Origin of the sequence: Actinacidiphila oryziradicis, assembly GCF_005047355.1 — a bacterium.
GTDB lineage: Bacteria > Actinomycetota > Actinomycetes > Streptomycetales > Streptomycetaceae > Actinacidiphila > Actinacidiphila oryziradicis.
In genome coordinates, this window is sequence record NZ_SUMC01000068.1 from 1 (window position 1) to 40,496 (window position 40,496).

A 40,496-nucleotide genomic window follows, 5' to 3' on the forward strand; every position below is an offset into this window, starting at 1 on the left:
TGGCTACCTGCCGGGCCGGCGAAAGCATCGCCCAGGAGGCCGACGACGACCCCGGCGCGGACCTGCTCGGCTCCATCCGCCGCCACGACGAGGAACTGCTGCAAAAGCTCGCCGACAGCCTCCAAGAACAGGCCGGGGCGGTGGTGGCCGCCGCGAACGGCGGCCGCCGTGCGGAGTGGGTGGGCTCCACCGGGGCCGGTGAGGCGGTCCGTGGTGGTTGGAGCCGCCTGCGGGAGACGGTCGAAGCTAGCGGGCGGCAAGCCGAACAGTGGGAGCAGCAGGCCGAACGTACCCTCGAAGGTGCGGTCGGGCGGCTGCCCGGGGTGACCCGGATGCGGGGCGAGGTGCAAGGGGCCGCGGCCGCGGAGGACGAGCTGCCGATTCCCGGCTACGGCGAACTGACCGTCGTCGAGGTCACCGGCTGGCTTCGGCACCTGTCCCAGGCCGAGCTGGCCACGATCGACGGCTACGAGCGGGCCCATGCCGGCCGTACCACGATCCTGAACAAGATCGCGGACCTGCGCGGGGACGAGCCCTGGCCCGGTTACGACTCCATGAAGGCCGACGAGATCCGCACCCGGCTGCGCGAGGCCGACACCGACCTCGCCCGGCAGGTACTCGACTACGAGCGCCGCCACCACGAACGCACCACCGTCACCACGGCCGCCGACCACGCCGCCACATAACCGGCCGCAGTGACCGGTGACGGCAATCACACACGACAGGTCCCCTGACGGTCTCCCATGAGGCATCGGGCCACTCACGCGGCCCGACGCCCTCATGGCCGAGGTGGGCGGCGGCGAACGCGGCCACCCGCCGGCCGGGGCCGCGCGGCCCGAGTTTGTCGGCCGGATGCCGCCGGTCAGATGCCCGGACGCGTGGCATTCGAGGCGGATGGTGGATCCTGGGCCTGCGGCGGCGAGTGCTCTGGCGTCCGGGCGCCGGCAGGGACAGTCTGCGGGGGACACGGCTGTCCGGGCGGCCGTACGCGGCCGGCGACCAGGAGGCGGTGCTCGCGCTGGTGGAGGCCGACCGGCTGCCAGGGCAGCCGGAGGCAACGCCCGCGATGCTCGCCGAGGCACCGGCCAGGCGCTCGCCGGTGGACGGCGGCTGGTGGGCGGAGTTGGACAACGTCCTCACGGATGTCGCGCACGACCCGTCCGGGCGGGTGCGGGGTGTCGTCTCCTCACGCGACGCGTCCCGGGGACGGGGCCGGACTGATCCTGTGGCTGCACAGCGAGGAGGAAGACCAAGCAGTCGCCGAGGCCCTGGCCGGCCACGCGCTCGGCCGGCTCGGGCCGCGCACGGTGCACGCGTTCGAGTTCGCCTGCGCGCTCACCCTCGGACTGGAGGGCCTGCCGGTGCGCAACCGCTCCGCGACCCGCCGGGCCCTGGAAGCGGCCGGCCGATGTCCTGGGCGCCGGCCGCCTCGAATGGCAGACGCCCGGCGGTGGTGGAGCCGTCCCTTCGACAGAAGCCAAGAGGTGATCGCCATCGTGTCCGTGCTTCCCTTCGTGTTGCTGGGCCTCCTGCTCGCTCTGGACCGTTACGAAAGACGCCTGCTGGTCGCGCGCTCCGGGGCGGAACCGGCATCAGCTCAGGAGTGATCCCCGGCGGCAACCGCTGTTGAGCAAGCAGAGGCGATTCTCAAGGGCGCCAAGGAGCGGCGACGGGCATAGCTTTCCCGCCGCTTGCGAGGTCGCGTCCGCCAGCTTTGTCCGCCTTGCTCATGGGCGGAACCCGCCGTCCTGCTTCGCTCCGGACTTATCCGTCGCACAGGCTGCCTGCTGGCCGTCGCCTCCCCTCATGCGGTGAGGGCTGCATGCGGTTCTTGCCTTCCCTTGGCCGACGGCGCACCGTCGCGCTCATACAATGACGTTGCTGTACCCCGCCGTCCGTCTTGTGGGTGGCCGGGGAAAGGGAACGTCACTCAGCGGCACCTGAGGTAGGGGAGAGAACGTGACGGCTTCCCGTGGCATGGACGGATCGGTCCCGGTGCCGTCGCGCAGCGGGGCGCTGCTGGAGGTGGGGCCCTTGTCCGGTCGCTCTGGGATCCGCGCCACTGGAGAGATCAGCGTGAGCACCCGCGCATCCTGGGACCAGGCATTGCAGGGTCTGGCGCGGAAGCATACGGACGTCTCCTTCGTGGATCTCTCTGGCGTGTCGTTCATCGATGTGGGCGGCGCGGCGGCTCTGGCAGTCACAGCGCAGCATCTGGGCACGGGCCGGATCGTCGTGGACCGGCCGCCGCCGGAGCTGCCGCGCATGACCCGTTCCGGGGCATGAAACTGGTAAGCCCAAAAGGGGCCACGGGATGATCTTGGGGAGATCCTGAAGTCGCTGGAGGGGCTGGACGAGGAAGCCAGTGCGGAGCAGGTCACGGACCGCTTGGAGGGCAAGGTCTCGCTCGCCTTCCTCGCCCTGGCCAGAGCGCTGACGGTGCAGGCCGGCGGGGTAGGGGCGGTGACCGCCGCGGTGGAGGGCTTCGGCGGGTTCGCCGGACAGTACGAGCAGATCGAGAAGGTCCCCGCCCACCACGGCAACAACTGGGAGATCCTGCTGTACGGGCAGCTGCGCAAGGACCGCTCCCTGATGTTCGACCTGGCCGCACCGGGCCGCCTGGAGCTGACCTCGACCTCGGAGGACTGGCGGGTGCTGAATGCCCTCGCGCACGCCAAGGCCCACAAGGCCGCCCGCGACTACATCCCCGAGCTGGATGCGCAGGGGAAGGTGGTGGACGTTTCCTTCGCCACCCTGAACTGGCAAAAAGCCATCCGGGACAAGGACCGGCCGGGCTACTTCGTGCGCAGGCACTTCGAGGCGATGGTCTTCGCGAACCTCGCCGACGAACTGCGCACCGGCGACATCGCGGTACTCGGCTCCGATGAGTACGCGGACTGGTCCAAGCAGCTGCTCGGCTGGGAGACCGTCAGGGACAAGCTCGGCGACTACCTGGTGGAGGTCGGCCTCAAGGAGCCCGGAGATGACACCCCGTACGACGCGGCGTCCTTCCACCGACAGCTCCAGGACATGCTCACGCGGGCCGCGGCCGGGGCGGATGCCGGGTATCCGGACAACGAGGGGCTGTTCATCGATCCGAAGACCGGCATCCCCACCCTCACCCCGCACAAGGCCGACGGGCAGCGGGCCAGCGCGAGGAAGCTGGAGCAGGAGATCAAGGCGCGGCTGCCGGAACGCTCCCTGATCGGGATTCCTGGCCCGCACCGCGTTCTGGGTCGAGTGGTGGCGCCGCTTCGGCCCGGCCTCCGGCAACGAGCCGAAACTCCAGGACCCCTTCGGCCGGTACGTCATCACGACCTTCGTGAAGGGCACCAACCTCGGCCCGTACGAGGCCGCCCGGCACATCCCCGGGGTGTCCGGCCACGAGCTGTCGCTGGCCGCGAACCGGCACTTCTCCATCGCCCTGCTCAACGAGGCGATCACCGATGTCGTCAACGCGCACGCCAAACTCGACATCTCCCAGGCGTGGGGCGACGGCACCACGGTGGGCGCGGACGGCACCCACATGGACACCTACCTCAACAACCTGCTCTCCGAGACCTCGGTGAGGCTCGGAAAGTCCGGCGGCATCGCCTATCACCACATTTCAGACACCTATATCGCCCTGTTCACGCATTTTATTCCGTGTGGCGTGTGGGAGGCCGTCTACATCATCGAGGGACTGCTGAAAAACGCCTCGGAGCTGAAGCCGACGACGATCCACGCCGATACGCAGGGGCAATCTTATCCGGTGTTTGCATTGGCCCATTTGCTGGGCTTTGATTTGATGCCAAGAATCCGGAATTGGAAGGATCTCACTTTCTATCGACCGTCCAAGCAGAGCCAGTATGTGCACATCGACACACTGTTCGGCGAGCCGGGGGCGAATGTCATCGACTGGGGCCTGATCGAGTCGCAGTTCCGGCACCTGATGCGCGTCGCGGTGTCCGTGCGCGAGGGGTTGCTGTCCTCCACCCTGCTGCTCAAGCGGCTGCGCTCCGGCTCCCGCCGCAACGGCACCTACACCGCGTTTCGTGAGGTCGGGAGGGTGATCCGTACCGTGCATATGCTGCGCTACCTCTCCGATCCGGCGATGCGCCGGCGCGTGACGGCGGCGACCAACAAGGTCGAGTCGTACAACCGGTTCATGCAGTGGCTCTATTTCGGCAACCGCGGCATCATCGCCGACAATGACCCCGTCGAGCAGGAAAAGGCAATGAAATTCAACGCCCTTCTCACCAACGCGGTCATCTTCCACCAGGCCACAGACATTGCCATGATCGTGCGAGAACTACAGGCCGAGGGGTGGAAGATCGAGCCCGAAGACCTGGCGGAGATATCCCCGTACATCACGGAAAACATCAACCGGTTCGGCGAATACTCCACACACGAACTCGCCATCGTCCCCGATGCCTACGAGCCGCACCTGGACATCGATTTCACCAAATTCCGCGACGGCTTCGACGAGGCAGCCTGGCCGAGGCGGAGCAGACGGGGTACATGCGGCTGCACCAGCGGATAACGTGACCCTGCCGGGAAGGGATGCTGAGATGGGCAGTCCGTGCCGGTGGAGCCACCGGCCAGATAACTCCGCAAATCTATGCGAAACGGATATAACGACACCCGTGATAGCCCGGCAGACCCGTGATCGGTAGGGGCTATTGTCAGCAACGGGTGAAAAATCAGCCGTTGCGGAATGGCGCTCCGGTGACAGAGCAGCTGCCACTACTCCCACGCGCCAAGTCGAGCGCCATTCGGTGTTTGGCCGTCCGGGGCTTCGCCCGCGACACAATCGCTGGGCTGGAGCCAGCCACCATCGCGAACCCTCCGGCCAGCACACTCCATCCCAGCGGGCCCGCGGCAACCGTCCAACCAATGACAGCTGGGCCAGCAGCCTTCGAGGCACCGTCCGCGATGAGCTGCCACACCCCCTGGTACTGGCCCAGCAACTCATCGGGAGCAAGATCGTAAGAGAGGATCCAGCCAGCGGTGGCCCCGAGGATTTCCCCCAGCGAGAGCGTCAGGCAAGCCACGCTCAAGAACATCCACAGCGCATATCCCGACGATGCCCCGCCCCCGGCAAGCGCGGCGCAACCGCCAGCCGTGAGGACACCTGCCATGAGAAGTGATCTACGGGCCCCCTGGACGTCTGTTGCTTGTCCGCTGAGCGGCACTTGGAGCCCGACCACCACGACGGTGTTGAGGACCATCGCAGCTGAGACCGCCCAATGTGGAAGTCGCGAGCCGTAGACAACCCAGAGGGGAACGCCGATGGAGACGACAGCCCGGTTCAAGGTGTGCACGGCATTCAACAACGCCACTGAGAGATAGCCGGGGTCGCCCAGAGCGTCGGCAGCGAGGCCGCGTCCCTTCGCGCCGCGGCTGGCCTCGGGCAGCCTGGCTGTGGCAAAAGCGCCGAAGCAGAACGTCGCGGCGTCGAGGGCGAGCAGCAGATAAAGAGTGGCCGCACTGTCCGCGGCCAGTGCGAAGCCCGACCCGAGCGCTCCGAGCGAGAAACCCACATTGGTGACGCTGCGCTGGTAAGCACGCAGCGTCGCGCGTTGCTCTGGTGGGACGAGCTTACCCATCAGGGTGGAGCGGGCCGCAGTGTTCCCGCTCGTCGCCAGCTGCTTTATTGCCAACGCCAGGGCGCACGACCACATGTTTCCCGACACCATCAGGCCGCAGGTGGCGACAGCGCACACCAGTTCTGCGGTGATGGCCACTATCCGTGCCCCGTACCGGTCGCTGAGCTGCCCGAGTGGCACTGCGCCCAGCACCCCGATCAGACCGCTGACGCTGAGCAGTGAGGCGGCTTGGGCCAGCGGCAAGTGCTTGACCTGGGCTAGGAAAACCACCAAAGCGGACATGGAGGCCCCGGTGCCCGTCATGTTGACAAGGTTGCCGAGGGCCAGCCAGCGCTGCGTGCGGTCGGCAGGTACGAAGCGCATCGTCATACCCCCAGGGGAAACTGTGCCAGCCGCGTCACCCGGCGACCGGTGACTGTGAGAACGCGAGTGCCATCAGGTTGGTTGCACAGGCGAACCGTGGAGGTGCCGCCCGGGTGCCCGACTGAGAGGTCTGCGTAGCCCGGTGCGATGTCGGCCACCAGGGTCGCGACCGCAATCAGACCGGTGAGGGCGAGGCCGGGATGCCAATCGTCGGCCGACAGTGCTCGTACGTACATACCGCCGTCCTCTGTATGTAGCAACAGAGCAGGTTTGGGCAGGACTTGAGAGTCGGCCAGCCCAAGCCGGGGTGCCAGTTGGGTCCGGACTTCCCGAAGCATGGTGCGGGCGTCGTCCCCGGCCGTCATGAGCCCGTCCTTGCTGCTGATGCCCAGGGCGGACGCGTCCACGAACGCGTACGGATTGCCGCTGTCTACGACGGTGACCGGTAGCGCAACCCCAGCGATGTCGAGCACCAGCGGCACCTTGCCCAGCGGGAAGTCACCGCCCCGGTCGTCGAGCGGGAAGCCGAGCCCGGCGTCGTAGACTCCAGCCTCCGCGTCGAGGGTCCTGATCTCGCACTCCACGATGCGCCAGATCCCTGAGCGGTGGGTGAGCAGCAGCAAGGGCCCGCGCCCGGCAGGGAGGCGTCCGCTGGCGTGTAGATGGGTAGCGGTAGCGAGCATGGAGTGGCCGCACTCCGGGGTGAGGTCCAGCACCTGGCAACCAGCTTGCTCGACGACCTGTGCGAAGACATATTCGGCGTGCGCCGTGGGGCCGTCGGCAGCCGGATGAGCGAGTGCCACCTTCTCGACCGGCCGGCCGATCGTGGCCACGGCGGTTTCCAGAACGGGCAGTGGGTCAGCGAGTCGGCGGGAGCTGGCGACGACGAGCGTCGGAGCGGCAGCTCCGCCGACGCTCCACAGGCCGATGTCGACGCCGATGGCCCGGACCCGTCTGACGGCGAGGGTGGTCACGACCGGCCTCCGGTGATCTCCCTCAGCCACAGCTCCAGCACAAGCAGTGCCCATACGGTGTGTGCCAGTGGCTCGCTGGGCCGCTCGTCGAACTGGGCGAGGACTTTCTCCACTTGGGCTCCCTCAAACGATCCGCGCTGCGCGCTGGGGTCGGTCAGCACCTGTCGGGCCCAGTCCAGGGCGGTTCCCTGGTCCTCCAGCAGATTGTCGGAGAGCCGGAAGGTGAAGGGCTGTTTGGGCCTGTTCACGATCACCTCGGGCGCCCAGCGGTGGCGGGTCGCTGCGGTGCTCAGGGTGCGTTTCACGCTGTTGCCGGGGCCCAGCTTGTCTGCCAGCCCCAGCGAACGGCCGAGGCTGGTGATGCCGTTCCGGCAGAAAGGGACGCGGGCCTCGACGGAATGGGCGGCGCTGAGATGATCCAGGCGCTGCAGGTGGTAGACGGGCAGTCGATGCCGCAGTTCGAAACCGGTGGCGTCCTCGGCCGGGGTGACCTTGGAGGGCCGCGGGCGCGCCCAGGGGCCGTCGTCGGGACGCCGGTGCTCATGAAGGGCCTGACGGGCGTCCTTGGTGTACAGGGCCTCGCGCCACATAGCAGGTACTCCGGACAGGGCGTCCCGGTAGGCGCCGGTGTCCCCGCTGCGGGCCAGTGCTCTGAACCGGTCGTATCCGCCGAAGAGTTCATCGCTGGCATCGCCGGTGAGCGCCACGGGATACCCCGCTGCGCGTACCGCCTCGAAGAGCCGGTAGGTGCTGACGATGATGGGGTCGGAGTTGGGCTGCCCAAGGTTGCGGACCACTGCGGGCAGGAGTCCGGGTAGATCGGAACCGCCGATGGTGACCTGTTCCAGCCTGGACCCGGTGGTCTTGGCGACCAGTTGAGCGAAGGGCAGCTCGTCGTACGCGGACGGGTGTTTGGGGACGACGGTGAATGCCTGAAGTGGCCCTGCCGCGCGAGCAGCCAATGTGGTGATCACGGAGGAGTCGAGACCGCCGGAGAGCACCGCGCAGTACGGCACATCCGTCGGCAGCATCTCGGCGACCAATCCCGGGAGCCGGCCGGCGAGGTCCTCCACAGGGTCGGAGAGTTCCTCGGGGGCGACCGAGGCCACCGCCATCACCGCGGGCACCCCGCCCGGCACAACTTCCAGGGCGTGGCCGGGCGGCAGTGAGCGGATCCCCTCGATCAAGGTCGGGTCGCCCAGCGCACCCGGCTCGGGCACAGCACCGTAGACCGCTTTGAACCGCAAATAGCGGTCGAGCGCGTCCGGGTCCAGCCGAATTCCGCCACCGCGCAGCCGCAGCAGCGCGGGGATCTCTGAGGCGAATCCGAGCCGTCCACCCTCGGAGAAGAGGTAGAGCGGCTTTAAGCCGGACTGGTCCCGGACGAGGGTGAGCCGTCGGGTACGGTGCTCGTACGCCATGATCGCGAACATGCCGTCGAGGAGTCGAGCTGCAGCTGCCCCGTGCCTGGCGAAGAGCGGTGCGAGCACCTCACCGTCACAGCGCGTACGAAATTCCACGCCCGTGGCGACAAGCCCCCGGCGCAGTTCGGGCGCGTTGTAGATCTCACCGTTGTAGAAGACGGTGAAGCCCTCGGCGGTGAAGGGCTGCCAGCCCGACTCAGGATCGGAGATGGCCAGCCGAGTGCCACCGGCCAGGATCCCGTCGAAGACCCGGTGAGAGCGCCCGTCGGGGCCGCCATGGTCCAGGAGTTGCGCCAGTTCGTCCCCCCGCCTGTGCAGCTCCTCACGGCTCAGGCGGGGGTCGAGCAGGCCGAATATGCGGCACATGGGTGCGGGACTCGTCCTTTCAGTGACCGGTCAGGTCGGTGTGCTGCGACAGGAAAGCCGCCCAGTCCGGATTGGCGTACCAGGTCTCCAGGGTGTCGTCGGCGGGGCAGCGGCGCCGCTCCGCAAGAGACCGCAGGGCATTGAGGGCCTTGGTGTCCAGGCCGTGGTCGGCGAGGCCCTTGGTGGCCCGGTCAAGGGCGTCATCAACGAGGGCGCCGGCATCCACGGGTTGGAAGTGCCGGTCGAGGAGCGGCGCCTGGTAGCCATGCACACTGGCCAACCGCATGTTGTGGTCCGCGGACGGGCTCGCGACATGTTTGAACGTTCCCTGCTCCAGCATCAGGCCTGTGACCAGCGCGGTGTAGCCGCGCACCAGGTCGAGCCGGTTAGTGATGTCGATGCAGGTGATCTCCTTACGAAAGTGCTGATCGTCACGGAAGTACATCGGTCGCCGGGTGAAGCTGCGGCGGTAGGAGCGCTCGGACTTACCCACGACTCCGTCGACGGTCCATGGTCCTTCTCCCCTTACCGGAGTGTTGGCGCTCAGAAGGACGAGTGCCGGGCCGAACCAGTCGAACTTCGCGTGCAGATACTCACGGTCGAGGCGTGCTTCGACTTCGTCGGGAAAGCTGACGTTGACGTGTATGCCCCAGGTCATCATTGCCGTCTCGGCGGCCGCCCAGCCCTCGATGCCGCGTCCGCCGCGCGGGCCCCGGTACTCCTCGGCGGTGCGGTGAGCTCCGTACACGCTGCCGCGCAGTCCGATTTCGGCTAGAAGTGCCTGCATCTCCTCGTAGTGCTGGACCAGGTATTCCTGCTGCCCATACACGTCGGAGGCGATCGGTGTGCTGATCTCGATGCCCTTGACGTGCAGGTCGGTGAGCTGGCCCTGCTCGTCGGTGAGGTCGTAGCCCTCCAGATAGAAGCTGCGTTGGTCGGAGCCGGGGTACTTCACCACCATGTAGTCGTTGGAAGGGGCGTTGGATTTGGCGATGACGTCCTTCAGGAGCGGGAAGGACAGTTCCTTCCAGTGCTGCGGTTGCCCCTCGGCGTCCACGAGCTGGTATTCGAACTCGATGCCCATGCGGTAGGCGGTCGGGTCATATCCGGGCATGGCGAAGAATCCCTTCATGAAGTGGGCATGACGTAGCGGGTTGCAGTTTCAGGCGGCGATGATGCTGTCGAGGAACCAGCGGTGCATAGCCAGCAGCCGCTCGGCTGTCTGCGAACGGTCCTGGCCGAGCGCCACCCCGCTGATCAGATATGAGGAGGAAGCGACGTCGGCCGTGCCGCCCGAGGAGCGGGGCAGCACGGTTTCGTAGTGGCTGATGCCGGGCAGCGGGCACTCGGCCGGTGCCCGGCCGCGCACACCGGCGTGGTCATAGGCGATCAGAAATCCCCCGGTGGGAGCGGCTTGCCGGGGCACGAGAGACTCAGGGGAGGAGTCAGTCTGATGGCGGGCGGCCAGTTCCACGAGGTCGACGCCGTGCAGTCGGCGCAGTGTCGGCTGGATACGTCCCCCGCCGATACGGCTCGCCGCCTCGTTGACCACGATCCCCGTCCCGGTGTCGAAGAACTCGATGTGGAAGGCCGTCACCGCAGGGGTGGGCAGGGCACGCAGCGTGTCCTCGGCGAGCCGCACCACGGTCTCCCGGCGCGGATCGTCCCGGTCCAGGGTGATGGCCATGGTGGGCACCGGGGCTTCCACTATGTCCAGGAACGTCGTGGACCAGGACCAGACCTCGGTGAACACCGCCCGCCCCGCGACGAACACTCCGTCACAGTGCAGGAGTTCGTGCGGAGTGAAGGCCTCGGCGAGGTACTCGTTGAGTCTTGGGCCCTGGCTTGCGGCGAAGGCAGCCGCCGCCGGGTCGTCCTCGATACGGAGAATGCCCCGGGAACCGGTGCCTGTGCGAGGCTTGGCCAGGATTGGGTAGCCCACGTCTGCGGCGAAGCGCTCCAGGTCTCCAGGACGCTCCAGCGGGATGTACGGGACAACCGGCAGCCCGGCCTTGTCCAGCAACCGCTTCATGACCAGCTTGTCGCGGTATGCCTCGGCACTGCTGGCGCTCTGGCCTTCGAGGCCGAACTCGTCGCGCAGCCGGGCCGCGCGCAGTACGTCGTACTCGGAGAAGGCGATGACAGTATCGATGTCGTACCGCCGGATCCATTCCCGGGCGGTTTCGACGACCGCTGGGTTGGTGACGTAGTCGTCGAACTCAGCGATGTCGCGGTATCGGGCCCGGATCACGGCGGCTTCGGGGCGCCTGTCGACGGCCCGTGTGGCGCAATTGAGCAGGAACAGCTCGTGCTCGGGTGCCAGCCAGTGATGGAAGGCAGCGGACTGCAACCGGTAGCGGTTGAGAATCAGAACCCGGTTCATCTCGCGGCTTCCCCCGTCAGCGGGCTGGTACGGATGGTCACATTCGCGGCGAGCGCCTCAGCGGCCGTAACCGCGTCCTCTCTCCGTTCGGCAAAGGCAACGACGGCGGCCCGCATCTCATTGCCATTGCTGATCGCAGTCAGCCGGTCACCCGGGTGCACGAAGCAGCGAGTGAGCAGATGCCGCCCCATTACTTCCGGGGGCAGCGCGCCGATCTCCACGGACTCGACCAGGCCCTCCGCCTCGGAGACACACCGGCGGACTGCGAATCCCCGCTTCTCGTTGGCAAGGCCGGGAGCCTTGCCGTGCAGCACGTCGTACCAGGCTCGGTAGAGATCCACACCCGTGACCGCGTACACCATGTTGCTGATGAAGACCCCTCCGACTCGGCCGTTGACTTCCACAATGCGTGGCCCTTCGGCAGTGAGGCGGACCTCGGTGTGCGCGGGTCCGTCCAGCAGGCCGCAGGCCAGGACGGCATCAGCCGCGACACGCTCCACCGCCGCCCGGTCGCTATCAACGAGCCGGGCCGGGATTTCGGCGTCCAGTTTGAGCACCCCGGTTCGGCCGCCGATGCCCTTGCTGGTGACCGCCACCGTAGTCACCACGCCGTCCGCTGCGACCGCTTCCACACTGAACTCGGGGCCGTCCAGATACTCCTCGACCACCACGTCCGCGCCCCAGGACTCAATGAGCGCCGCCTCCACAGCCGCGTCCAGCTCCGCTTCGGTGTGCACCACGAAGACCGCGCAACTGGCCGCCCTGTCCGCAGGCTTGACCACAACTGGCCATCCCGCCGACTTGGCGAAGTCCCGGGCTTCTGCCGTGCCCCGGCAGGGGGCCCAATGCGGCTGAGGCACTCCGGCCGCATCCAGGGCCGAGCGCTGAAGCCGCTTGTTGGAGCATGTCAATCCGGACCACTCGGTGTGGCCGCGCAGCCCCAGGCGCTCGTTGAGCCGTCCGACCAGCGGCAGTAGGTAGTCGTAGTCGGCCATAACGGCTGTCAGCGGGTACTGGGCGTGGAAGTCGAGTATGCGAGTCTCCAGTTCCGCCACCCGGTCGGTGCGGAAGGCGGCCGGCACGTGTGGCAAGGGAAGCTGTACGTCGGCGAAGCCAGCCAGATCGTTGTCGGGGTGGTCGGCAACGATGATCTCGGCCCCGGTGCGGGCCAGAGTGCGCAGCGCCGCTTCGCGTTCTTTGGCCGGGCGTATCACCAGGACTCGGGGGGTGTGTGACATGGTGCGTTTCTCTTCCGTTGCCTTTTACAGGTAGGGCAGCACTTCCGTGCTGAGCAGTTCCACCGACTCAAGTGCCTCTTCGATCGGGGCTCCCGCCCAGTGCACGCGGAGAATCAGCTCGGTAGCGCCCGTCCGTTTGCGCCATTCGCGCAGGACGAGCAGACAGTCGTCGGGGTCGCCGATCGCGAATCGGTCGCGGGACAGCTCGGCGAGCTCGGCGTCGAAGCGGTCGCCTGGGGGCAGCACAGTGTCCTGCCCCCAGCTCCTGTAGACGTCGTACTTGGCTGCAAGGTGGCGGCGGGCACGGGCAGTGGCCGTGGCCTGGTCGGGCGCACAGACAACCTCCCGCATCAGCGGCACATCGACCGGCTCCGGCAGCCCGGCCTCGGCCCGGACGGAGTGGAACAATTCCAGTTGCCGCTCCACCGTCGCCATCGCCGCATGCGGATTGATCATCCAGGCGTCACCGAGCAGTGCCGCCCTGCGTACCGCATTGTCACTGTTGGCCGCGAGCCACACCGGCGGCCGCGGTCGCTGTACGGGTAACACGGACAGCCGGGCGCCGTCGAGCCGACACCAGGGCAAGTCAGCGTCCACTGCCTCGCCCGCCCACAGCCGGGTCACCAGATCCAGATTGCGAGTAAACCGGTCGACGCGTCCGCCCGCGGTCACCCCAAAAGCCTCATATTCCACATCCCGGTAACCGAGTCCCGCTCCGAATACCAGCCGCCCGCCGCTGAGAACGTCTGCCGTGGCGTATGCTTCGGCCACGTCCACCGGATTCTGTAGCGTCAGCAGGCAAATGCCCGCACCCAGCCGCATATCTCCGGTGACTGAGGACAACAGGCCCAGAAGAGGAAGCGGCTGGAGATGGGCCATCCCCTCACTCAGATAGTGCTGAGCAACGAAGACAGAATCCCAGCCGGCTGCACCTACCGCCTCGACTAGGCGCAGGTGATCCCTCAGCGCCGTGGACGCGGACTCCGTCGGCACGTATTGCAGGGTGAGGTTCAGCCCGATACGGACATTTCTCGGACGCTCTGTCATGAGCGGTCCGTTCCAGATCGCCCGCTGAGCAGCTGTGACACTAATCGCCAGACACCAAGCATGTTCCCCCGCTCCCCGACTGCGGCCAAGTGACCATGTCGCCTGGCTCGATCCTCGACCCGCACACATCATTCGTTCAGCTATGCAGCGAGACGAGAATCTATACGACGTGCACGATCCGGGGCAGTGGGTTTTTTTTCGGCCAACAGGCCAACCATAAGATATTCACAGATAAAGGACAGAAATAGCCTCAGGTCGAGACCGAGGCAGCACGCAGCGGCCTGTACCGCAGACCCATGCCCAGGTAGAGCCGCAGAGCAGCGTGATTCCAGTCGTTCACCATGAGTGCCGCCGCCCCGTGGAGTCTCAGCGCCTCGGCGAGGAGGAAGTTGCAGACCTGTCGTCCAAGTCCTTGGCTCCGGGTCTGAGGCTGTACGGCAATGCCAGCAAGAAATCCGACAGTTGGCGCGGACCAGGCGAGAGCACCCACCGCGGCGAGTCGGCCGCCGTCATCCCGCACCCCGGCCCACCGCTCGACGCCTGGAACCCCTGGCTTCGCGTACGATGCCGGGAAGCTGGCCTCCACCAGTGTTTCCACTTCCGGCAACGTGGTCTCCGGCAGCCATTCGGCCCTGCTGGGGCCCGGCACGGAACAACCGGCTGGACTCGTACAGTCCATCCAGCCAAAACTGCCCACATGATTCAGCGTTGGGATCCCATGGACAAGCGCGTCGATCAGAGCGCTGTCGCCAAGCGGTCTGTAGGTCGGGCCGACTTTGGCCAAAACTCGGCGCACCAGCGGGACCGCGGCGTCAGACGCTCCCCAGACCGCCAGCCGATCCCGCGACGATAGTGCCGGTCCGGCAATAGCTACCGCACGCCGATCCTCGCTCGCCCACGCGTAGCTGTAGCCATCGAGCCCCTGGGCAGCCCACATGCACAGCATGTCGTTACCGCAACAGGCTTGCAGGTCCTCACAGCTGTTGATCTCCCTCATGGCTCGATTCTGCCGAAGACCCCCAGCGGTAGCGGGCCCTATGCCAACTGCGGACCACAGTCGCGGTAAATACCGGATTTACCGCGACAGGGCCTCTACCCTCGGATCGGCACCCCCGCGATGGCCTCGCGTGTTCGATCGAGCATGATCATCAGCACCGGGGGCGAGGTGTACGCATTTACCGCGACAGTGCTGGAGGGCGGACGAGAGTGGCGATCGAACATGCGGCCGCGTCGGAGACCGGGGCGCGCTCCGTCTTCCGCGCGCCCGTGTCGTGCCCCTGGCCGCCGGTCCGGCGACGTACGCCTCGGCGATGGACCGGTACCTGACGGCGGCGGGAATCACGAAGGGCTCGGCGCGGGTCTACCGGATCTCGCTGACGAACTGGGCCTGGATGCTGGCCGGCACCCCGACCCCGATCGGTCCGGCCCGGCGCGGCGCGAGACCACCAGCGCTGGCACTCGCCGCGCTGGACGACCCCGGCCTGCCGGAGGTCCTGGCCGAGCTCGCCGCGGCCCGCGCGGACGAGATGGACGCCGACACGGTGAACCGCGAACTCTCGGTGGTGCGCAAGGCGATCGGCTGGTGGCTGCGGCAGGGCTGGATCAGCGTCGACCCGACGTTCGGCATCGAGCGTCGGCCCTCCCCGCCGGACAAGACCAAGGCGCTCTCCCTCGCGCAGGTCGCCGCCGTCTGGCGCCTGGAGGACGTGAGCTTGCGGGACAAGACGCTCTGGCGTCTGCTGTACGAGTCCGCGGCCAGGGCCGAGGAGGCGCTCTGCCTGAACATCGAGGACCTGTTCACCGCCGACAAGCGCGGCAAGATCAAGGCCAAGGGCGGCGCGATCGAGTGGATCCACTGGCAGTCCGGCGCGGCCCAGCTACTGCCACGCCTGATCTCGGGCCGTACCGAGGGACCGCTGTTCCTCACCGGGCGCCGGGCCCCGGACGGCACGCCCAGCCTCGACGTCTGCCTGGCCACGGGGCGTGCCCGGCTGTCCTACCGGCGAGCGGAGGAGATCTTCGAGGAGTCCACCCGGCTGCTGGCCAACCCGCTGGCCCGGCCCGAGCAATGGGCTGATCTCCAAGGCTGGACGCTGCACCGCTGGCGCCATTCGAGCCTTACGCACGACGCTGAGGGCGGCACCAGCACACCGATGCTGCTGGCCCGCTCCCGACACGCCTCCGTGCGCTCGCTGGAGCGTTACGCCCGCCCCGGCGTCGACTCGGTCGCGCGCCACGTCGCCTCCCGGGACCCCGCTGCAAGGCGCCGCTAACCAACCGCCTGACCTTCAAGATCATCTCATTGCCCCTTTTGGGCTTACCAGCATCATGCCCCGTTCCGGCCATCCGGGATGATCGAGTGGCCGACGAGAGTGTCGAACATCCATTGGAACTGGTCAACGACCCACTTCACCGAAGCGCTGATGGCGTCCACGAACTTCGTGATCCAGCCGATCACCGTTGTGAGGACCGGTACCAGGACCCCGATCGCCACCGCCAAGGAAGTCCTGAATGGATCTTCTACACCGCCCGAGCCAGGTGTCCGGCGGCATGGCCCAGCGCGCCGCTCTCGCCCCGGCTGGTCCGTGGCGGCCGCACCCGGCGGTGGGAGCCACGCCTGCCGGCCGCCCTCGCCGCACCGCAGAGCGCGGCCGCCCCCGAGTATCCGCGGGCGGCCCGGTTTGCCCCGGCTGCACCTCTCGACCAGACGGTTTGCCAGGTGATCAGGTTCGGCCGGATGGCCTCAACGGGCTGTGCACGTCACTCCGCCCGATGGGGCTTGTGACCGGCGACGCGCAGTCGTGCCTCGGTGGGCAGGCCGGTCGAGCCGATGGAGTCGTGGGCGTGCCGCAGCGGGCCGTCGCACAGCGCGTCGAGGACGGAATCGGGTGACCCTTGCGGGGTGAGGGTGAGGTCGACGCGGGCCTGGGGATGGGCAGACCGGCCGGTGATGCGGGCGTCGGCCCGCTGGACGCCGGGCAGGCCGCCGGTTTCGGCGGCGATCGCGTAGCCGAGGGCGCGGTCGCGCACTTGGACGCCTTGCTGCGGGGGTGTGCCGCCGACGGGCATGCCGCCGGGGTGGGGTCGGCGCAACTGTGCGATCAGCCACCACAGCGCGAGCAGGGCGACAAGGGCGAGGGCGGCGATGACCGCCGGCCACCACCACCAGCCCTGGCTGCTCCAGCGGGCCTGGTCGGCCGAGCTGAGCAGGAAGTCGTTCGGTGAGGTGAGGGGCCAGCCGGCGGGCGGGGTGAGATGCCAGTGCCGATAGACGTCCAGTCCGGTGGCGAGGATCAGCAGACTGCCGCCGAGCAGCATGAGTCCGGCCAGGGCCAGCAGGATTCGGTTGAGCACGGTTCGCAGCTTCATGGTTTCGGCTCCGGGGGCGGCGTGCGCTGGGCTTCGGTCAGGTGGCACGTCGCCGTGCGCGCACCACCAGCCGTGGGGGACGGCACAGGGCGAGCCGGTCGCGTTCCTCCTGGAGGGCGGCGGTGAGGTCGTCCTGGACCTGGCTCGGGTCGCGGAAGCGGACGTCCGCGCGGGCCTTGATGCGGTGACGCCGCACCCGGACCCGTGCCCGGCTGACGCCGGGGACCCGCAGCGCAGCGTCGCGCAGCAGACAGGCGGCCCCGTCGCGATCGAGTGTGGCCCGCAGGCGGGGCCGGGGCCAGCCCGCGGGTGTCCGCAGGGGCAGCCGGCGGCGCAGGCCGGGGGTGAGTGCCAGGACTATCAGCCACAGACCGAGGACGGCGGCGATGGCGGCTCCGGTGAGCATCCACACGTCGTCGACCGGGCGGGAGGCCAGTTCGTCGGCCAGGTGCCGACGCCAGGCCGCCGCCGGGCGTCCGGCCCGTACCGCGATGACGTCGCACAGCACCGCACCGGCGGCAGCGAGGATCACCAGGGCGACCAGGGCGGCCGGGACGCGGCGCGAGGCCCAAGGCCGGTGCGAACCGCGGCGCCTGTCACCACCCGGCGCCGGGCCCGCCCGCGGCACGTCGTGTTCCGGCGAACCGGCCCCGGCCGGCTCCTTGGCCAGAGCCACCTTGTCAGGCCAGGGCGGTCCGGAGGCTGGGGTGGAAGACCCCGGGGCGGAGGTCATCGGGTCCTCCTCTTCGCGCGGCGGGTATAGGCGGCTGTATGGGCCGCCCGGCTGGCGGACGACGTCACGCCCCAGCGACCGCCGACGAGCACGCGGCTCACCTGACACGTCCTCGGTCCGGACGACCGCCGGTCACCAGCCGCCGGACGGTCAGGGTGACCTCGGCTACGCGCAGGCCGGTCAGCCGGGTCACCCGCTCGGCGACATCGCACTGTATCCGCTGGGACACGCGGGCGATGTCGATGGGATAGGGCAGGTCCAGCGACAGGCCCAGACGCGCCGATCCGCCGTGCGTAGCCGCGGAGGCGTCGGGCAGGCCTGTCCCGCGGCGGCGGTCGGGGGACAGGCCCGCCCACTGCGCCTGGGCCGTACGGGCTGCCCGAGCGGCGACGCGAGCCACCACCCTGTCAGGGATGACGGTCGCGCCGCGTTCGGCTGGCGGCGGAAGGTGCCCGGCCTGCACCGGTTGGCCAGCGGGTCCGGCGCCGGGGATACCGGCGGAGCGGGCGTTCACCGCTGCCGCCGCAGGTCGATGTCGCCGCGCAGGACGAGACCGACGAGCAGGCCGATCCCGCCCAGGAACGCCACCAGGACAAACGCCCAGAAGCCGCCGAAGTAGCCCGCGAAACCCAGAGCCATCCCCGCTGCCAGGCCCACAGTCACTGTGTCCATCGCTCACTCCCATCTGACGCCCAACAGCTCGTGCTCGCCGCCGCCGGGCCGGGGCGCGGCGGCGGACCGTTGCAGCTCATCGCACGCGGCCCTCTTCTGGTTCGCCCTCTTCGTCCTCCTCGGGCAGGTGCACGTCGTCGACGACGATGTTCACCTCGACAACCTCCAGACCCGTCATTCGCTCCACGGCGGCGATTACGTTGGCGCGCACGTCCCCGGCGACGTCGACGATGGAGACGCCGTACTCGACAACGACGTCCAGGTCCACGGCCGTCTGACGCTCCCCCACCTCGACCTTCACTCCGCGGGTGACCCCCGCGCCCCCACCGGGGACGCGTTCCCGGACGGCGCCGAAGGCCCGGGCCAACCCCGCGCCGAGGTTGTGGATGCCAGGTACCTCACGGGCAGACATGCCGACGATCTTCGCCACCACACCGTCCGCGATGGTGGTCTTCCCCCGTGTCTCCGGAGGTACGTCGACGCCGCTGCGGCCCTGCAGCGTCGCTCCGCCCACCCCGGGCCGGCGCTCTTCGCCGGCGTTGATGCGATTGGTGGTCTCCGTCATGGCAGTCACCTCGATCGGTCGATGGGGCACCCAGCGTGATGCCCGTCGAAGGATTGGACACATCCCGGCGCTGGCCATCACACAGTCCAATGTGCGCGTCACAGTTTTCTGGGCGGGCACGCGCCTGAACGGGAACAGGGAATCGGCGCCACCGCGACAGCGGACGGCGCGCGTATTGGTCTCCCGGGATGGGAGCGGGTGATGAGCGAACTGGCCGGGCCTCCCCCGCCGGAGCCCGAACTCCCCGACACACTGCTGACGGTGCGGGCCGCCGAAGGCGACGAGGACGCCTTCGCCGTCCTCGTGCGACGCCACGGCCGCCCCCTCCTCGTCCTGGCCTTTCACATGCTCGGCAACGCGCAGGACGCCGAGGACGCCGTTCAGGACGCCTTCGTCAGCGCCTGGCGGCGGCTGCCGGAATTCCGCCGCGGCGCGGCGTTCACCACCTGGATGTACCGGATCACCGTCAACCGCTGCCTGAACGCCCTGCGCCACCGGCCGCCGCCGCTCCCGCTGGACGCTGTGGCCGAACCCGCCGCGGTCGAGGCGTGCAGCTCGCCCACCCGTGCCGCCGAGCAGAACGCGGTCACGGACGCCCTGGCCACCGCGCTCGGCGAGCTGGATGCCGGACAGCGGGCCTGCTGGATCCTTCGGGAACTGCACGGCCTGCCCTACAAGGAGATCGCTCAGGTAACGGGTACCAGTGAACAAACGGTGCGCGGCAGACTGTTCCGAGCACGCCGGTCCCTGAAGGAGGCGATGGCCCCATGGCGCTAGAGGACCAGTATCCGCAGACACCCGGCACCGGCCCGCCGGGGCGCCCCGAGCCCTCCGACGGCTCGCCCCTCGACGCCGCGGCCCCGCTCGCGGGCGACGAGTCGCTGACCTGCGGGCGCCCGCTCAGCCACGCCTGGGAACAGGCGCGGGACGCCGGGCCGACGGCGGATCCGCACACCGCCTCCTGCCCGTACTGCCGCGAGGCCGTCGAGGGACTGGCTGCCTTGAACGAGGCCACGCGGGCGTTGCGGGCACAGGAGCCACCGAGCGTCCGGACCCTCGCCGACCGCATCATGGGCATCGTCCGGGCCGAGGTGCGGCTCGGACGGATGCTGCCGCTGGACGACCCCGCGCTGGATCTGCGGATCGCCGAGAACACGGCGGCGAAAGTGCTGCGGCAGGCCGCGGACACGGTGCCGGGGGCGAAGGCTGCGAGCTGCCGTCTGGTCCCCACCGGTGACGGCACCGGCGTGCATGTGGCCATGACCGTGGCAGCGGCCCTGGACCACCCGCTGCCCGACCGCGCGGAGCAGGTGCGCCGATCGGTCCTCGACGCCGCCGGTCAGTCCCTGGGACTGGCCGTGACGGGCGTCGATATCGAGGTGGTCGACGCACTGGAGCCGCCCGTGCCCCCGGTCCGGGCAGACTCCGGACCAGCCGAGTCCGGCGGTACGTGATGACTGCCCCCGACACCGTTCGCAGCGTCGCGGCCGAAGCCGCACTCACCGTCTCCGGCGTGACCCACCTGCAGCCCGGCCTCGCCCACCGGCTCGCGGGAGCCGCCTCCCGTACGTGGCCTGACACGGCGGCGGCACTCTCCCCGCCCGCGGCGGGCGTCCGCGTCGACCGGCCACAGGACGCCTCCGGCTGGCACGTGGAAGTGCGCTGCGTCCTGTCCGAAGGCCACAGAGCGCTCGACGTCGCCCGGAACGTCCACGCCCGGGTCCGAAGCGCTGTCGTCTCCCACCTCGCCGCGCAGGGCGCCCCGGACGCCATCGCCGTCACGGTGACCGTGACCTGCATAGCACCGGACGGCCGGCACCTCAGCCGGTGAACGGCCCCACGAGGCGGCAGCGCGCATTGCCGTTGACCCGGGACACGAATGTGGACAGGCTGATCGTGTGACGGCCGGTGCAGACGATCTCCGCCTGTGGGACGCGGCAGCTTCTACCTATGCTCAGCAGGTGGCGGCGCGGTCGACAGCTTCTACCGACGTTTCTCCGGCTTTCTGTGGGACCATCTGGGAGATGTCTCCGGTCTTGACATCCTGGATCTCGGATGCGGCCACGGCTGGTTGGCCGAGGAGCTTCGACCAAGCGGGAGCTAACCAGGTAAAAAGTCCCAGGTCGGGCGAGGCCAATTGGCCCCGATCCGCGGGAAGCTACACGGAACGCCCTGCTCGCCGCCGTCACCACGCACCAGCACGTCGCCGTCGACTTCTCCGGCCTGACCTTCTGCGACTGCGCCGGGCTGGGCGCGCTGCTGAGCGCCGCCCGCGCCGCGAGAGCCAGCGGCGCCGACCTGCACCTGCGCGCAGTGCCGCGCGCTCTGGCCCGGCTTCTTCGACTGTCGCACACCGGCGGTGTGTTCACGATCGAGTAACGACGATGGTCGCAAGGTGACGTGAAGAGGGCTGTTCTGCCGCTCAGACGCCACCACAGCAAGTGGGAGCACCTGGCCGAGGCCATCGACGCCGTCGCGTCCCTGGCCCCGACCGCGCTGCCATGCGGTCATCACCCACCAGCCGGACCGCCAGGCCAACCGCTCCAACCTCAGCCGCGAACGTCGTCGTGAGCGGACGTGCGGTCAGGACATCGCCGGTCAGATGCCCGGACGCGTGGCATCGGCGATTCGAGGCGGCGGATGGTGGATCCTGGGCCCGCAGCGGCGAGTGCTCTGGCGTCCGGGCGCCGGCAGGGGCAGGCTCGGGGGGAGACAGCCCAAGGGAGACGCGAGCGTGGCGATCACCATCGTCGGAGCGGCGGCACAGTTGTCCGCGCGGGCGTACGGGGCCGGCGACCAGGAGGTGGTGCTCGCGCTGGTGGAGGCCGACCGGCTGCCGGGGCAGCCGGAGGCAACGCCCGCGATGCTCGCCCAGGCACTGGCCGGGCGCTCGCCGGTGGACGGCGGCTGGAGTTGGACAACGTCCGCACGGATGTCGTGCACGACCAGTGCGGGCGGGTGCGGGGGGTCGTCTCCTACGCGAAGCGCCCGGGGGACGGGGCCGGGCTGATCCTGTGGCTGCACGCCGAGGAGGAAGACCAAGCAGTCGCCGAGGCCCTGGTCGGCCACGCGCTCGGCCAGCTCGGGCCGCGCACGGTTCTGTAACTCGCGGAGGACGGCGTAGAGGGTCAGGCCGGCGCAGGGACTTTTGGGTCGAGCCGCAGGAGGGCGCAGAAGGCCTGGGCGAGGGCTGCGAGGGTTACGTGCCGGTGCCATCCGAGGTGGCTGCGGCCTTCGAACGGACCTCCCCCTGCTGCCTCACCTGCCCGGGCTCCGTCACATCCCAGTGTCCGCCCAGCCGCGTGGAGACGAGCAGGTCAAGCCCGCGCGGTCGTCACGCAGTGACTCACGCTGTCACCGTCGCCACAGACCGCTGCGGACAAACCAGCGGGCAAGGCCGAGGGAATGCTCGGGCCCCTTACGACCTCGGGGGAAATAGTGATCGGCCTGGTGGGGCCGTGACATGAGAAGGACCGCACGGGTTAGGTGAGTTGTGAAGCTGACCTGGGCCCGTGCGGTCTGTTCCCATCCTGCCCTCTCCGGTGTCTCCCGCGCGGATCCGTGGCCGGCCCTGTGCCCTTGCGCGAGGTGCCCGGCGCGGCGGACGCCGGGCCGGACCTCGATAAACCGGGGCCGGCGGTCACGCCTTGAGCCGCCGCAGGAAGTGCGGGAGGGAAGGCGACGCCAGCCGGGCGTCAGCTGGCGTGCCGGTGGGCGAGCGCGGCCGGGATCACGGTGCCGGGCCCGAAACGATCACTGGCGCCGGTGGAGTCGTCAGCTGGTGAGCTCACCGAGGAGCGCCGCGAAGCGCTGGAGGAGATCGACCCGTCCTGGTGCGGGCCTGGCCCGTCACCTGGCAACGCTGCTTGCACCCTGCCGCCTCCGCCTGGCGGCACAAACAAACCAGGAAAGCTCACCAGCGGTTGGGCCGGGACAAGCTCACGAGGGCGCAGCAGTCGATGTACCGAGGACGAGCGAGAAGCCCGCGCCGAAACCCAGCCACGCTGACAAGTGGGCCGTCAACATCGCGGCCGCCGCTCAGTTCCGCGAGCGCGAAGGGCACCTGACCCTGCTTGGGAAGCACATCGAGGTTTTGGACGACGGCCGGGCGGTAAAGCTCGGCATCGGACTCGGGATCCGCTGGACCTGAAGTGCAGCGCGATCCAGGAGCGGCCTGCTGGGAGGCCCGGCGGGCCGCTGTGGTGTTGTCAGTTGTTGCGTCGGTGGTGCCGCACCTGCTCGTTGTTCCACGCGATGGCCCGGTCGAGCTGCTTCCGGGTCAGGCCGGTGGCCTCGATCATGTCCTTGATGCTGAGCCCTTCGGGATGCTGGTCGAACACGCGGCCCATCTTCCCTGCCCACTGCTCCTCTTCGATGAAGGGGCGGTGTTTGTATTCTTCTTGGAGCTGAGTCATGTGCTCAGCGGAGCAGGCGGTGAGGCGACGCTTGCCGTCGAACTTCGGGTCGAACGGGTGGATGAGCGAGGAATCGGGCGCGAAGCCGTACAGCTCGGAGCCATCGGAGATCGCCATCCCGCACAGGTCACACAGTTCCGGCAAGGCCTCGCCGGTGCTGGCGTCGTCGTCCATATCTCCTGGTGGGTTCGCGAGCGCCAGGTCCCGCCAGGCGGGACCCGGGCCGGCACCTTGCTCCCTGGGTCGCTTCCAAGGTCGCTTTCCGGGTTGCCACGAGATCCGCGCGGCGGCCGCCGAATCCCGGCCTGTGAAGCACTGGAGGACCAAGGCGGGCCCGGAGCACGCGGCGCTTTGGCCGTCTCGTCCGGCGAGTCGGACGATCTCGGCCGCGCGTAAGCCGAGGACGGTGCCCGCAGACGCTGCCGGAGCAGCCACCTGTGCTCGGTTCATGCCCTCAGGCGTGATCGACCAGGCTCGCGTGGCCCTTCACGCGCGCGCAGTGGGCGCAGCAGAAGATCTGCCCGTCCGCTTGCAGACCATGGCCCAGAATGCGGCACTGACAGTTTTCGCAGATCGGCGCCAGCCGTTGGGCCGCGCACTCAAGACTGTCGAAGGTGTGCACCCCTCCGGCGGTGCGCACCTCGAACGTCAGCTCGTAGTCGTTGCTGCAAACCTCGCACACGGCCATAAACAATCACACCTCGCTACACCGATGGGCGGGAAGCCCGTTCACTGCCCGACACCCCGCCGCAAGAATGCGGGAAACTAGGCCCCGCTCTTCGGCGGCGCGAAGGGCTCCGCCCCCAAGTGGCTCACCGCAATCACTCAACCGGCTGCGAACTGCCGGCCGTGTTCACGGCGGCTGGCCATGGGAGCGCGGCCCGTGGAAAATCGCCAGGCACCGTTCACATGTCTCGAACCCTGCTTGGATCCCTGTCCGGAAACTTCGGGGCGCCTCAAGACGGCATTTGCGCTCCGTCCTGGACAAGGTGGTCCGGACCGAGATCCCGCGGGTGCTTCCCAGCGGGCGTGGTTGACGAAGGCGTAGTCGGCCTCGCCGGTCGGCTGGAGCACGGTGGAATTGTCCAGGCCGGTCTCCGGCGCGTACCAGCCCGCCAGGTGCTCCCACCGCTCGAGAGCCACCTCGGGGTCCTCCGCGACGAAGTAGTTGAACAGGAACAAGCCGGGACGGCTCTTGTCGACGTCGCCGATGGACCTGGCGCAGCGGGCGGTCATCACATGGGTGTCGCCGGCCGCGCGGGGCTCAGTGCGTCGAGGAGCGAGCGGTACGCCCCGGCATCCGCCACTTCGGCGGCCGTCTCGGGCGGCCCCAGCTGCGGCAGATCCACCACCGCATCAGCTGGGTCCGGACCGACGGCAGATACGCCGGGAAGCTCGTGACCTGGGCAAAGGACAGACTCGCGCTCACCGTAGAGATCGTCAAACGCAGCGACGATGCCAAGGGCTTCGTCGTGCTGCCACGCAGATGGGTCGTAGAACGCAACGGGGACCTGCTGGGGCCCGGGCCCTGGTCCGTGGCGGTCCGCGACGCCGAACGCGGCCTCGCCCAGTGGGCGCTGGCCTACGAGCGCCGCCACCGTCATCGCGGCCGCCCAGCGAGGCCCCACCTGACCCGCCCCGATCCAGCGAGACCGCCGGCAGCTCATAGCCCCAGGGCCAGGCGTCCCTGGCTCCGCTTGCGGGCGCCCGCTTGAACCCCGGCCGCCCCATTTCTTGCCTGGCCCAAGCCGGGTGCCGGGAGCGATCCGGGTGGCGGGGCGGCGCCTGCCTTCCGCTGGCGTTCAGGGCCGGCGGGATGCCCGGGCGCTGCAGGCAGTCCGAGCGGGGTGGGGGCGCCGCTGTTCGTAGGTCCACAGCTGGTCGATGAAGGCGAAGCCGAAGGAGTCGAAGAGCTGCGGGGCGGCCTGGCTGTCGGGGACCGTCTCCGGGAGGTCTTCGACGACGAGGGCGACCTCGGTGGCGCCCTGCTCGGCCAGCAGGGCCAGGGCCTGGCTGAGCAACTGCTGGGCCAGGCCGCGACGGCGCCGCGCAGTCAGGGTCTCGATCCACCACACGGTCGCGGTGTGGCCGGGCCCGACGCTGACCAGGGTCTCGGCGACCGGCTCGTCCGCCTCACGGATGATCAGCCGGTAGCCGGGAGGGAATTCGCAGGGGAAGACGTCGGCGACCAGCTTGGCGGGCAGTGCCTCGACGGGCAGCGGGCGGTGCAGGTAGCAGCCCTGGCGGCGACCGGTGAAGCCGGTCTCCAAGAGCGCGTCGTGGGTGGCGGCGCGGCAGGTGCGGGACAACCCGCCCGGGCCCAGGGTGTCCGGCGGGGCACCGACGAACGCCTCGACCAGCGGGCAGCCGGCGAGCACGGCCAGGGCATGACGGAGCAGGGCACGCAGGGCGGCCGGGTCCTCTCGGGCGTGCAGCCAGCAGATCAGGCCGACCGGTACATCAGGCCACGCCAAGAACACAATGACGCCGTGGGGCCGGTCCTGGGCGTCGGCCAGCACACTGATGCACGGCTGGGCAGGTGCCACCCAACCAGCGAGGCGGGACGGCCCACGCGCGGCGTCAGCAAGCATGTCCCGGGTGCAGCATGGCTGACCCGGCAGCCGGTCGGCGTTGATCAACTCGCGCACCACCGGCTCGTCCTTGGGGTGATACGGGCGCACCGCCGACCCGCTCGCGGGGCGGGGAGAAAAGGTTCCTTTGTCCTTTCTCATGCTGCTGGCCCTCTTCCGACAGCTGCAGGACTTATGTCTTTCAGCGTGCCGCGTTCAGCTTGTTCGCAAACGGGGGCCCGCCGCGGCAATCTGCAGGACGTGGGGTCATGCGGCGGGCGTGACCTCCTGGGTTTCGGTCAGCACTGCGCGGATCTCGTCGCTGACCGGCTTGTGGATGGGCAGCGTCAGGTGGCCGACGCCGTGGACGAGCACGTTGCGGGCCTGAAGGTCGGGGTGGTCGATGCGGGCCCTGCCGGCGGGGATGACGGCCTCGTCCAGGTCGCTGTAGAAGGCGACGAACCGGGTTCGGCAGCCCGCGGCCGGCTCGACGAGCTCGGCCAGCAGTTCGCTTCCCGGCCGAAGCTGGCGCAGCAGCGGGTGGGGTGGGGCCAGCAGGGCCGTCGCAGTGCCGCCGTGCGGCGTCCCGAGCGTGATCACCAGCGGCACATACGCGTCTCCGCCGAGCCGCTGCACGTAGTAGCGGGCGATCAGCCCGCCCAGGCTGTACCCGATCACGCAGACGGGCTGCCCGCCGCTGCGGGCGCGCAGCCGCTCGACCTCATCGCCCAGCGCCCGGGCCGCCACGCGGATGTCCGGGGTGAGCACGCTGTAGCCCACCGCGGTGACCGGGCCCGCGCCGCAGCCGCGCAGCCCGCGCCGCAGCAGCGTGAACACCGACGCTCGATCGGCCAGTCCGCGCACCAGCAGCACCGGCATCCCCGATTCGGCCTCCGGCTCCTCGACCGGACCCGGCGGCAACCAGGAGACGGCCGGGCCGAGCCGCCCGGTGAGCTGCCGCAGACCCCAGCCGGCCAGCTCCACCGAAATCCCGGCCACGCGCCGCGCGGCCCATCCCGCCTCCACGCCGGCGCCGCGCGCCGTCGTCAGCCACGGCACCCACAGCTGCGGCCTCCACAGAATGCTCGTGGCGTCCACCTTCTCTAAACGACCCCCACGTTAATACTGCGTAAATTCATGATTACACGCGCTGCCCTGGACGTGCATCCCTCGAGTGATTACCCGCCCCAAAGGCTTTGCGCTACTCGGTGACGGCTTGGACACAGGAGTGGTGGACGAGCACCTCAGCTGGATGGACGCACCGCTCTGGGCGCCATACCCGGCCGGGATGCTCGCCCCGGTCCTCACTCCCGCCGTGGTCACGGCCGGCACAGGCGGCAAGAGGGACCACGACCGATCGACCGCTTCCCGCCGCCAGTACCGTGGAATCCAGGAGACGCTGGAGGCGCCCACCGCCCACCGCGACCACCCGCCGCCAACAGTCCCTGCCGACGAGGTAGGGAGACCCTGATGACCGCGAGCGCACGCCCCCACCTGCAGCTCGTACCGGACCGCATGGATGCCACCGGTGTCGGCGACGATGCCGACGACCGCTGCCAGCTGTGCCAGGACCCCTGGGTGCTCGTTGCCAGCGGGGCCAAGCACGACAAGAGCACACTGTTCAACGTACTGCTCGGGCGTGACGTGCTGCCGACCGGCGTGGCAGCGGTCACGGCCCTGGCCACCACGGTGCGCGTCGGCGGACCGGAGGGCCTGGTCCTCCGGTCCGCCGACCGCCGCGTGGGGCAGCACGGCGTACAAGACGGTCCGTACGCTCTGCTGGTCGCTCTGTCGGCCGCGGCCGGGATGGTCCGCGGCAACCTCACCCTGCTGCAGGCCACCGCGATCATCGGCCGGTGGGGAACCACTCACTACGGCCGCCTGTCCGGGCTCCTCGCGGCGCCCGCGACCACCGCCTCCGCACTCGCCCCATTCGCCGGCGCCGCCCTGGCCACACCGCTGGGCGGCTACCCCGTGCCTGTTCGGGCTGCTGGCCCTTCGTCTCCGGGATCGCCGCCCTGTTCGCCCTCGGGGCCGTGCCGCGCCGCCCTTCGCCAGATCGGTAACGGCAACGCCGAACCTGCGCGCCGAACCCCCGCACACGGCATCCGAGTTCCCGTACAACCACGTCCTGGATTCGGCGAACCCGCGCTTCGCGTGCGGTGACAGGAAGCAGCACGTCAGTGCTGACACCGCTCGCGGCCGCGACTCCGGAACAGCGCTATGAGCCGGGCGCCCCACCGAGAGCCCCGTAGCGGCGGGCGCCAGGCGCCTCGCGGCCAGCGCACCGTCCCGCGGACCCGCCGCGAGCTTGCTGCGGGCCCCGAAGGACACCGCGTCAATGGACACCGGATCGAGGTCCGGCAGGGAGAAGAACGAGACGGGGTATCGCTCTCAGACGATCTACTCCGCACCCTATGGCTGACCTGCGACAACCAGATGGCTATCCTGAGTACGTATCAATTGTGATGGTTCCATCGGGGATCCAGCCTCCGATGTACCCGTCCAGAAACGTTCCCAGCTCGCGCGGATAAACAACGATCGAGGCTGCTGAGACATGCGAGATCGGCCACCAGCGTACCTGCGGGAACTCGGTCACGGAACACGCCGGACCGGGCATTTTGAGGATGTAAAGGTGCGATCCTGTGTGCGCAACCTCGCCGGTGGCAGCAGAATAGCTCGCTACGCGTCCGACCACTCGTCCAATACGCGCAGTCCCCGCTATTGGGCTCTGCCGTCGAAATTCCCACAAAACTTCCACGTGTGAGGCTCCCGGATCAACATCCAACTGGAGTGGACGCCAAAACGTTCCGCTGCAGATCCACTGCAGCAGGACTTGGTTGTCACTCGACAACAGTGCGATGAGAACGACCCGTCGATGAAATCTATTCACGTGTTCACCATCACCCTGCTGCTGTACAACGGCGCATTATCTTGAGTCAGACAGGGGAAGAGCTGAGTGATCGTCAATCTACTCAAGCAAAGGTGCCGCCTCGATCGTCAGGAGCGGGCTTTGCCCTAGCCCGCCGGCGTGACGGGCTCGACCTCAGCCGGGGCCACCGACCAACTGCGGCGGCTGCTCAACATCGGCAGCGCGCGCCACACCATGCTCGCCCGCTCCTGGCCGACGTGTCCGGCCGGCCCCTGCCAGCCCTGCCACGTAACCCCCGCGACCGGGGACGTACGGCCCGCCCCGCACTCGATTGCCTGATTCCCGCGGCCTGAGAGGGCCGCATCTTGGTCTGCGGCCACCGGGCAGCCTTCCTGCAAAGGGCCGCGCTCGCCGGCGTCCCACCGCTTGGATGTCCGGCGCCCCGTCCCCCTGTGTTGCACGCGCGTCGGCATGCTGTCCGGACGAGGAGCGAATGAGCCAGCGGCGGCCCCGGTCTGGGCCCGGCATTGACGCAGGCAGGGGCCATCGCTAGGCAGCGGCGGTCGATCAGACCGGCGCGACTCCTGGTCGAAGAAGATCGACAACGACGAGTGGGCCATCCTGACCGCGCTTAGCGAGACCGGACCTGGCCGACGAGGGCGCCGTGGACACTCGGGGGCACGTTGTATGGGCGATCTTCAACGGTGACTGAGACCGCCGGCAGAGTCGATGAGGGGGAGCGCGGGCTTGCTGCCGGTTGGCGGACGACGGCCGCACAGTGCCCTGGGAATGCTGACCTCCGGATGTGCGATGGTGGGCGCCTGATTCACGCGCTGGCCCCTCGATGCCGGTCGCGTCCGCCTGCGCACGTGGTGGGGAGGCGGCGAAGGCGCACCCTAGTGCGCCTCCTCTGCGGTGCCGAGTGCATCGAAGCGCGTGTGAGTGCATCACCACTGTTCAGATGGCATGTGCGGATGCTGCGCCAGAGCGGTGCACCAGCTGCGCATCCGACGAAGGATGCACATTCAACAGTCATGCAGACAAGCGGAGTTGTTGTTGTCTATGCTGTCGCGCAAGATCACAGGGACTGGGAGGCGAGGCAATGACAGACAGCGACGCCTCCGCGCACCATTTCCTTCAGCAGATGCGCGAACAGCTCGAGGCCTTCAGGGAGAGCGCCAGAGTCGCACGGCGCCAGCGCGACGAGGCAGACGCCCGTCTCGCCGATGCCGAGGCAAGGGCGGCGCACATGGAGGTAGTCGTGCGCACCCTACTGGTCTACGGAGAGGGCGCTGAATCTTCCGAAAAGGACGAGGCAGGCGACGGATCGATCGGCCATGAGAGCTCAGAGGCCCCATCGATCGAGGAGGCCATCCTCCAGACCCTGCACAAGGGCGTTGCGCTGTCTCCTTCCGAGATCGCGCGGAGCGTCGAGGCACTCGGTGTGAGCCAGTCTCCGGGCAGCGTCCGGGCCAGGCTGAGCAAGCTCGTCAAGCAGGGGATCCTCCAGCGAGACGACAAGTCCAAGTACTCGATCAACAAGGTGGGATCGGAGGCTTTTCAGGGCTGACGAAGAGTCACTGAACAGAGATCGGCCGCCGCAAGTTGCGAGCCCACGGCGGCCGTTGGCGCATCCCCAACAGAGGGCTCACGCACCAGCCGACAGCTTAGGCTATTCGGTCGGTTCTGCGTGAGCTCTTCCCCGATCAGCCGCTGATCAGCGCGGCAGTCAAAGGACAGGACTCACGACTTGAGTACCAAATCGTCCGCTTCCGCCGGACGCACCCGGGCACGAGGCGCACAGCGCCCCCGAAGCGGAAGTGCCACACGCGCCCGCGAGGGCAAGCCGATCCCCTACGCTCTCCCGCCCGTCGGCATCCAGGCAGTCCGGCAGATGGACGTCCTGGTCGCCGCCGTCGCGACTTGCGCGACCGGCCGCTCAGCCGTCAGAACTCGCGACATCGCCCAGGCGACTGACCTGGAGCGCCGGGACATTCACCCCACCTTGCGGTTTATGACCGGTGCAGGGCTGCTGGACTCGAGCCCGGCCGGGTGGACGCCCACCGTGTCGGGCGTGCGCGTCGCGCAACCCTGGACCGCAGACCGCGCTGCGGCCAGAGCCGCCCTCGCGGAAGTTTGGCGCGACTCCTGGGCATATAACCTTCTCATTCGCTCCATCCGGCCGGGAGTCGCGCTCAGCGCGGAGGACCTCGCCGACGCCATGCGGCCTTTCAAGACGGCCAGGCTCACGCCATGGATGCAGCTCGTGGACTGGCTCGAGCTGGCCCAGTACGTCGAGCGTGGTGACGACGAGAGCCTGCGCCTGGCAAAGGCTCTCCACGGCGATCCCATGGCGCCGGATGAGGCCGGAGACGCCCCCGGCAAGGAGCAGAAGGAGCAGGATGAGGCGCGGGCAACGCCCGGCGCCCCACCGCCCGGGCTGGTCCCCCCGCTGACCATGGACCAGCTCCTGGCACTGTCTGCCGACGACTTCGGGGCAGTCACGCGCTCCCTGGCGACGATCTACGAGGTGCTCTCCCGCCAGCGGACCTAGCCGCCCTCCGGCCAGGCCCCGCGACCTGCCTCTTTCACCTTCTTGCGCGCGAGCATTTGCGCCTCGGGGGAGCCCTTCCGAAGCTGGTGTGAACTTGTACCAGTGGAGGTTTCTTCATGCCTGGCCCGCGTGCGCCCAGACCCAACCGACCCGTGCCCGACAGCGCCAGCGCGTCCGCCGCCGCGTCAGCGGACGTGACGCTGGCGTACGCCGTCGAGCAGACTGTCTCCCTCTGGACCGACATGACTTCCCGTGGACAGATATCCCCCCAGACCAACCGATCCTTCGGACAACTCCTCGGGCGCTACCAGCACTACGCCCAGTCGCGCGGTGCGCTCGCCCTCGACGACACCACCGCCGACCTCGCCGAGGATTTCGTCTTCGCCCACGGCCGCACCCGTCACGGACGTATCGGCGCATCAGCCACCGCCACCCTGCACCAGCGCCGCGCAGTCCTGCGCTCCTTCTACCGAACGCTGCGCGAACTCGGCCTCACCGACACCGACCCCACCCGGGACATCCTGCTGCCCGAACGCACCCGCACCCCCATCAGGCCCCTGGACGAGGACGAAGCCGTCGCCCTCCGCCACGCCGCAGAATACGTGGCCCGGCCCAGCCGGCACGCGGCGGCCGCGGCCCTGGCACTGTCGGGCGGCCACACCGGCGAGATCGGCCACATCCGCATCCCGCGACCTTGACCGGACCGCCGAAGCGGTGTGGATACACGGATCTACCCGCACCGACGCCCGGTGGTGTCCACTGGACCTGTGGGCGCTGCGCATCCTGTCGGCCAGGGCCGCCTTCGTAGCAAAACAGCAGCGCAACCCCGAGGACGTCCCCGAGGCCCGGCTCGCCGTCTCCTCGGCCCCGGCACCCGACGAGCAGCTCCAAGCCCGGGCCTGCGTCGCCCTGTCCGACCTGATCCGCCGCATCGGGCTCGGTGCGGACCCGCAGGTCAAACCCTCCTCGCTAACCGCTCATGCCGCAGTGCAGATCTTCGATGACACCGGAAGGATCGAGGACGTCGCACGCAGACTCGGACTACGTTCCCTGGACCGGGCCGCCGACCTCGTCGGGTACAGCTGGACCCGGTCCGCAGCCGAGGGGCAGGACGCCAATGCCTGAGGACATCTTCGGAGACGCCGTCCCCCCGGCCCAGCGCATCCCCCGCAAGCGCACCTTCAGCGACAAGGACCGCCGCACCCTCTGGGAACGCCTCCACGACTGCGCGCACAACCCCGACCTGTACGAACTGGCCGAAACCCTTCCGAAGCCAGACAGAATCGGCAGGCCCCGCGACTACCCGGACCTGGCGTTCCTCTTCTTCCTGACAGCCCGCAGCGTCCTGGCCTCCGCACGCCGCACCGCCGCGCACCTCGAGGACCCAGAGGTGTGGACCATCCTGGAGTCAGGGGTACGCGCAGCACTCGGCCCCGCAGAGGCCGCCCGGCTCCCCGAAGCAGGCCCGACCCGGTCGCAGTGGCTCCACGCCCAGCGACGGCTGCGCGACCATTCCCACGAGCTGTGGGAGGCATACCGCCCACTCGCCCTCCAGCAGGCACTCGACCAGGGAATCTTCCCCGAGGACGAGACCCGCGCCTGGAGCAACCCGCAACGGCACCAGCTCATCGCAGCCGACGGGACCGTCCTCAAGTCCCCGACCCTGGCACGAGCTGCCCAGAGCGTGGATCTCGCGACCGGCGAAATCCGCTGCCACCGGATCGACCCAGCCTCCGTGACACAGACCGAGGGCGGTGGCAATCAGGTATTCGGCCCGAAATACGTCTTCTTCTCCGCCAGAAAGGACGCCGACTACATGACCCGGGTCTTCCTCGACTCCCGGTACGTGCCCCACCTCCACCCCGGCGGAGAAGCGGCCGTAGCCGTCGACGGGGTAATCGACATCATGTCCGCCGCCCCCGGGTGCATGGGAACGCTCTACGACGGTGCCATGCGGGGCGTCCACCGTGACACCATCGCCCGATTCGGCGGCCTGGTCATCAACAAGCAGCACAAGGGAAACGACCCGCAGTTCTACGAGACCCTGCGTCGCGGTCGCTGCAGCCACGAGTTGTGGGCAGCCAACGGGCGCATCGCGGAGAAGGTCCATTTCGCCGACGGAACCACAGAGCTTGTCCCCGCGCCGGTCAGGAAACTCGAACGGCGCGGAACCCGCATCTTCCGTTGGTATCACGTTCTAACCATTCCCTGCCGCCACGGCCGACATGAATACCGGGTAGCCGTCGGGACGACGAGCCGCACGAGCGAACGACCACCCGGTCAAAGCGACGAGGAACGCGGCTTCCACCGCGCCGAGCACCTACAACAGATTCCCGAATTCACTCGCAACCACCAGTTGGTCTACCCCTACCGCAGCGACGCTGAGTCGGGCCACGCACAGCTCGACGCCTCACTCTGGAACGGGCGGCTCATCTCCTACGGAGTCGAAGCCCAGCAACTGCTCACCCTCGGCTTCGTCCTCGCACAAAACTCGACCAGCCGCGCACTGCACCAGACCGGCACCGTACTCCAGCCCACAGGCTGACCCCATCCCCCGTCCAACCACAACGCAGCGCCCGCCCGAGCCCCGATCCGGTACCCTGTGGATCGAGCGCACGGACGGGCGCTGCACTGTGTCACGCGGACCCCTCGCACCGGCACACCGCAGCCGCTTGATCCAGACGCTCACCGCTTGGCCGCGGGAGACATGGGCACGGTCTGTTCATCGACTTCCGTGCAAGGTTTCGCGCAAGCCCCGCCTCAGTAGCTCAGGGGATAGAGCACGGCTCTCCTAAAGCCGGTGTCGCAGGTTCGAATCCTGCCTGGGGCACAATGTCAGACCCTCTCTGACCAGCAGTATCGTCGGTATTACGGCCGACTACGCGGCCTCGGACTCGTCGTCCGGGGCCGTTTGCGTGAGCGGTGTGTGAGCGGACGGCTCATCCTCATCGGCCGTCTCAGCGGACTCGGGCGCATCATCCGCCTTGCCCGCGCGCGGTACGAGGCGGGCTGCGGCCTCGGCGATGGCCAGGTCGGTCTCGGGCAGCAGGCTCGTGTACGTGTCGGCGGTGATGGTGATCGAGGAGTGACCGAGCATCTCCTGGATGTCCTCCAGATCCGCACCTGCCGCATGGGCCAGCGTCGCCGCACCGTGCCGCAAGTCGTGCGGTGCCAGATGGCGAAGCGGGTGGTCATCTCGGCGCGGTAGTTGCTGCGAGCGGGGGCTCGGCGCAGCGACAGGGCGAGGTCTTGGCATGGTCTGCCGGGCAGGGCCAGGGAGCGATCGGGTTGCCCAGCCACCGGGTCCCGGCCGGTACTCGCTCCCCGCGCATCACCAGGGACGCCGGCCCTACCACTGTGCCGGCCGCCAGCGAGGCACCGGGCAGCGCGATGGAGTGCGGCCCCAGTGTGGCTCCCGCGTCGAGTCGGATGTGGTCCAGTTGCAACACCCGGTCGTGGAAGAGATGCGTTTGCACCACGCAACCGCGGTTTACCGAGGCGCCGTCTTCGATCCGGACCAGGTCGGTCTCGGGCAGCCAGTGGGTCTCGCACCACACGCCGCGGCCGATCCGGGCGCCGAGCGAGCGCAGCCACATGTTGAGGAACGGCGTACCGAGCAGGAGCCGGCCGAGCCAGGGCATGGCCAGCTCCTCGACAAAGGTGTCGTAGAGCTCGTTGCGCCAGACGAAGGAGCTCCACAGTGGGTGGCGGCCCGTCATGAACCGCCCCATCACAAGCCATTTCGCTGCGGTGGTGGCCAGGCAGGCGAGTATGCCCGCGCACAGCAGCACCACTCCCGCCAGGGCCGCGGCCGCCGGCAGCCCGTAGCGTACGGCGAGCATCTGGAGTGTTATCGCGGTGAGGCTGCCGATGAGGGCTGTGCACATGACCGGTACAAGCCGGCACGCCTCCACGGCAGCCCGGGCGAGCACCAGCCTCCGCGGCGGCGCCCAGGTCCGTCCTGGATCCCCCTGCTCCCGTACGCGGGGCAGTGAGAAGCCTGGTCTGCCCAGCCAGGACGATCCGGGGTCGGCGTGCGCGGGAACATCTGAGAGCACCCCGACCAGGGCGTCTTGGGGAAGCTCCCGGCCCGGGCTCACGATCCCGGAGTTGCCGACGAATGCACGCCGCCCGACGCAGGAAAAGTCCAGCCGGAGCCAGCCGCCACGCAGCTCGAACGGCGCCACCAGGGTGTCATCGGCGAGGAACGCCTGGTCGCCTACCCGCATCAGTGCCGGCAGTCCCAGCACGGTGGAAACCTCCGCCTGCCGCCCGACCCTGGCCCCGAGCATACGCAGCCACAATGGCGTCAGCAGGCCCGCGTAGAAGGGGAAGAGCGAGGTCCGGGCCATGCCCATGAGCCGTGAGACCAGCCAGGCGCACCAGGCGACCCTGCCGCCTGTGGGGTGGTGCCCGGGAGTCAGAGCTCGGCCCGCGAGCCGTACCAGCAGCACGGTCAGCGTCGCATAGCAGCCCATCGTCAGCAGGGCGAGCAGCGGGGTCAGCGGCAGCAGGTCGAGCGCCACGGCGCCGAGGTCCTGTTCGTCGCCCACGAAACGGTTCAGGACAAGCAGCGCCGGCAGGGAAGCCACCAGTGGCAGCAACCCCAGGGCCAGCAGGGCCGCGCTGTAGGCCAGTTCCCAGCGCCTCGAACGTACCCGGACCGGCTGCGGCCAGTCGTGGCCCGCGCGCGGGGAACCGGATATTCGCCGTGCCGGTGAGCCGTACCACCGCTCATCCGCGGGCACTTCGCCATCTACACAGCTGCCGGGTGCGACATCCGCTCCGCTGCCCACCTTGGCACCGGGCATCAGCATGCTGCGGGCGCCCACCCGGGCGCCGTACCCCACCTCGACCCGGCCCAGATGGAGCACATCGCCGTCCAGCCACCAACCGGCCGCGTCCGCCTCGGGCTCCAGAACGCATCCGGATCCGAAACGGGCCATTCCGGTCACCGGCGGCATGGCGTGCAGCTCCACGCTCCGGCCCACCGAGCAGCCCAACGCCTTGGCGTAGCGGGCAGCCCAGTGAGTGCCGAGCAGTGAGGCCGTACCGAGTACGGTCCCCATGCGTTCAGCCGCCCACAGCCGCAGGTGCACCAATCCGCCACGGGGGTACGTACCGGGTCGGAACCCGGCGGTGAGCAATCGGCCGACGGCCGCCCCGACCACAACGCGGCCGGGGGCGCTGGACAGAGCCAGCCAGCCCGCGGCGATCAGCCACCATGAACTCTGCGGGGCCCAGGGCAGCGGACCGACGAGATTGCCCAACGCGGCCAGTACGACCAGCAGCCGTATCCCCACCACACTGCACAGCACGGTCACCACCACGAGCTGCACGGCACCGGCCCGGCGGGGCGCGGGAAGGACCTTGCGGCCGAGATCGCCGCCGCCCTCCAGTTCATTCAGCCGTGCGGCGAGGTCCAGCAGCCGGGGACACTGGTAGACATCGGCGACGGAAACCCTGGGGACGCGTTCGCGCAGTGTCGACACCAGTTGCGCGGCCGACAGGCTGGTACCGCCAAGAGTGAAGAAATCGCTCTCCTCCTCGGGGCGGAGCCCGAGCAGGCTCTCCCAGAGGTCGGCCAGCCATCGTACGGTGCCGGTCGGCCCCGGGGCGGTACCTGCGGGGACGGCCTGCCGCTCAAGCAGCGGCCAGGGCAGGGCGTCACGGTCGACCTTGCCGGACGTGTGGGTCGGAAGACCGTCGACGACAGCCAGCAGGGGCACCAGCGGCTGGGGCAGCCGGGCGAGCAGCAGGTCCCTGGCGGCGGCGGTATCGAAGGACTGGCAGCCGTCCCCGTGCAGGACCAGATACCCGACCAGGACCTGGCCACCCGCCGGGGTGGCGCGCACAGCGGCCGCGGCGGCACGTACCCCGGGCAGCGACTGGATCGCGGCATCTATCTCGCCGAGTTCCACACGGCGGCCGGCCAGCTTCACCTGCTCGTCCGCCCTGCCCATATACACCAGTCCCAGCGGGTCGGCACGGACCAGGTCACCGCTGCGATAGGCACGGGGGCTACGCAGAAAGGGGTGCGGCTGGAACTTCTCGGCGTCCCTGGCAGGATCCAGGTAACGGGCCGTCCCGACCCCGCCAATCACCAGCTCGCCGATCTCGCCCCAAGCCACAGGTCTGTTGTCCGGGCCCACGACGGCCAGTTCGCAGCCCGCCAACGGTGCGCCGATACGCACGGGCTCGCCAGGGGCCAGCCGGGCGGCACAGGCCACCACGGTGGTCTCAGTAGGACCGTAGGTGTTCCACAGCTCGCGCTGCGGAGCGGCGAGCCGGTCGACCAGTTCGGCGGGGCACGCCTCTCCGCCCAGGACGAGCAGCCGCACTCCCATGAGGCACTCGGCCGGCCACAGAGCGGCCAGGGTCGGAACAGTGGAGACCACGGTGACACCGCGCTCCAGCAGCCACGGCCCCAGATCGGCACCGGCCCTGACCAGCGAGCACGGCGCCGGAACCAGACAGGCGGCGTGGCGCCAGGCGAGCCACATCTCCTCGCAGGAGGCATCGAAGGCGACGGACAACCCGGCCAGCACCCGGTCGCCCGGTCCCAGCGGCCGGTGCCGGAGGAACAACTGTGCCTCCGCGTCCACAAAGGCGGCAGCTGAGCGGTGGGTCACGGCCACACCCTTGGGACGCCCTGAGGTACCGGAGGTGAAAATGACCCAGGCTTCGTCGGCCGGCCGTGGCAGACCCGCCTTGCCGCACGGCACGCGGCCGGGCCCAGGACGCACGGTCCCCCCCTCGCCGATGACGGCGCAGACCTCCGCGTCCGCCCAGACCGCCGCGGCACGCCGGTCCGGGTCCTCCGCGTCCACCGGAACATACGATGCGCCCGTGCGCAGCACCGTGAGCACGGCGGTGTAGAGGTCCACGGTTCCGGACGGCACCTGGACTCCGACCCGGTCCCCCACGCCGACACCGAGCACAGCGAGGTCACGTGCCAGCAGGCCGACCCGGTCCCACAACTCGCGATAGCTGAGGACCACACCGTCCGCGTCGAGCGCGGGTGCGTCGGGGTACGCCCATACGGAGCACTCCAGTATGTCGAGCAGCGTACGCGGCGGCATCGCCGGCCCGGCGGCCCAGACCGCGCCCGGCCCATTCCGCCAGTGCTCCGGGGAACCCTCCTTGCCGTACCCGTTGGCAGGTCGAGGAGGCCGTCCATCCGGGCCGGGGCGCGGATATTTCCAGTCGGTCCACCCCTGTTGCTGAGGCGACGTGGTCATCCAGACTCCTTACGGAGGGGGCGCGACGCTCTACGAACACATGCGGCGGGCGCGGGGATGAGGCGAGGCCCACGGGGCGGAGGGAGCCACAAGCGGCGCTCCACCGACCGCGACGGCGCCCAGCCACGCGGGCGCTGCGGCACCACAGTCCCTCTCAGGTCCAACGGCCCCTTATCAGGCCCAACGGCCCCATATGAACACACGCCTTCGGGGCCCGCATCCTGTGCGGTGACCCGGCAGTTGTTCCAGGACCGCCTGCGGGCGGCGCCCGGACAGCGCGCCTCGCAGGTCGTCGCGGCCGTTTGGGCTTTCTCTGCAGCTCAGCTCAAGCTGGTTCCGAAGGCACGCGGACATGCAGGGTTGGAGGACCGGCACCAGCGGCGGCGTTTGTCGACGATCCTTTGAAGGGCGCACCTCTTGCGAGGCTGCCTGCCGCCGGGAAAGAGCACACGAGGATCGAGCGTGGCCAGCCTCGCACCCTGGCCACGGTGTTCGGGAAGGTGACCGTGACCCTGATCGCCTACCGCGCCACAGGGGCCGCGGATCTGCACCCGGCCGACGCGGTGTTGAACCTTCCGGCAGGGATGCACAGCCACGGGCTGGCCGCCTGGCCGCGCTGGAGTCTTCCCGCGGCTCGTTCGACGGGGCCTACGAACGGGTCAACACCCGCAGCCGGAATCGGCAAGCGGCAGATCGCCGAACTCGCCATGACCGCCGCGCCCGACATCGACGTGTTCTACGACGCGCCGACAGCGAGACTCTCCAGATGACACAACAAGTTGCCGGGCCTGATCCAGACAAGTGGACTTTGTTGGATTGGGAGTTCGTCGCCAACCCCTGACAACGCCGGAGTCCGCCCTCTCAAGATCGGTGCCAGTGGCGGTGCGCGGAAAAACCCAACTGCGGACGCAAGTCGCAGCCCGCCCGCGCGCCGCCCGACCGCCGACGGCACGGCGGGCCCCCGGGGCATCTGCGTCTCATCGCCAGTCCAAGGTGAGCGGGCCGTCCGGCAGCCGCCCGTCCAAGTAACCGTCCACCACCTCCGGCAGCTCCGGCGGGCGGACCGGCACCCCCGACTCCCGCAGCTCGGCCGCCGTCCACCACCGCGCGGGCAACGGACCGGCCTCGGCGAGATTCCGCACGGCCTGCGCATCCAAAGGGCCAGCCGGGACCGCCAGCAGCAGGCGGCGCTCAACCCGCGTACCTGACCATGCAGGTCCGGTGGCCCACACGTGCCCGACCACCGCCCCGTAACGCACCTCTGCGGAGCCCGTCCTCACCCGCGCCACCGCCGCCGCCGCCACCTCGTACGAGGACCCGAACCCGACCCCGCCCGCCAACGGCGCCCATGCGCCCGCCCACTGCACCAGCAACGCCGTCCTGCGACAGCGGTCCAACAGGACGACGAGCGCGACTCGCCGCAGACGCGGAGCGGGAACGACCATAGGCCCACCCTGACCTACTGCCATTCCGATAGCACCCGGTGCGACGCAGAAGGGTGATGGGTCCCTGCCGCAGCGCGGCGCACGGTGCGTGCCGCCCTGCAAAGGCGACTGCGCACGGGTAACGCCCGCATTGTTCACACTGCCGGAGCAGACCGACTTGTTCTCGACAGCGCTGCGGGAGATCTCCCGGCGGTTCCGTATCTGACCCGCCCCGGCGCGCCACTCGTCCCAACGGTGACATGCGCGGCCCCCGAGATTGCCTGCGTCACGTTCTCGCCGAGTGTGCGGGCGTTCTTCCGCCGGGACCACCGCGAGCGCGAGGGCAACTGGCCCTCCCCCAGTTGCGGCATTCGATCCCCCCGGGCGCTCTCGGCACCGCGGGGTCGAACGCGACCCGGTAGTACCAGCGGTACAGGAGGCTGCTGGCGCTCAACGAAGCCGTGTTCCTTCAGCAGTGCCGGACCTGCGGCCCGCGCCTCGCCGCCAGCGCCGAGGCGCGCCCACGTGGATAGGCCCGGAGGGCACGAGGGAGAACCCGACGTGCACGGTCGCTTACGACGTCGTGCGCGGTAGCTGAGACCCCGGTCTGAGCATGCAAACGGCCGTGCGAGACGATCATGATTGTGACGTCAAGAGGGGCCCGCACGGCCTTGAGCCATCGTATCTGCACCGGGATC

Annotated in this window: 40 protein-coding genes, 1 tRNA gene and 2 pseudogenes; 21 read left to right on the plus strand and 22 right to left on the minus strand. The window is 69.2% G+C overall.

The window, feature by feature from the left end; all coding sequences use genetic code 11:
* The 4 genes and pseudogenes from FCI23_RS57120 to FCI23_RS39725 all read left to right on the plus strand — a co-directional run.
* Positions 1 to 686 (plus strand): annotated as a pseudogene (locus FCI23_RS57120) (hypothetical protein); the annotation flags it as partial.
* A 456-nt stretch (positions 687 to 1,142) separates the two neighbouring features.
* Positions 1,143 to 1,607 (plus strand): hypothetical protein, encoded by a 465-nt coding sequence (locus FCI23_RS58630; RefSeq protein WP_211265662.1) that lies wholly within the window; start codon positions 1,143 to 1,145, stop codon positions 1,605 to 1,607.
* Positions 1,608 to 1,977: 370 nt separating this feature from the next.
* A complete protein-coding gene (locus tag FCI23_RS39720; protein ID WP_136729040.1) occupies positions 1,978 to 2,286 on the plus strand; it encodes an STAS domain-containing protein in 309 nt (102 codons plus the stop codon).
* Between the two features lie 928 nt (positions 2,287 to 3,214).
* The gene (locus FCI23_RS39725; protein WP_136729014.1) at positions 3,215 to 4,522 is read left to right on the plus strand and encodes a Tn3 family transposase; all 1,308 of its coding nucleotides are present in this window, start codon (positions 3,215 to 3,217) and stop codon (positions 4,520 to 4,522) included.
* A gap of 160 nt (positions 4,523 to 4,682) precedes the next feature.
* Here FCI23_RS39725 and FCI23_RS39730 read toward each other — a convergent pair whose 3' ends face one another.
* From FCI23_RS39730 to FCI23_RS39765, 8 genes are all read right to left on the minus strand, one after another.
* A complete protein-coding gene (locus FCI23_RS39730; protein ID WP_136729015.1) occupies positions 4,683 to 5,957 on the minus strand; it encodes an MFS transporter in 1,275 nt (424 codons plus the stop codon).
* Entirely contained in the window at positions 5,954 to 6,925 is a 972-nt protein-coding gene (locus FCI23_RS39735) for a PrpF domain-containing protein (RefSeq protein WP_169317146.1), read from the minus strand. Before FCI23_RS39735 ends, FCI23_RS39730 begins: the two co-directional genes overlap by 4 nt.
* A complete protein-coding gene (gene asnB, locus FCI23_RS39740) occupies positions 6,922 to 8,715 on the minus strand; it encodes an asparagine synthase (glutamine-hydrolyzing) (protein WP_136729017.1) in 1,794 nt (597 codons plus the stop codon). Before asnB ends, FCI23_RS39735 begins: the two co-directional genes overlap by 4 nt.
* A 19-nt stretch (positions 8,716 to 8,734) precedes the next feature.
* Positions 8,735 to 9,847, minus strand: a complete 1,113-nt coding sequence (locus tag FCI23_RS39745; RefSeq protein WP_136729018.1) for a glutamate-cysteine ligase family protein — start codon at positions 9,845 to 9,847, stop codon at positions 8,735 to 8,737.
* 30 nt (positions 9,848 to 9,877) lie between these two features.
* Positions 9,878 to 11,098, minus strand: a complete 1,221-nt coding sequence (locus FCI23_RS39750; protein WP_136729019.1) for an ATP-grasp domain-containing protein — start codon at positions 11,096 to 11,098, stop codon at positions 9,878 to 9,880.
* Positions 11,095 to 12,336 carry an ATP-grasp domain-containing protein gene (locus FCI23_RS39755; RefSeq protein ID WP_136729020.1) on the minus strand — a complete coding sequence of 414 codons (1,242 nt, stop codon included), beginning with the start codon at positions 12,334 to 12,336 and terminating at the stop codon, positions 11,095 to 11,097. The genes FCI23_RS39750 and FCI23_RS39755 overlap by 4 nt, the downstream gene beginning before the upstream one ends.
* A 24-nt stretch (positions 12,337 to 12,360) precedes the next feature.
* Entirely contained in the window at positions 12,361 to 13,383 is a 1,023-nt protein-coding gene (locus FCI23_RS39760) for an LLM class flavin-dependent oxidoreductase (protein ID WP_246144516.1), read from the minus strand.
* Between the two features lie 250 nt (positions 13,384 to 13,633).
* Positions 13,634 to 14,380: a GNAT family N-acetyltransferase gene (locus FCI23_RS39765; protein WP_246144517.1), complete on the minus strand. Its 747-nt coding sequence runs from the start codon at positions 14,378 to 14,380 to the stop codon at positions 13,634 to 13,636.
* Between the two features lie 274 nt (positions 14,381 to 14,654).
* Here FCI23_RS39765 and FCI23_RS60805 point away from each other — a divergent pair, with 274 nt between their 5' ends.
* Positions 14,655 to 15,656 carry a tyrosine-type recombinase/integrase gene (locus tag FCI23_RS60805; protein WP_246144518.1) on the plus strand — a complete coding sequence of 334 codons (1,002 nt, stop codon included), beginning with the start codon at positions 14,655 to 14,657 and terminating at the stop codon, positions 15,654 to 15,656.
* A gap of 53 nt (positions 15,657 to 15,709) precedes the next feature.
* On the opposite strand, the gene FCI23_RS57125 is transcribed toward FCI23_RS60805, so the two are convergent.
* The 6 genes from FCI23_RS57125 to FCI23_RS39790 all read right to left on the minus strand — a co-directional run bounded on the left by FCI23_RS57125 (position 15,710) and on the right by FCI23_RS39790 (position 18,722).
* Positions 15,710 to 15,877, minus strand: a complete 168-nt coding sequence (locus FCI23_RS57125) for a hypothetical protein (RefSeq protein ID WP_169317147.1) — start codon at positions 15,875 to 15,877, stop codon at positions 15,710 to 15,712.
* Between the two features lie 266 nt (positions 15,878 to 16,143).
* On the minus strand, positions 16,144 to 16,752 hold the full coding sequence (locus FCI23_RS39775; protein WP_136729022.1) for an alkaline shock response membrane anchor protein AmaP: 609 nt from the start codon (positions 16,750 to 16,752) through the stop codon (positions 16,144 to 16,146).
* Positions 16,753 to 16,789: 37 nt separating this feature from the next.
* A complete protein-coding gene (locus tag FCI23_RS39780) occupies positions 16,790 to 17,485 on the minus strand; it encodes a DUF6286 domain-containing protein (protein ID WP_246144519.1) in 696 nt (231 codons plus the stop codon).
* 97 nt (positions 17,486 to 17,582) lie between these two features.
* Complete coding sequence (locus FCI23_RS39785) at positions 17,583 to 17,999, minus strand: Asp23/Gls24 family envelope stress response protein (RefSeq protein WP_246144520.1); 417 nt, start codon at positions 17,997 to 17,999, stop codon at positions 17,583 to 17,585.
* Positions 17,996 to 18,157 carry a hypothetical protein gene (locus FCI23_RS57130; protein WP_169317148.1) on the minus strand — a complete coding sequence of 54 codons (162 nt, stop codon included), beginning with the start codon at positions 18,155 to 18,157 and terminating at the stop codon, positions 17,996 to 17,998. Before FCI23_RS57130 ends, FCI23_RS39785 begins: the two co-directional genes overlap by 4 nt.
* A 76-nt stretch (positions 18,158 to 18,233) precedes the next feature.
* Positions 18,234 to 18,722 carry an Asp23/Gls24 family envelope stress response protein gene (locus FCI23_RS39790; protein WP_136729045.1) on the minus strand — a complete coding sequence of 163 codons (489 nt, stop codon included), beginning with the start codon at positions 18,720 to 18,722 and terminating at the stop codon, positions 18,234 to 18,236.
* A 201-nt stretch (positions 18,723 to 18,923) separates the two neighbouring features.
* Between FCI23_RS39790 and FCI23_RS39795 the strand changes: the two genes are divergently transcribed.
* The 5 genes from FCI23_RS39795 to FCI23_RS57140 all read left to right on the plus strand — a co-directional run bounded on the left by FCI23_RS39795 (position 18,924) and on the right by FCI23_RS57140 (position 21,827).
* Positions 18,924 to 19,499, plus strand: a complete 576-nt coding sequence (locus tag FCI23_RS39795) for an RNA polymerase sigma factor (RefSeq protein WP_136729023.1) — start codon at positions 18,924 to 18,926, stop codon at positions 19,497 to 19,499.
* On the plus strand, positions 19,490 to 20,176 hold the full coding sequence (locus tag FCI23_RS57135) for an Asp23/Gls24 family envelope stress response protein (protein WP_169317149.1): 687 nt from the start codon (positions 19,490 to 19,492) through the stop codon (positions 20,174 to 20,176). Before FCI23_RS39795 ends, FCI23_RS57135 begins: the two co-directional genes overlap by 10 nt.
* Positions 20,176 to 20,553 carry an Asp23/Gls24 family envelope stress response protein gene (locus FCI23_RS39805; protein WP_136729024.1) on the plus strand — a complete coding sequence of 126 codons (378 nt, stop codon included), beginning with the start codon at positions 20,176 to 20,178 and terminating at the stop codon, positions 20,551 to 20,553. Before FCI23_RS57135 ends, FCI23_RS39805 begins: the two co-directional genes overlap by 1 nt.
* A 305-nt stretch (positions 20,554 to 20,858) precedes the next feature.
* Positions 20,859 to 21,101: an STAS domain-containing protein gene (locus FCI23_RS64125; protein ID WP_136729046.1), complete on the plus strand. Its 243-nt coding sequence runs from the start codon at positions 20,859 to 20,861 to the stop codon at positions 21,099 to 21,101.
* A 534-nt stretch (positions 21,102 to 21,635) separates the two neighbouring features.
* Positions 21,636 to 21,827 carry a hypothetical protein gene (locus FCI23_RS57140; protein ID WP_169317150.1) on the plus strand — a complete coding sequence of 64 codons (192 nt, stop codon included), beginning with the start codon at positions 21,636 to 21,638 and terminating at the stop codon, positions 21,825 to 21,827.
* Between the two features lie 1,103 nt (positions 21,828 to 22,930).
* On the opposite strand, the gene FCI23_RS39820 is transcribed toward FCI23_RS57140, so the two are convergent.
* From FCI23_RS39820 to FCI23_RS39830, 3 genes are all read right to left on the minus strand, one after another.
* The gene (locus tag FCI23_RS39820; protein ID WP_136729026.1) at positions 22,931 to 23,311 is read right to left on the minus strand and encodes a hypothetical protein; all 381 of its coding nucleotides are present in this window, start codon (positions 23,309 to 23,311) and stop codon (positions 22,931 to 22,933) included.
* Positions 23,312 to 23,591: 280 nt separating this feature from the next.
* Positions 23,592 to 23,825, minus strand: a complete 234-nt coding sequence (locus FCI23_RS39825) for a hypothetical protein (protein ID WP_136729027.1) — start codon at positions 23,823 to 23,825, stop codon at positions 23,592 to 23,594.
* Between the two features lie 137 nt (positions 23,826 to 23,962).
* Positions 23,963 to 24,373, minus strand: a complete 411-nt coding sequence (locus tag FCI23_RS39830; RefSeq protein WP_136729028.1) for a hypothetical protein — start codon at positions 24,371 to 24,373, stop codon at positions 23,963 to 23,965.
* A gap of 161 nt (positions 24,374 to 24,534) precedes the next feature.
* Between FCI23_RS39830 and FCI23_RS58640 the strand changes: the two genes are divergently transcribed.
* Entirely contained in the window at positions 24,535 to 24,852 is a 318-nt protein-coding gene (locus FCI23_RS58640; protein WP_211265664.1) for a hypothetical protein, read from the plus strand.
* A gap of 87 nt (positions 24,853 to 24,939) precedes the next feature.
* On the opposite strand, the gene FCI23_RS39840 is transcribed toward FCI23_RS58640, so the two are convergent.
* Positions 24,940 to 25,869: a GNAT family N-acetyltransferase gene (locus FCI23_RS39840; RefSeq protein WP_136729029.1), complete on the minus strand. Its 930-nt coding sequence runs from the start codon at positions 25,867 to 25,869 to the stop codon at positions 24,940 to 24,942.
* A 105-nt stretch (positions 25,870 to 25,974) separates the two neighbouring features.
* A complete protein-coding gene (locus FCI23_RS39845; RefSeq protein ID WP_246144521.1) occupies positions 25,975 to 26,805 on the minus strand; it encodes an alpha/beta fold hydrolase in 831 nt (276 codons plus the stop codon).
* A gap of 133 nt (positions 26,806 to 26,938) precedes the next feature.
* On the opposite strand from FCI23_RS39845, the gene FCI23_RS39850 reads away from it, so the two are divergent.
* From FCI23_RS39850 to FCI23_RS39890, 9 genes and pseudogenes are all read left to right on the plus strand, one after another.
* Positions 26,939 to 27,178 carry a hypothetical protein gene (locus FCI23_RS39850; RefSeq protein ID WP_136729030.1) on the plus strand — a complete coding sequence of 80 codons (240 nt, stop codon included), beginning with the start codon at positions 26,939 to 26,941 and terminating at the stop codon, positions 27,176 to 27,178.
* Between the two features lie 290 nt (positions 27,179 to 27,468).
* A pseudogene (locus tag FCI23_RS60810) lies at positions 27,469 to 27,873 on the plus strand (hypothetical protein); the annotation flags it as partial.
* An 865-nt stretch (positions 27,874 to 28,738) separates the two neighbouring features.
* Positions 28,739 to 28,918 carry a hypothetical protein gene (locus tag FCI23_RS39860; RefSeq protein ID WP_136729031.1) on the plus strand — a complete coding sequence of 60 codons (180 nt, stop codon included), beginning with the start codon at positions 28,739 to 28,741 and terminating at the stop codon, positions 28,916 to 28,918.
* 763 nt (positions 28,919 to 29,681) lie between these two features.
* Entirely contained in the window at positions 29,682 to 30,149 is a 468-nt protein-coding gene (locus tag FCI23_RS39865; RefSeq protein ID WP_136729032.1) for an Lrp/AsnC family transcriptional regulator, read from the plus strand.
* A gap of 180 nt (positions 30,150 to 30,329) precedes the next feature.
* Positions 30,330 to 31,133: a hypothetical protein gene (locus tag FCI23_RS39870; protein ID WP_136729033.1), complete on the plus strand. Its 804-nt coding sequence runs from the start codon at positions 30,330 to 30,332 to the stop codon at positions 31,131 to 31,133.
* 152 nt (positions 31,134 to 31,285) lie between these two features.
* Positions 31,286 to 31,831 carry a site-specific integrase gene (locus FCI23_RS62635; protein WP_169317151.1) on the plus strand — a complete coding sequence of 182 codons (546 nt, stop codon included), beginning with the start codon at positions 31,286 to 31,288 and terminating at the stop codon, positions 31,829 to 31,831.
* Positions 31,832 to 31,847: 16 nt separating this feature from the next.
* Positions 31,848 to 32,258: a hypothetical protein gene (locus FCI23_RS39880; RefSeq protein WP_136729035.1), complete on the plus strand. Its 411-nt coding sequence runs from the start codon at positions 31,848 to 31,850 to the stop codon at positions 32,256 to 32,258.
* Positions 32,251 to 33,678 carry a hypothetical protein gene (locus FCI23_RS39885; protein WP_136729036.1) on the plus strand — a complete coding sequence of 476 codons (1,428 nt, stop codon included), beginning with the start codon at positions 32,251 to 32,253 and terminating at the stop codon, positions 33,676 to 33,678. The genes FCI23_RS39880 and FCI23_RS39885 overlap by 8 nt, the downstream gene beginning before the upstream one ends.
* 212 nt (positions 33,679 to 33,890) lie before the next feature.
* Positions 33,891 to 33,963: transfer RNA gene (locus FCI23_RS39890), tRNA-Arg, on the plus strand.
* A gap of 48 nt (positions 33,964 to 34,011) precedes the next feature.
* Here the strand turns inward: FCI23_RS39890 and FCI23_RS39895 are convergent.
* Together FCI23_RS39895 and FCI23_RS39900 are read right to left on the minus strand one after the other, a co-directional pair.
* On the minus strand, positions 34,012 to 34,389 hold the full coding sequence (locus tag FCI23_RS39895; RefSeq protein WP_136729037.1) for a tyrosine-type recombinase/integrase: 378 nt from the start codon (positions 34,387 to 34,389) through the stop codon (positions 34,012 to 34,014).
* Positions 34,325 to 38,374, minus strand: coding sequence for a Pls/PosA family non-ribosomal peptide synthetase (locus tag FCI23_RS39900; protein ID WP_322973963.1), 4,050 nt, complete (start codon positions 38,372 to 38,374; stop codon positions 34,325 to 34,327). The genes FCI23_RS39895 and FCI23_RS39900 overlap by 65 nt, the downstream gene beginning before the upstream one ends.
* A gap of 488 nt (positions 38,375 to 38,862) precedes the next feature.
* Between FCI23_RS39900 and FCI23_RS39905 the strand changes: the two genes are divergently transcribed.
* Positions 38,863 to 39,144, plus strand: coding sequence for a hypothetical protein (locus FCI23_RS39905; RefSeq protein WP_136729038.1), 282 nt, complete (start codon positions 38,863 to 38,865; stop codon positions 39,142 to 39,144).
* A gap of 207 nt (positions 39,145 to 39,351) precedes the next feature.
* Here the strand turns inward: FCI23_RS39905 and FCI23_RS39910 are convergent, their stop codons facing one another.
* Positions 39,352 to 39,819, minus strand: coding sequence for a hypothetical protein (locus tag FCI23_RS39910; protein WP_136729039.1), 468 nt, complete (start codon positions 39,817 to 39,819; stop codon positions 39,352 to 39,354).
* Positions 39,820 to 40,496 lie beyond the last annotated feature (677 nt).

Excerpts from the sequence above, each read along its gene's own strand:
- asnB (WP_136729017.1), bottom strand. The coding sequence starts at position 8,715 with ATGTGCCGCATATTCGGCCTGCTCGACCCCCGCCTGAGCCGTGAGGAG.
- FCI23_RS58630 (WP_211265662.1), top strand. The coding sequence starts at position 1,143 with ATGTCGCGCACGACCCGTCCGGGCGGGTGCGGGGTGTCGTCTCCTCAC.
- FCI23_RS39720 (WP_136729040.1), top strand. The coding sequence starts at position 1,978 with ATGGACGGATCGGTCCCGGTGCCGTCGCGCAGCGGGGCGCTGCTGGAG.
- FCI23_RS39790 (WP_136729045.1), bottom strand. The coding sequence starts at position 18,722 with ATGACGGAGACCACCAATCGCATCAACGCCGGCGAAGAGCGCCGGCCC.
- FCI23_RS39900 (WP_322973963.1), bottom strand. The coding sequence starts at position 38,374 with ATGACCACGTCGCCTCAGCAACAGGGGTGGACCGACTGGAAATATCCG.
- FCI23_RS39795 (WP_136729023.1), top strand. The coding sequence starts at position 18,924 with ATGAGCGAACTGGCCGGGCCTCCCCCGCCGGAGCCCGAACTCCCCGAC.
- FCI23_RS39775 (WP_136729022.1), bottom strand. The coding sequence starts at position 16,752 with ATGAAGCTGCGAACCGTGCTCAACCGAATCCTGCTGGCCCTGGCCGGA.
- FCI23_RS39895 (WP_136729037.1), bottom strand. The coding sequence starts at position 34,389 with ATGCCAAGACCTCGCCCTGTCGCTGCGCCGAGCCCCCGCTCGCAGCAA.
- FCI23_RS39765 (WP_246144517.1), bottom strand. The coding sequence starts at position 14,380 with ATGAGGGAGATCAACAGCTGTGAGGACCTGCAAGCCTGTTGCGGTAAC.
- FCI23_RS39755 (WP_136729020.1), bottom strand. The coding sequence starts at position 12,336 with ATGTCACACACCCCCCGAGTCCTGGTGATACGCCCGGCCAAAGAACGC.
- FCI23_RS39780 (WP_246144519.1), bottom strand. The coding sequence starts at position 17,485 with ATGACCTCCGCCCCGGGGTCTTCCACCCCAGCCTCCGGACCGCCCTGG.
- FCI23_RS39750 (WP_136729019.1), bottom strand. The coding sequence starts at position 11,098 with ATGAACCGGGTTCTGATTCTCAACCGCTACCGGTTGCAGTCCGCTGCC.
- FCI23_RS39745 (WP_136729018.1), bottom strand. The coding sequence starts at position 9,847 with ATGAAGGGATTCTTCGCCATGCCCGGATATGACCCGACCGCCTACCGC.
- FCI23_RS39805 (WP_136729024.1), top strand. The coding sequence starts at position 20,176 with ATGACTGCCCCCGACACCGTTCGCAGCGTCGCGGCCGAAGCCGCACTC.
- FCI23_RS39885 (WP_136729036.1), top strand. The coding sequence starts at position 32,251 with ATGCCTGAGGACATCTTCGGAGACGCCGTCCCCCCGGCCCAGCGCATC.
- FCI23_RS39830 (WP_136729028.1), bottom strand. The coding sequence starts at position 24,373 with ATGACCGCCCGCTGCGCCAGGTCCATCGGCGACGTCGACAAGAGCCGT.
- FCI23_RS39730 (WP_136729015.1), bottom strand. The coding sequence starts at position 5,957 with ATGACGATGCGCTTCGTACCTGCCGACCGCACGCAGCGCTGGCTGGCC.
- FCI23_RS39910 (WP_136729039.1), bottom strand. The coding sequence starts at position 39,819 with ATGGTCGTTCCCGCTCCGCGTCTGCGGCGAGTCGCGCTCGTCGTCCTG.
- FCI23_RS57135 (WP_169317149.1), top strand. The coding sequence starts at position 19,490 with ATGGCGCTAGAGGACCAGTATCCGCAGACACCCGGCACCGGCCCGCCG.
- FCI23_RS39820 (WP_136729026.1), bottom strand. The coding sequence starts at position 23,311 with ATGGACGACGACGCCAGCACCGGCGAGGCCTTGCCGGAACTGTGTGAC.
- FCI23_RS39760 (WP_246144516.1), bottom strand. The coding sequence starts at position 13,383 with ATGACAGAGCGTCCGAGAAATGTCCGTATCGGGCTGAACCTCACCCTG.
- FCI23_RS39825 (WP_136729027.1), bottom strand. The coding sequence starts at position 23,825 with ATGGCCGTGTGCGAGGTTTGCAGCAACGACTACGAGCTGACGTTCGAG.
- FCI23_RS39840 (WP_136729029.1), bottom strand. The coding sequence starts at position 25,869 with ATGAGAAAGGACAAAGGAACCTTTTCTCCCCGCCCCGCGAGCGGGTCG.
- FCI23_RS39865 (WP_136729032.1), top strand. The coding sequence starts at position 29,682 with ATGACAGACAGCGACGCCTCCGCGCACCATTTCCTTCAGCAGATGCGC.
- FCI23_RS57130 (WP_169317148.1), bottom strand. The coding sequence starts at position 18,157 with ATGGACACAGTGACTGTGGGCCTGGCAGCGGGGATGGCTCTGGGTTTC.